Consider the following 57,671-nt stretch of genomic DNA (forward strand, 5'->3'; position numbering starts at 1 on the left):
TTGAATATCGGGCATTAGTCCTTAGTTAAAATTTATTAAACTGTCCTAATTTTGGGGTTCATATCATTTTTAGAAAAACGACTTTTTCATACTAACTTGTTTTTACCAAAATATTTAAATGTTATTTGACTACCTAAACTAATTTAGTTTGCCATGTGGCGGTGCAAATAGCTACCTGCCATCGACAACGTAAAACAGATTATGAAATATAGCAGTGTTAATGCTGCAAACATTGGCACAATATAATTAGCATTTTGGCCATAAATCACTTGTGCATGCTGCATTAACTCTGGAACCACGATAATCGTGGCTAATGATGTATCTTTAATTAAAGAAACGAACTGGCCAATGATAGTTGGAATCATGTGCCGGTATGCTTGCGGCAAAACGACGTGCCACAGAGCCTGAACGAATGACATCCCGGTTGAACGAGCACCTTCTATTTGACCAACCGCGACTGATTGAATCCCGGAGCGAACAATTTCCGCTAGCATGCTTGATTCAAAGATTGTCATTGCAATTACTGCTGAAAGAATTGCACCCGGTCTTAAGCCGACATTGGGAAGACCAAAGTAAGTAAAGAAAATAATCAACAATAAGGGTAAGTTACGAACTAAATCAACCACAAAACCAATAATCGCTGAAATAAACTTTATTTTAGAGTAACGGATTATACCTAAAATTGAGCCTAAAACAAAGCTTAGCACAATCGCAATTACCGAAATAAATAATGTCACGGCTAAACCTTTTAGTAGAAAACCAAAGTTTAGCCAAGATAAAGCTTCAATCCATGTTTGCATCTTTTTAGTCGCCTCCCTTAAGCTAACTTCTTTTCTAAATATTGCATGTAGTAGCTCAGTGGCATGGTGATGAGCAAGTATAAGACACCAATTACCAAGTAACTGTTGATTGTATCAAAAGTAACAGACGCAATTGCATTTGCCTGGTACATTAAGTCAAATCCTGCCACAAATGCCAGTATTGAAGAGTCTTTGATCAGATTGACAAATTGATTGCCTAAAGGTGGAATCACAATTTTTATCGCTTGTGGCAAAACAATATACTGCATTGCCTGCTTATAAGTCATTCCAGTTGAACGAGCTCCCTCCATCTGTCCACTTGACACAGATTGAATACCTGAGCGAATGATTTCAGCAATAAAAGCCGCTGTATAAAGGAATAAGCCAATAGTTCCAGCAGTAAAGCCGTCCATTTGCACAAAGTACTTGGGAACAATCAAGTAAAAGAACATTACGATAATTAGTAAGGGAATATTTCGAAAAATTTCGACATACGTCTTACCTATTTTATTAGCAAACTTATTCGGAATAACTTCTAATAATGCTATTAACACGCCAAAGATTAAGCTAAAAATCAGTGTTAATAAACTGGCCAATAGCGTCCAGCCAAAACCATCAAAAAGCTGATTACCAAAGTGACTGAAAATATTAATCATTTGTAATACATCTCCTTATAGTTAAAACCTGGTACTTGACCAAACCACTTCTTGATTAATCGGTTATATTCACCACTACTGTAAATATGGTCAATCGCACGATTAATTGCTTTATGAAATGGTTCCTGATTTTTATTAACTGCAATACCATACGGCTCCTTGGTAAAAGTACCGCCGCGAACTTCTAAACTGTCTGGGCTTTGAGCGGCTAAACCATATAAAACACCGTTATCACTTGTTAAGGCATCACCTTGGTGTGATTTCAAAGCGGAAACTGCTTGACCATAGTCCTGCATGGCCACCACTTTGGCCTTAGGCGCCACTTTTTTGATTACCTCAACAGAATTGTCGCCCACAATTCCGATAACCGTTTTACCATTCAAATCGCTTGCTTTTCTAATTTTTGAACCTTTAGGGACTAGTAATGACTTACCTGCCTGAAAATAAGACTTAGAAAAACTAATCACTTTAGCCCGTTCTGGGGTAATTGTAAGTGTCGCAATCACCGCATCAACATTGCCGTTTTTGAGCAAAGGAATTCTTGATTGTGAAGTTGCCAAAGTAAATTTTGCTTGACCCTTAGGGCCTAAAATTTCTTTGGTTATTGCCTTTGCCATATCAATATCAAAGCCCTTTTCTTGGTCATCTCTAATATCAATTAAACTAAATAATCTTTTATCACCTTCAACAGCCCAAGTTATTGTATTGGTGGAACGAACGTTTTTTAAAGCTGACTGATCAGTCACTTTCTTACCACAACCAGTCAGCATGAACGCACTGAAAATTATGACTAGGGGCCACAGTAGTTTTTTCATGCTGGCCACCCCCTAGTGCGAAATAATTTTGCTCAGAAATTGCCGAGCTCGTTCTGTCTTAGGCTGCTTGAAGAAAGCCTGACTTTCATCATCTTCTACGATATGACCCTGATCCATAAAGATAACCCGGTTAGCAACTTCCTTAGCAAAACCCATTTCGTGGGTCACAATCAGCGATGTCATATCACTGGCTGAAGTTACCTTTTTAATTACCTGTAAAACATCGTCAATCATTTCTGGATCAAGAGCTGAAGTAGGTTCATCAAATAAAAGTAATTTAGGCCGCATGGCTAAAGAGCGTGCAATCGCAACTCTTTGCTTTTGACCACCAGATATTTGAGCAGGCATATTTTGCGCCTTATCTTCTAGGCCAACCATTTTAAGTAAATCCATCGCCTGCTTTTTATTTTCTTCTTCCGGCATATGGCTAACTATACGCGGTGCAAGCATAATATTTTCTAACACATTTTTATTTTTATAAAGGTTGAAGTGTTGAAATACCATTCCTACATCTTGACGCAATCGGTTCGAATCGGTCTTAGGATTTGATAAATCTTGATTATTAACTATTAACTTGCCGCCCTGAATTGATTCCAAACGATTGACTGTACGAATTAGTGTACTTTTACCCGAGCCAGAAGGACCGATTAAAACTACTGTTTCACCCTTATCTATCTCCAAATTAATATCGTGTAAAGCGTGAAATTTTCCGTAATATTTTTGCACGTCGTGAAATTCTATCATTGACATTTTTAGTGCTCCTTTGTGTTATGCCGATCATTAACCAACTAAAACACATCATGCTTTTCTTAACAATTGATTGAAAAATCAAAAGTGCATCCCGTCAACACTACATTTTGTTACCCGACCTGCAAAGTTCCAGCAGATTTTATCATTAATGTTCAAGTTGCTATTCTACAATTGTTGGCCTCTTAAATAAGTAATTAAAATTTAAATTTGCTATTTTAGTCATTTCTTGAATATGACTTAACATCTTGTTTAATTTCGGATAAGAATTCGTCAAAGCTCTTAGCTACTTCTTCTTCGGTACCATAGCGACGAACGTTGACATTATTTGCTTCCATTTCCTTGTCACCCAAAACTAAGGTATATGGTACTTTTTGGGTTTGCGATTCACGAATCTTATAGCCCAATTTCTCATTGCGCAGATCAGCTTCAGCCCTGAAACCTTGCTTGTTGAGCTCATCGCGAACCTTCTTAGCATACTCTGAATGAGCATCGAGATTGACTGGAATTACTTCCACTTGAACTGGTGCAAGCCAAGTTGGGAAAGCACCCTTATAAATTTCAATCAGATAAGCAATGAACCGTTCCATCGTACCAACGATTCCGCGGTGAATCATGACTGGACGGTGTTCTTCACCATCTTGACCCACATAAGATAAGTTGAAGCGTTCTGGCAACATAAAGTCTAATTGAATAGTTGACATCGTTTCGTCTGCACCCAAGGCAGTCTTAGTTTGAATATCAAGCTTAGGACCGTAAAAGGCAGCTTCGCCTTCTGCTTCAACGTAGTCAAGACCCATATCATCCATTGCCTTTTTCAGCATTGATTGACTTCTTTCCCACATTTCATCATTAGCAAAGTACTTCTCGGTGTTCTTTGGATCACGATATGAAAGTCTAAAGTAGTAATCAGTGATATCAAAGTCCTTGTATACTTCCATGATCAATTTCAAGATCTTCGAAAATTCTTCTTGAACTTGATCAAGAGTTACAAATGTATGACCATCATTTAAAGTCATTTCCCGAACACGTTGCAAACCAGATAAAGCACCGGACTTTTCGTAACGATGCATCATTCCCAATTCAGCAATTCTAATAGGTAATTCACGGTATGAACGAATATGATGCTTGTAAATTTGAATATGTGATGGGCAGTTCATTGGCCGAAGTTCAAGCATTTCACCGTCACCCATGTCCATTGGTGGAAACATATCATCACGGTAATGTGCCCAGTGGCCCGAAGTCTTATACGCATCAACATTCATTAAGACTGGCGTATAAACATGTTGGTAACCATCAGCGACTTCCTTATCGATAATATAGCGTTCAACAACGCGACGAATTGTTGCTCCCTTTGGCATCCAGTAAGGAAGACCAGCACCAACCTTAGGATCAACAAAGAATAAGTCTAAATCACGGCCAATTGTTCGGTGATCACGCTCTTTGATCTCTTCACGGCGCTTAATGTCCGCGTCAAGATCTGCTTTTTTAAAGAAGGCAGTTCCCGAGATTCTTTGAAGCATTGGGTTAGAAGATTGACCTTGCCAGTATGCGCCGGCAACAGATAGTAACTTAAACTGCTTAATTTTACCTGTATTTGGCAAAAGTGCTTCAAAACCAAAATCAACAAAGTCGCCTAGCTTGTATGCGTGGACTTCTTCATTTTCTTCTTTTAATAATTCTAATTTAAACGGATCATCCTGATATCTGTCAGCTAATTCTGCTTTTGGTAAAATTACTGATTCAATTTTTTCACCAGCTTTAACCGCCTTTTTGACAGCATTTTCTAGTTGTGGCAGTTCACTGATTTTAATTTGGTTTTCCTTGTCAGTATCAACGAAAAAGCCATCATCATCAGCTGCATGTTCTCCAAAATGAAGTTCAGGATATGCCTTTTTAGCAACAGCTTCAAATACAAATGCCACCGTTGCACGCAAAACAGCTAAACCTTCTTCATCTTTATCAGTAATAATTGCCACTTGGGCATCTTGGTTAAGTTCAAAGTCAACCGGTTGCAGCTTGCCATCAACTTTCCCGGCTAATGCCGCCTTACCAAGTGAAGTTGAAATGCCGTGTGCTAATTCACCGATTGTAATTGCCTGGTCAAATTCACGCTTTGATCCATCTGGCAAAGTAATTGAAAAACCCATATATACCTCCAAAATTAAAAACAAAAAAAAGTCCCAGTGCACTTAATTGCACTGGGACGCATTTAACGTGGTTCCACCCAAAATTCAGTTAGTCAGACTAACCCTCTTAATATGAATTGATAGTGGAATTCACCCATTTTAATTACTTTTTAAGTTTGAATGATTGGGGTAAAACTCATTTGTGCAACTTCCAGAATACTGTTCCACTCTCTGAATTGAGTCCTATCATGTTCATTCATTGCATATTATTATACATGCTTAATTAGTAATTGCAAGAAATTTTTAAAATTAAGTGAGTAAAATGTGTGATCTAGAATTTATCAGAACTCTAATCACTCTTGTAACTCGCGCACTAGGTCCCTTTTTCAACAAGAATCAAAATAATCTTAACGTCGCCTGTTTGGTCCAGAAACAATGACTTCTTTAGCCAAAGTACGTACTCGTTCCATCAATCTGGCAGCCTTAATTGGATCAATGGCATTTTTGGTTTCTTTGAAGTGCTCTTCCAAATCATCCATTGAAAAGTTGGAAGAGAAAAATGTCGGTAGTTGATTATCCATTCTTGATTGCAAAATAACAGCTAAAACTTCATCGCGTGACCACTGGCTTAAATTTTCAGCGCCAATATCATCCATAATTAATACATCACAGTTTGCAATCCGGTTAATTTCAGTCATTAGACTATTATCATTAAAGTGACTGGATAAGCTGGCAATAAAATTAGGAACATGCATAAAAATGACATACTTATTCATCATCGCTAAAGAATTAGCTAAACCAGCCAGGATAAATGTTTTACCGACACCAAAGTTACCGGATAAATACAGGCCTTTTTGATGCGCATCCTGTGAGTAAGCTGCCAAAAATTGCCCAATCTCAGCCATTGCTTGCTGGCGCTGCGGTGTTATTTCCACCTGACTTAAACGAACATCATGCAAGCTGCTAGGCAAATTAATTAAGCTCAAGTGCTTTTTAGCTGCAAGTTCACGATCATGTTCCAACTTGCTATTTTCAGGAGCATAAATGATATCAATTGCATTCGTATTCAAGATTAATTTAGGCCGATAACCCTTAGTCACTGGATCTTTTTTATTCTGCTGATCTAGGTAAAATTCGAATAAAGCAGACATGCTTTTATCAATCATTTCAGAGGTGATTTTATCTTGATTTTCACTAATAAACTGTTTAATTTTTGGCTCGGATAGAATCTCGGCCCGAATCTTAGCTACATCAAGATGGTCGGCTTTTTTCTTGTCTAAAAAATTATTGATTGACTTCATTTTTTCACCTACTTCATGCCATTTTGATCTTCAAATTTTTTGAAAAAGTCTTTTAAGTCAGCTGAAGAAACATCAGACTTAACACTAGATTTTTTCTTACTCCAATCAGTACCTTTTTCAACGCGTTTATTTTGCACATAACGGGGGTACTTAACCTTATTTTGCTCCCTTTTTTGCATATATTCAATTGCTTGGGCCCCATCTTTAACACCATGTTGAAGCCAATCATGTAAAATCCGATTAGCCAAGCGGTATGAAATATTCGGTGCACTTTTTAAGCAGGCATAAGTTAAGATATTAAGCAAATCAGCTGGGATTCCCTTTTCATTATATAAACTATCAAGTACTTTATATTCACTAGCATCAACATAATCATGCCGATCAGTCTTCAACTGGTACAAAAATTGAGCTGGTGATTTACTTTTAGCTAGTTGCAATACTTGCTGCTCATTTTTACTCAATTTAGCATTTATCGGTTGATCATCATTATATTTCTTAGTCTCTTGCTTAATTCGAGCCCTAGTATGAGAGCCGTGAATGCCACTAGCAATCGCTTGTTTAATTTGCACCATATCCAAGTGATAATCACCGTGAATACTTGTTAGGGCCTCATCAATAAATTCTTGTTCTGTTAACCCATAAGTGCGCATTACAGAGCGGATTGCTTCCCGATTACGATCAATCTCCGTTCCTGGAATCTGGTAAATTTCAAATTGCTGTTTAATGAAATTCCAGTCAACCGTATCATGTTCATTAACAGTAGCTTTGATATTATTGTCTGTTTTATTTTCTTTTGCGGCATATTTGACATCAACTGAAGGCTCAATTGCTTCTTGCTCAGGCAAACGAAAAACTTCCATAAACGAAGCAGAGATATCATCAGCATTTTGCATACCATTAACTTGGTTCTGCTTAGACTTACTTTCACGAGCAAAATCCTTACTTAATTTTTGAAAGGCAGAAATACCAACTTTTTCTTTAAGTAAGCTTGCTAAAAGAGGCGTTGAAAAAAATTCACTGCTGCTAGGGATGCAGGTTAAGCGAAAAACAAGCACTTGACCCATGATTTCATTATTAAGTAAACGCGTCTGAACTAGGCCAACGCCCTCGAGCTTATGTAAAGCAGAAAATAAGTGCTTAACATCACAGTCAAGCTGTTCTTGCAGAGCATAAATACCCGTTGAGTCCGATAGCATTGCATGCGCATTAAAGTCCTCATTTAAACTAAAATATAAGGAAAATGCTAGTGAACCAATCAACGGCTGATAAAGTTTAACCAGAACCCGCACATCTTCTGGGAAAATATCAACTCGGTTAGCAATAAAAAATGGTTGTTTGGGATTAGGGGTCTCAAACATTTCTAGTTCCCCTTCTCTCGCTTAGCAATCATATCCTCCATTGTTTTCATGAAACTAGACATATCTTTAAATTCACGGTAAATGGAAGCAAAGCGAATGTAAGCAACATCATCTAGTTCAGCCAATTCATCCATCACTAGTTGACCGATTTTCTTCGAAGAAATCTCACTTACTCCCTGCTGTCTAACCTTATTTTCAACGTGATCAACCAATTGCTCGAACTGCGAGCTTGTAATTGGACGCTTTTGACCAGCTGCCATGACACCATGCAAAATCTTTTTTCGGTTAAAAGGTTCCCGGGTATTGTCATTTTTGATTACCAATAATGGTGTTGTTTCAATTCGCTCAAAAGTAGTAAACCGATAACCACAGTTTTCGCATTCACGCCGTCTTCTAATAGCACGATTTTCATCACTCGGTCGAGAATCAATCACGCGCGAGGCATTTTGCCGACAATTAGGACATTCCATACTGGTCCTCCTTTATTAATTTAAGTAGCAGCTCGTTTAATTTGTCTTCTAGTTCTTTTATTGTACCAGTATTTGTAACAACATAATCAGCTAATTTTTGCTTTTGCGCTAAAGGCATCTGACTATTAATTCGCTTTAATGCTTCAGCTTCAGTTATGTGATTGCGCGCCATCAAGCGTTTTACTTGCATTTTTTCAGGTACAGCAATCAGCAAACTACGGTCACAATAGCTTAAACCACCTGACTCAAATAATAACGGTGCATCTACTATGATAAGTGGCTCATTTTCCAGTTTATGTTGGCTAATTTTAGTCTCGATTTCTTGAAAAATCAACGGGTGGGTAATTTCATTTAATTTAGCTAAGTCTTTAGGTGAATTAAAAACTAATTTACCTAACTTTGCGCGATCAATTGTTTTGTTTGCTGCTAAATACTGATCGCCAAAATAATTAATTACTAAATTGTAGCCCTTTTCACCTATATCTAAAATATGGTGAGCAATTAAATCACTATCAATTACTGGAATATGCTTTTTAATAAAAAAGCTATCAGCTGTACTTTTACCGCTAGCTATTCCCCCAGTAAGACCTAAGACAATGGTCATTGATAATTCACCTGACATTTAGGACAATATGTTGTTCCACGACCATTTACCTTAATTTTTTCAAGAGGGGTTCCACATCTTGCACATGGTTCACCTTTATGTCCGTATACCCGCAACATTTTCTGAAAGCCGCCAGTTTCACCATTAGCATCCAGATAAGTGTGCACGGTTGTCCCACGCTCAGCAATAGCTAATTTGATCAAAGAATTAATATTGTCATGCAATTGTTTCACTCTGGAAGGTGGAATCTTATTGGCCATACTTAACGGATGAATTCTAGTTAGCCATAAAACTTCATCGACATAAATATTGCCTAAACCGGCAACTACAGATTGATCAAGAAGCGTATTTTTAATATTTTTCTTTTTATGCTTAAGACAATTTGCAAAATAAGCAACCGTGAATTTATGAGAATTAGGTTCAAAGCCCAGTTTACTAATTCCTGTTGTTCTTTTTTCTGTTCCAGTTTTAACTAATTGCATTCGGCCAAATTTGCGGACATCATTATAACGCAAGGCTGTATTATCAGTAAAAGCAAACTGCACGTGATCATGTTTATCTTTCGGTGCAGCCACGTCAACTAGACGATACTTTCCTTCCATGCGTAAATGGGAAACTACAGTTAAGTCATTCGTCAGCCGAATCAATAAATACTTTGCATACCGGTCAATTGCCACTACTTCTTGACCCGTAAGCTTTTGAACGAATTCTGTTGGATCACTAGCAATAATTTTGGGATACCACAGCGTGATTTCTTTAATCGTTTTTCCTTTAATTAAGGGGAGAAGAGTACGGCGAACCGTTTCTACTTCCGGCATTTCTGGCATTTATTATTACTCCTTATTTTGCATCAAACCAATTATGACCGTACCCTGAATCAGCGACTAGCGGAATATCAAGAGTAACGGCAGACTGCATTACCTCTGGGACAATCTTTTTAATTGTTTCTATCTCATCTTTTGGCACATCAAAAATCAACTCATCATGAACCTGAACCACCATTTTAGTCTTAAGGTGTAAATCATTCAATTTCTTCTGCATATTGATCATCGCAATTTTAATAATATCAGCAGCGGAACCCTGAATTGGTGAGTTAATTGCAGTTCTTTCCGCAAAAGACCGCACATTATAATTCTTTGCATGAATATCAGGCAAGTACCGTCTTCTATGCATAATTGTTTCTGCGTAACCTTTTTCGCGAGCAAATTTAACGGCCTTATCCATATATTCTCTAATTTGCGGGTATTGCTCAAAATAATTATCGATAAATTCTTTGGCTTGTTTTCTACTAATATTCAGATTTTTCGATAAGCCATAATCCGAAATGCCATAGACAATACCAAAATTGACTGCCTTTGCTCGGCGCCGCATTAATGGCGTAACATCATCGGTTGACTTCAAGTGGAATATTTTCATTGCGGTATGAGCGTGAATATCGTAGCCGGTCCTAAATGCTTCTTGCATTTGTTCATCACCAGAAACTTGAGCTAAAACACGCAATTCAATTTGAGAATAATCACAAGAAAAGATATAGCCATCAGGGTCACTTGGAACAAAAGCCTTTCGAATTTGCTTACCTTCTTCTGTTCTCGTCGGAATGTTTTGTAAATTAGGATCAACCGAAGATAGGCGTCCAGTTGCCGTTAGAGTTTGCAGATACCGTGTATGAACTCGACCATCTTTTTGAATAACATCTAGCAGGCCATTAACATAAGTTGACTGAATTTTAGCAATTTGCCGGTAAGAAAGGATTTGCCCGATAATTGGATTTTCATCTTTTAACTGGTTCAAGACATCAACTGATGTTGAATAACCGGTTTTAGTCTTTTTAATTGGCTTGAGGCCCATTTTTTCAAACAGAATATGACCAAGTTGTTTCGGCGAATTAATATTAAATTCTTCACCAGCCTCATCATAAATCTGCTTTTCCATCTTTTTAAGTTCAACAGCAAATTCATCTTGCAGCTCAGTTAAAGTATCAGCCTGAACCTTGATTCCATTTATTTCCATAATCGCTAAAACGCGTGCTACTGGAATTTCGATACTTGCAAACAAATCATCTTGTTCATGCTCTTTTAGTTTGGCAAGCAGCGTTTCTTTCAAGGTTTCAATTGCTTCGACTTTGGTGGCTAAATGATTATACAGCACATCGTCATCAGTAGGAATCTTTTCACTTTTTCCTTTGCCATAAACGTCAAGATCACTTCTGACAGTGTCATTCCCATACATCCGGCAGACTTCGGCCATGTCATCCGAATTATTTTCATTATTAATCAAATAAGAAGCTAGCAGCATATCATATTCAATCCCATGTGCGTGGATTCCTAAACGATTGAGCCCCACAGTTGTCCGCTTAAGGTCAAAAACATCTTTGCTAATTTTCTTATCTTCTAAAATCTGTTTTAGCTTGGCATCCTGTAATAGCGTTACGTCGCGACTTAGAAAAATCTGTTTGCTAATCTTAAAGGCAAAACCGACGAACTCGGCCAAATGATAATTTGGTCCCAGCATCCCTAAGTAAAAAATGACCTCATCGCCTTCATTAACCGTAATTTTAGCCAAGTTGTCCTTGGTTAACTCGGTGTATTCCATTTTGACATGCGAATCTTGGGATGTCTCATTTTTACTAGAATCACCGTCAGGAGTTAATTCACTCAAAAACTTGCGGAAATTCATTTTCTCGTAAAAACGCCGCAACTTTTGGTAATCAACTGGACGTCTTTTAATATCATCAATTCCAATGGTTACTGGCGTATCACAGTTGATCGTAGCCAATTTTTTACCTAACAAGGCTTTATCCTTATCATTAAGCAAATTTTCTTTTAGCTTTGATGCTTTCATGTCATCAATATGATCATATAAGTTTTCAACTGAACCATATTCTTGAATTAACTGCGATGCTTTCTTTGGTCCTACTTTGGTGACACCCGGATAATTGTCCGAGTTATCCCCCATTAAGGCCTTCATATCAATAAATTCAGTTGGGGTAACACCATTAACTTCCTTCATATGTTCAGGCGTATAGGACTCAAGGTTCATCACACCTGACTTGGTTACCATCACCGTAGTGTGCTCAGAAGCAAGCTGCGTTAAATCCTTATCCCCAGTTACGACAGTTACATCAAAACCATTTTTTTCACCAATTTTTGCAAAGGTTCCGATAATATCATCGGCTTCATAGTTTTCTAATTCATAAGTCGAGATGCCTAAATCGTGCAATAGTTCTTGCACATATGGTAGCTGCTCCGAAAGTTCACCTGGGGTTTTTTGTCTGCCACCCTTGTAATCAGCATACATCTTATTTCTAAAAGTAGTTTTACCCGCATCAAAAGCAACTAAAACATGATCTGGCTGAACATTGTTTAAAACAACATCAAGCATATTCTTAAAAGTATAAATGGCATTTGTATGCAATCCTTCAGGGTTTCTGAAATTTTCAAGTTGACGATAAAGTGCATAAAACGCACGAAAGGCAACAGAATTACCATCAATTAAAAGTAATTTTTGATTAGCCATTAGATCTCCTCACAATTATCACTGGTCATTAATTCAACTACCATTTTACCAGTTTTTACGGCATTCTGGCATAATACTGTTTTTCTTCAGATTTGCTATACATTTTAGCCAATTAACTTCAATTCAGAAGCCAAATTTTAAATTTAGAACCCGTTTTTTTGGCTAATAAAAAGCATTGAAAACTTAATTTCAATGCTCTAAATCGCTATTTATTGAATAAAATTCTGACGCTCTAACAAATATGGCGTACTGGTTCCTAACAACTGATCGCCTTTTTCTTGTTTTGGTGTGCAATTCAACACGTTACTATGAGCTTTTTGCAAAATTGCAGTCGCTTCTTTTACCTCGGCAATTGTGGCCTTTTCAGATTTTAAGGTATTTTGTGCTAATTGCAACGCATAACCAAATCTAAAACCACAAAGGGTAAAATTATTGTCTTTTTGGTATGGTGTAATCAACTCTTGATCAACTAAAGTCTGTAATTTTTGTTTATCTTCTTTAGTAGCAATTTTAGCATCCGCTTGCGCTTGTTCTGGAGTGTTATTTGGTTTCAAGTATGGGCCTGAAATGTAATTTGTTCCCTCAACCTTAACATAAGTTAAACTTGGCGTAGCTGCTGGCTGATAATTTGCTAGCGAATAAAAACGTGGTTTAGCCCATGAATCTTTTAACAGGTAAAATAATTCAGCCTTCTTTTCACTATAATTCCATAAATAAGTAAGTTTTTCAACTGGATACATGTCACCAGTGTTAAAAGTCGAATTTGCACTTTCAGTCGGAAGTGCTGTTGCGGTGATGTCATAAGTCCCAGCTGTTTTTAAAAAGCCGACATATGTAGCTTGCGTATACAGTTTCAAATTCTGCTGGGGGGTTACAGCCAAATCTTTCTTAGGAATAAAAGCTTCGATCGTTCCGCTAATTCTGTAATTAACTACAGGCTTAGAATCGGTCGTTAATGCAGCAATACTGTCTACTCGATAAGTTTTTCCGGGCTTGATAACCGTCTTATCTTTACCAATTCCTGCTGTATAAGGTTTTACCTTTTTAGAGATTTTGACCTTTGCCTCATGAGTATAAAGTGGCTTATTGTTAACTTGACCAACATTTACTGCCTTAACAAAGCCGCCTGAACCCAAGCTGTAAAAGTATTCTCCACCAATTTTATGGTAAGGCAACCATGATTGATGATAATTATCATCATTTAAAAGATAAAACTGTTTGTCATTATGCTCAATCGGTTCGATTTTACCGACGAAAGGTACACTTAAGCCCTTTTTTAAATGCGCCTTTTGCTTGCTTCCTTGAAACTTGCTTAAACGCTTACCGTGTTTATTATAAACATAGGCGTTATGTGCTAGTGTTATTTCATTAGTTTCTTCGGTTGCCTCGATTGGCTGGGCACCCAAACTTAAATTAGCTACCAAGCCAAGAGCAAACATACTGACTACTGAACCAATTGCTGCTTTTTGCTTTAATTTCATATAATACCTCTACCTGTTTTAGATTTTAGTATTAATTTTATAACAAAATCGAAATTAATAAAGAAAAAACTCACATAAAATTAAAAGCGAATAAAGTATATGACTAGAAATCGAAACCATATTTTGACTAAACTATTTAAATAAACATTACTAGATTGACGGAACATAAAGTTATAACAACTTAAATAACAGACTGAGGGACGGTATTTTAAAGCTATGCCCAGCCAGCAACTTTGTTATGACAACAATAAACAAGAAAAATAGAGTTTACGTTAATTAAACATAAACTCCACTTAAACTATTAACAAAATTTTAGATACAATTACAGCAGCTTTTCTAAAGCATCTTCATATTTCTGAATATCGCCTGCACCCATAAAGACAATAACACTATCTTGGTTTTGGGCTAAGTCAGCAATATTATCTAGATTAATAACTTCGGACCCAGGGATGTTAGCAACTAAATCATTACTGGAAATATCTCCACTTGCTTCACGAGCGGAGGCATATATCGGCGTAATGTATGCCTTATCAACCCCGCGTAGAATTTCTTCAAAATCTTTTGCATATTTCTTTGTCCGGGTGAATGTATGAGGTTGAAAAACAACTACTAATCGCTTGTTAGGAAACTTTTGACGTGCTGCTTGAATTGTTGCTCGCATCTCAGTAGGATGATGAGCATAATCATCAATCACATTAATGTCACCAAAATCTTTTTCTGAAAAGCGTCTTTTGGCCCCTGTATATGACAATAACCCCTTTTTAATGTCATCTAATGGAATTTTTTCAGTGTAAGCAACAGCAATAACGGCAGTAGCATTTAAAATATTATGGTCACCAAATAGATGAATGGTGAACCTACCAATTTCCTTGCCATGTGTAATAACAGTAAATTCAGCTCCCGCAGTCGTGCTGTTGACATCAACAGCCTGAAAGTCATCATTGTCCTCAAAACCATAAGTATATTTAGGGATCTTAGCTTCTAACGCCTGCAAACGCTCATTGCCTCCCCAAACAAACAAAGCCTTTTTAGTCTGATTAGCAGCAGTTTGAAAGGCTGAAGTATAGTCATCTTGGTCTTTGAAATAATCCGGGTGATCAAAATCAATGTTGGTCATAATTTGGTAATCAGGATGATACGCCAAGAAGTGTCTACGATATTCATCAGCTTCATAAACAAAAAAGCGCGAATCTTTCACTCCCTTACCTTCCCCATCACCAATTAAATAGGAGGTTGGAGCAGCTTCACCCATGACACGGGCAAGAATACCAGTTGTAGATGTTTTCCCATGCGTTCCGGAAACTCCAATACTTGTATGCATTTGAACGATTTCTTCAACAGTATCCGGATAACTTTGCCAGGCAATCTGCTTATCTTCACAAGCTTTAACCTCGACATTATCATTCTTAAAGGCATTACCTTTAACAATTACTTGACCTGAATCTTTAATGTTATCTGGCGAAAATTGTGTTACCGGTATGCCAGCTTTTTCTAGTGGTACCTGCGTAAAAGTATATTTTGCAATATCACTACCAGCTACATCATAGCCTAAATCCTTAAGCAATAAGGCTAATGAAGCCATTCCGGTACCTTTAATTCCGATAAACCAAATTTGTTTATTTTTATCTAACATTTTCTAAGCTCCAAAATTCTATTTAACATCGTTTCTTATTTTACCATTACTACAATAAAAAGAGCTTAAACTCCCGAAAAACTGCCGGAAAAATTTCGACAGTTTAAGCTCATAATTGTTCACAAACGATAGTTAATTAGTACCATTGCAGTACATTAATTATACTTAGCTCTAAGTAAAACATCCGTTGTTAAATTTCAACTTTACCACCAAGACGGTAGTGGTCCAATTAGCTATAGTACAAGCCAGTTAACTTGGAAATTTTTTTAATTATTAATACCACTAACTTTTTTCAAGCAAAAAAGGCCCCACATTGATGGAGTCTTTTTACTTTATAAACTAATTTTGCCGCTGGCAAGCAATTCATCACATTTCTCAGCGTCAAATGCATCCCCAACGGAGAAATCATCAGGCACAACCATGATGCCACGCTTTTGTGGTGCATGTTCTAAGCCTAATTCACGAGCAGAACAAATCATGCCATATGAATCAACTGACCGTAATTTACCTGGCCAAATCATCTGACCATTTGGCATTAATGTCCCTGGAAGGGCCACAACTACTTTTTGCCCTTGAGCAATATTTGGCGCACCACAAACTATTTGATGCTCCTCACCATTACCAACATCGATGGTTGTAACATGCAGGTGATCAGAATCAGGATGTTTTTCACAAGTTTTCACATAGCCGTAAACTAGTGTCGGCTTACCATAAGCAAGCTTATCATCAAAACCTGCATCGGCAAGTTTTTGATTTAAAGCAGCTAAATCCTTTTCAGAAAGTTTAACCTCACCATTTGGTAACTTGTCATAATCAATTACTTGGTCAACGTTAAAGAAATTGTAGCCTGTGACATTACCTTTTTCGTCAGTAATACGCGTAATATCTTCTTTTTCTTCGTATTCACTTTTACCTTGGTCTTGACCTAAAATCACAATCAAGGTATTAGGATAACTTTGTTTATTAATACTAGTAATCATTTACAATAATCCTCTTTCACTTAGTCAAGTGACCGCAAAAAGTCTTCGACTTCTTCCTTGGTTTTGCGATCCTTATTAACTAGTCTACCAATTTCTTGACCATCTTGGTAGACAACAAAAGAAGGAATTCCCATAATATTTAACTCTTTAGCGACATCTACTGCGCCATCACGGTCAATTTGATAAAATTTGCTATCAGCAAAATCACTTTCAATTTCCGGCATTAATGGGTCTAAAAAGCGGCAATCTGGGCACCAATCAGCTGAAAACTCAAGAACTACTCGACCAGTTTTGGTAATTTCAGCTAATTTTGCATCATCAAATTTTTTTATTTGTTCCATTTGTAAACCTCTCAATTCAAATCGCTTCTCAACTATTTTACTCCAAAGTCTGCATGGAGGGCATAAATTGGATTACCCTTAGCTGCAAATTTATGTTCATATTCAGTTTCAATATTTCGCGTCACAATTTCTTCATTTTCATGATGTAAATCAACGGAGACAAAGTCAAAGTGCATGCCAAAATTGTTCATGCTCAAAACAGAGTAAGCATAAAGACCAGCATTATCTGTTTTAAATTCTAAATGGCCGTGTTGCGCCAAAATTGCTTGGTATTTTGCCAAAAAAGTCTTATAAGTTAAGCGCCGCTTTTCATGACGACTCTTCGGCCATGGATCACTGAAATTTAAGTAAATCGTTTCGGCGCTATGCAGGCTAAAAAATGAATCTAAATTAGCTGCATCAGCGCAAAGAATCTGTAAGTTTTCGAGCTTCTTTTCCAGTTTTGTTCGTAAAATAATTCCTGTCGCCGTGATTTGCAATTCCACAGCAACAAAGTTCTTTTCAGGATGTTGTTCAGCCAGTGTTGTAATAAAGCGCCCTTTACCTGAACCAACTTCAATTTCAAGCGGCCTAGAAATATCTGTAAATCTTTTTGACCAGTCGATTTTACTTGCTGGATCTGGTCGATCTAAGACGCTTTCTGGGTGTTCACCGACCAATTTAACAGCCCAAGGCTTATTTCGTAACCTCATTAATTATATCTTCCTTTTCTTGATTTTTGCGGGTAAATAAATTTGTCCGATTAGTAAGCTAAAGATGAGCAAGGCAACGCATGCTTCTAATAGGTTTAAATTAATTGGCAGCAATAGCAACCAAAACAGACTAATGATTAACCATTGTAAAACTAAAGCTAGTGCCAAAACGATTACTAAGTCTTTCCCACGATTATTTCGCTGTATTGGATATATCCGATACATAATATTATTATCAAATTCATTGGCCATTGGCAGCAATTGGTAAACCGTCAAGAAGATTACTAAGCATGACAGTCCGAGCGCCCATAACCAATTTTGTACAAGCCAGGAGACTAAAACGGCAAAAGCAGTCATTCGCACCAATAAGCTGATATTTTCGGGATTTCGTAGAAGCGATCTCCGATACAAAAAACGGTTAGGATTTTCACGTGCAAGTGATTTAGGCAATAAAAAGTCCAAGTACTTACGCCGCTTGATTGTCACTCTTTTTTCTTTTACATCGGTAAACATGCTAAAAGCACTGTAAACCCTGCTTTTGCGTTTTTGCTCTAATTCAACCGCATATTGCCAATCAAAAAGTGCATCATGACGCGGTTTAAAAATCAGTAGCCCGACACAAATTACCAATAAAAAGAATACGACATAAAAAATTTTGACCGAAGTCAGACCTAAAATAAAAGCTAATAATAGCACTAGATTGACAGCTAGTAAGGATACCTTGCGATTAAAGAACAGATTATGCTCCATTATTTTCAACTGTAAAATTTTAGCAATAAAAACACCAAAAACAGCTAGAATGTATTCTAACGGTGCTATCTTTGCCTTAATAGTCGCAAATGGAAACAAAATTCCAGCCAGCAAAATAAGGATAATCCCAGGTACAACTAAACTATAATTAAACATTGGCTTTAAATAGTCATCTATCTGCTCATCTTGCGGCAGTAAAAACTGTAAATCAGCCGGTTTCAGCATCGTAACCAGTTTTCCAACCAATAGTGGCAGCCATAAAATTGCCCCAACCAAAGGACGATAAAACCAGCGCTGGCTTGGCATTGTTTTCATTGCCTGCGCATACCAAAACATTATGGCACCGAACAAAAAGATTAATGCCAAAATAAAAAAGTCATTAAATACTAAAACCAGATATTTGAGTGATTGTTGTAAATTGGATTGCAGTCTTTTTTGAGCTAATTTACGCATGTCTTTGCTCCTCATTCAAGATTTGGTAGATCTTGTCAAAGGAATCGGACTCATTCAAGCCATAATGCTTTCTAATGTCTGTTAAACTTCCAATTACCTCAATCTTGCCATTGTTCAAGACAGCATAGTTAGAAATTGCTTGTTCGGCGTCTGCCAGTATATGCGTTGACATTAGTATCATCTTTTTCTGCGCCACCGCTTTTTTAATTAAATCAATCAGGTTGCTAACAGCAAGTGGGTCAAGGCCAGTAAAAGGCTCATCAATTACCAGCAAATCAGTATCTGCCAAAAAAGCAGTCACAATCATCACTTTTTGTTTCATTCCCTTTGAAAAATAGATTGGCATCCAATCTAGCTTATCATCAAGCCTAAACATTTTTAGCAGTTCATTGGCCCGCTTCCAAGCTTTCTTTTCATCTAATTGATAACTCATCATCGTGAGTTCTAAATGTTCTTTCAAAGTTAATTCTTCATACAAAACCGGAACTTCCGGAATGTATGCAATTTGCCGTTTAAATTCCGTCGGCTGTTTAATCAATTCAACCGAATTTAATACAATTTTGCCTTTTTGTGGTCTTAGTAAACCAAGAATGTGCTTAATAGTAGTTGATTTGCCCGCACCATTTAGGCCGATAATTCCTAATGCTTCACCTGGCTGAATTTCTAAATTAATATCTTTAATGACTGGTATACCAGTATATCCACCAGTCAAATGCTCTATTTTGAGAACCATATTTCCTATCTTTCTTTTAATGAATTTCCTCATTTAATATGATAGCATGATATTAATGGAAACTACATTTCAAAGTTAAGAGGTTTAAAGATGGCTGAATTAGATAAAGATTGTTTATTCTGTAAAATTATTCGTGGTGAAGTTCCTAGCTACACTATTTTTGAAAATGATGATGTCAAGGCATTCTTAGATTTGTCGCAAGTAAACCCTGGTCATACTTTGATGGTCCCAAAAAAGCACATTGCTAACTTTTTTGATTACTCAGCTGACGATGCGCAGAGATTCTTAAAATATATTCCTGCGATTGCCAATGCAATCAAAAATTATGACCCTAAAATTACAGGGATGAATATTAGCACCAATAATGGCGCTAGCGCAAATCAGGTGGTAATGCATTCACATATTCATTTTGTTCCTCGTTTCGAAGGTGATGGTCTAAAAATCGTTACCAGAAACAACGAAGCAAACTATACTGAAGCAGATTACCAAAAAATTGCAGAGCAAATTAAGGCCCAGTTTTAAGGAGAAATTATGAAGAAATTTAGTCTTGGACTAGCAGTCGGTGCCGGATTTGGCATGGTTTTATCATTATTTAGAGACAAAAACGGTCGACGTCTTGGTCAACCAATTCAAGATCAATTTCAGGGTACAAAGGAAGATATCAGCGATTTAACTAACGCAATTGGGAGCTTGCAAGAAGCTCGCCAAGAACTAAATGCCTCGTTACCTCCTGTTAAAAAGAATCTTACTGAATTGGAAAAAGATATTCAATATTATCAAATGAGCATTTCGCGGATAATCGCCCAATTACAGAAACAGACACAAAAAATTAGTGAAGATATTACACAAAATCTGCCAAAAAAATCGGAATAATGCTAAAAAATTATAAAGAAAGTTTGTTTTTTTAGTGAAAACGATAAAATTAAAAACTAGAGTTGCCAGTTTATGTTATATTAATTGACGGTGACTTAATTTATTAAGGATGTGGAGAATTACTTTATGAAAAAATATTTTAAGAAAATTGCTGCAGTAGCCGCTGTAGCCGGAATTGCTTTATCAACTGCTGCTTGTTCTAATGATGGCAAGACAGTTGCCTCCTACAAGGGTGGTAAAATTACCCAAAAAGACTACTACGATGAAATGAAGAAATCGCAAGCTGGTCAAACCGCTCTTGCTAACATGATTATTAACCATGTTTTGGAACAACAATATGGTAATAAAGTTTCCAAGAGTGAAGTTAACAAGCAATTTGATAATTACAAAAAGCAATATGGTTCCCAATTTAACGCTGTATTGCAACAAAACGGTATGACTGTTTCAGGCTTTAAGCAAAACCTTAAGACTAACTTACTTAGTGAGGCAGCTTTAAAAGACGTTAAGAAGATTTCTAAGAGTCAAGAAGACAAGGCTTGGAAATCATATCAACCAAAAGTTACCGTTCAACATATTTTAGTTGCCAAGAAATCACAAGCTGAAGATATCATTAAGCAATTAAAAGATGGTAAGAGCTTCAAGAGCTTAGTTAAAAAATACTCACTTGATACTGGTACTAAATCTAACGAAGGAAAATTACCTGCCTTTGATTCAACCGATTCAACTTTAGACCCAGCATTTAAGAATGCGGCATTCAAGTTAAAGACCGGTGAAACCACCAGCAGCCCAGTTAAATCACAATCTGGTTACCATGTGATTAGAATGATTAAGCACCCTGGTAAAGGCACATTTGCTTCACACAAGAAGGAAATTGATGATCAGATTTATCGTTCAATGTCACAAGATCAAGAAACAATGCGTAGCGTAATATCGACTGTATTGAAAAAAGCCGATGTTAATATTAAAGATAACGATCTTAAGAACGTCTTATCTTCATATATTTCTACTTCAGATGCAAAGAAATAAGCATAGTTTAATCGCAAATAAAAAAGAAGTTCAAATGAACTTCTTTTTTTTACTCTAATTTTCTAGCTTTAGTTAACGGTTCATCCTTTTTTGGCCGATAAAATTTCCTGCCACCTTGGCTCATAATATTATCAGTAAAATTACCCGGCCGCGTATTTTGCAAAGCGTTAGTAATTGCATAAACAGCAGCATCCAAATCATCTATACGGTGTAACAATTCGGCTTCCAATAACGCTGGTAATTTAGGTGAGCCATACTCAAACTTACCGTGGTGCGATAAGACCATGTGCCGTAACAACAAAATATCCTCGGCTTCTAAATCGAAATTAAGTTCCTTAGCCGCCAGCATAATTTGTTCATCTATTAATACTAAATGCCCGACCAAATTACCTTCAGTGGTATATTGCGTTGCAGCTGGGCCAGTTAATTCAAGAACTTTACCCATGTCATGCAAAATACAGCCAGCATATAAAAGCGACCTGTCAACCTGCGGATAGTTATCAGCAATTGCCTTGGCATCCCGCAGCATTGACAGCGTATGATAGGCTAAGCCGCCTCTAACCGCATGATGATTGCTTTTTCCAGCGGGATAATCATAGAAACGCTCACCCCATTTTTTCAGTAAAAAACGAACTATGCGATTCCATGTCGGATTTAAGATTTCAAATACATACTGATTAATTTCCTCTTTCATGACTGAAATTTTTTCAGGTGCCGACTTTATAAATTGCTTAAGATCATAGCCTTCTTCAGGACCAACAACTCGTAAACTATAAATCTTGATTTGTGGTTGTCCTTGATATTCCTCACGTTTGCCATCTAATTCAACAATGGTGCCAGCACTAAAAGTCGCAGCATCCTGATTATTGGCATCCCAAAAGTTACCACGAATTTCACCTGACGAATCACCAAAGGACATTGCTAAATATAGCTTGCCCTTTTTCGTATGCCGCAGTTGTGAATTTTTAATTAATACAACTGCCTCCAATTCTTCACCATCATTATAATCCAGCAAACGTTTATACATTCTCGGTTCCTTTCCTAAAAGTTAGTGGCTGAATATGCAATTTTTCAACTAAAGTGGATTGCGCAGTAAAAATCAACACCTGATTGTTTTGCGCTACTTGATCCAATAGTTGCTTAATCTGGTCAACTCGTTGATCATCAAAATTGACAAAAGAATCATCAATTAAAATTGGTAAGTTGATTTGATCTTTTATTTGCTGAACAAATGCTAGTTTTAATGCAAAGTACAGTTGTTCAGAAGTACCACGTGACAAATACTGTACCTTGATCTTCTTGCCATCATAACGAGTAACTGTTAGTTTCTTGTCAATTTCAATACTATTATACCGATTATTTGTTAATAGTCGCAAATATTCTTTTGCCAGTACTAACATTTTAGGAAAGCGTTCATTTGAAGCTAAATCTAAAGCCCGCGCAATCCATTTTGATACGGCTAAATCTGCTAAATATTCAGTACTTAAGTTCTGAAACTTAGTTTTTAGGTTAGCTAAATCTTGCTTAGCTGAAAAGACCGCGTTTGAATTAGCTAGGTTGGTCATCTTAACACTCAACTCAGCCTTTGTCGCTTGTAATTGGCGAATCTTTTCTTGCTGATTGGCAATTTGCTGTAATAAATCTTGAAGCTTGGATTGCAAAGCAGTATCTTGCTGAATTAATTTTAGCTCTGCCATATCTGGCTTAAGATTTGTCGTTAAAACATTAATTTCAGCCTGGAGTTCTTCCTGCTTTAATTTAGCTGATTTAAGCGCTGTATAGCCTGCCATGTCAGTTACATTAGCTGCAGCAAAAAGTGCATTTAATTTTAAATCGAGCTCCTTAATACGAGAATTATTATCAGCAATTGTACCTTGCAAACTAGCTTTTTCTTCGCTACTCTGACGGGCAAGATTTTCCTGCGTTTCTAACTGGTCTAAAGCGGTAAGAATACTCTCAAAGTCTGGCTGGACTTCTTGGTGAAGGAGTTGACTAATCTTATCAGCAAGTTTGCTAGACTGTAAAAGTAAATCTTCTTCTTGGCTTTCAACTGCTTTTTCTTTTTGAATTTGTAATTGATATTGCCGCCACGCGTTAAGCAAATTCGGTAGATCCAACTGGTCCGGTTCTAAGTCATATTTACTGGTAAAAGCGGCCCGCTGTTTTTGAGCTAAATCTTTTTGCTCTTCCTGCTGGGCCTTGACCTCCCTAGCCTGCTTTTGTTTAGTGAAACCACACATTCCACAGACAATGCCGCCAAGTAACGCGGCTCCACCAAAAAGCGGTGAATTGATTACCAACAGGATTAAACCAAGAATGATGATTAAGCCAGAACCAATCAGCCAATATCTTCCATCAGTTTGAGTGTTTTGCCTTGAAGAGTCATCTTTTAAAGACAAGTTTTGGTAATCCGTTTGCAATGTAACCATTTGATCTTGACTAAAATCGGCTACCTTTGCCAATGCTGGGTTAAGAGTAACTAACTGTTCTTTTTCACTGGCAATTTGCTTCTGCTTTTGTAAACAAGAGCGATATTCTGAGCGCCATTGCAAAACTTCAGGCTTTTTTTGAACCAATTCATGCCCATTTTGGAGCGAATTATCTTGACCAGCAACTTTGGCAAGTCGTTTTTGCAAATTTTCCGTCTGTTTTTGCAAATTTTGCTTTTCTATCAGCAAATTTTGCGCTTCTTGATATTGCTGTTCATCAAAGGAAACAGTTTTTACTTCTTGCTTTAACTTCGTAAGTTTTTGGTAGCTCGGCAGTAATCTTTGCAATTGTTCAGCGTGCTTTTGTTTATCCTGCAGCTTGGTTAAAAGTGCTTCCTGTTCAGTTAATTGCGCTTGCTGATCACTGAACTGCTTTTGCAATTCTTGGTAGTCAGAAAATTCTTCCTCTGCTTCATCAACCTTGGTTTTCTGCTCTTTTAACTGCTTAAGCAACTGATTAAGCGGCGGATTAGTCCCACCTTTTTTAAATAATGTGCTTGCTTTTTTGGCAAAATCGTCGCGCAGATCAATCAGCTTGTCACTATTAGCAGCGCCTAAATAATAAATGCGTTCAAGCAAATCTGTCTGTCCAATAGTGCCAACTTTGGCTAACATGTCTTGATTAAAGATAAAGCTGTCCGAATAAAATTCACCGTCAATATTTTTTAACTGATCAAAAAAAATATTTTCCGGAACAACCTGTCCATTACGCTTTACAGTTAGCGTACCAACTTTAGAGCCCTTGCCCGGTGCATACAGGCGTTCCAATTCAAATGTATTAGCCTGCTCATCCGTAAAAAACAATGATCCCCCCATTGGGCTGACCCTTGCTAAAGGTTTATAATCTTCAAAAAAAGCAGAAGTATGCTTGGCTAGGTGAAAACCAAATAGAACTTGTTTAATAAAAGCAACAATCGTACTTTTACCAGCTTCATTAGCACCAAAAAAAACCGTGAGATTAGATTCCGGCAGTTCAAACGTAAAATCAGAGAATTGGCCAAAATTGACAACTTTAATCTTCGTTAATTTCATCGCTAATTCCTTTCAATTTACTATTCAGTTTGACCTCAGCAAGTTGTTGCACTTGCTCTTCGAAAAGCGTACTTTGGGCAAGTTCGGCCGCAAAATCATCTTTTTTAGCCCAATCATTACTGAAAGACTGAAACTCTTGCTGGTCAAAAACCTCTTTTTCAGCTTGCTTGAAATAAACCTGATCATTTTCGGCAATTTCTAGGTGACTGTTGCTGGCCAGCCGCACATCCACTAATTGTGATTCACAATCTAGTTGCTGCGAGATCATGTGCCAGAAATCACTTTCCTGGATCATTTCACGTTCTTTTGCACTCAGATACTCGGCACCAATAATTTTTAGGCAGTAATAAGTCGTTACCGAAGAAGTGAGATTATCGCAAATTAAAGTCTGCAAATCAGCTTGGGACAGCGGTTTTTGCAATTTGATAGCAACTTTTTGCCAGACAATAGGACAAGTAGGAATAAATTGAATTTTTGTTTCTTTTGTTTGCTCATTTATTTCGCCCAGATAACAGCCTTTTTCGCCTGTTTCATTGATATGACGCCCTTGCAAATTGCCGGGATAAACAATCCAAGGAGTAGTTGATAAAACTTGTCGCAAATGAATGTGCCCTAAAGCAAAGTAATCATAGTTTAACTCTTTTAGTTCGGTTAAATTAAATGGAGCATATACATTTTGACTACTTTGGCCTGACTTTTCTTGTGCGTGCATTAAGCCAAAAGTATAATGTCTGCCTTTAGCTGGAAATTCACTAATCTTATTGGTAGTGATGTGATTTTTTAAATAAGAAAAACCCGTGACCTCGTACTCAAAGCCGTTAGCTGTTTGATAACTGACGGTTTCAACCGTTTCACCATCACCTAATAATTTAAAATAGGGACTTGCTGAAATTAATAAGTCTTCTTTTTTCATATGATCATGGTTTCCAAAAATCATGACCACTTGAATCTTGGCATCGGTTAGCCTGGCAATTTGTTGTGCAAAAAAGATTTGACTACTGGGATTAGGTCGAGCACTATCAAACGTATCCCCTGCGATCAACACAAGATCAACATTTTCTTGCAAGGCCAAATCAACGACTTTTGTTAATGACTGGTTAGGAGCGTCATGAATGGATGAAGAACTCCTAGATGGCAAAAAAGATAGCCCCAAAAAAGGACTATCTAAGTGCGCATCAGCAAAATGAATAAATTTCATTGTTGTATCTAGTTTCTAAGACCCTTGTATAGATCATTAATTGGTTGGGTAATTACTTTTTGAACTTCTTCAACTGTATTATAAAGGCCTTGTTCTGCCTCTAACAGCTTCAAAATTTGGGGATCTTTTTGAACTTGTTCATTTAAGTTCTTATATTCTTCCTGCATTTCTTGTGTCAATTCTTGACCTTGTGATTGAACGTTCATAATTGTATTTTGCATCTTGTCCATCTTCTTAAACAAATCTGAACTTTCTGCATTATTTTTAACTCCGTCAATTGCAACTTGTAAAGTCTTAAATTCATCAATTTCTTGCAAATCAGAAGCTAATTGATTGGTTGCGTCATAAATATTTACCATGATTAAATCCTCCTAATTATCGGTCAAAAAGACCCTTCAAATCATTATACCATTCATTAAGCTTTTCTCCCGCAGATCCTAAACCTTTTTGTATTTTTTCATTCAAGCCATTAGTCCAATCCGAATTAGAACCGTTGTTTTGAATAATTTGTTTAGGAGCCTGCTCAGTAAATTGATTTTGTGCAGTATAAGGAAGAATCCCTTCCATTTCTGCTTTGTATAATCTGGTAATCTCCGTTTCAGAAACACCATGCATAAAGTGCTGTTTATTAGTGCGATCATAGCCAACCCAAGTAGCAACGACTACATCAGGCGTATAACCTACAATCCACTGGTCTTTGGTACCAAACCCATATGAATTTGGTACTTCCGTTGAGCCCGTCTTACCAGCAACGCGGTAACCGGCTGGTTGAGCCGATGTACCTGTACCACCAGCAAAAACGCCTAAAAGCATTGTGGTCATTTCTTTTGCTGTGCTTTCTGAAATAATCCGGTGTTTTCCAATATCGTGATTTTCGCCAATTACGTTGCCGCTAGCATCGGTAATTTTAGTAATGAAGTAGGAATTATTGGGAAGATTTCCCTTATTGGCAAAAGCAGAATATGCTCGCGCCATTTGCATAGGAGAAACTCCAGTTGATAATCCCCCTAAGGCCAAAGCAAGGTTTTGATCCTCTTTGGCTACTTTAATACCGAAATTATTGGCCGATTGGACACCCTTAGACACACCAATCCGGTCAAGTAACCAAACGGCTGGCACGTTTTTACTTTGTGCTAATGCCACGTACATTGGGATCTTATTAGAATAACCGTTATCAACGTTATGCGGCTGATAGCCATTTTTACCAAAGCGCTGCAATTTATTCGACAGCTGTGAATCATAATGATAGCCCTGCTGGAGAGCAGGTGCATAAGACACAATTGGTTTAATTGATGAGCCCGGCTGCCGCTTCATTTGAGTTGCACGATTATAACCGCGAAAGACGTGCTTTCCTCGTCCACCAATGACGGCACGAACAGCTCCAGTACTTGGATCCATTACCACACTGGCTCCTTGAGTCTTTGTTCCGTCAGAAGACCCCTGCGGAAATAGCCAGTCTTGAGCAAATTTTTCCTGAAGTTGCTGCTGATAATTTTGGTTTAACGTCGTATAAATACGAAGCCCCTTATTCATCACGTCTTCTTCTTTTAGACCGTAGCGATTAATCGCCTCATCGACCACAGCATCAAAAAAGTAAGGATAACGATAACCATCCTGATTATGATAGGTATCACGTAAAGTTAAACCTTGTCTTTGAGCTATTTGTGCTTGCTGTTTGGTTAGCTTATCATTCGAAACCATCAAATCCAAAACCAAATTACGTCTTGAAAGCGAATAATTCAGATGATCGATTGGATTATATTTACTTGGATTCCGCAAAATTCCAGCTAAACAAGCTCCTTCGCCCACCGTTAACTGGCTAGCATCTTTACCAAAATATTTCCTGCTGGCATCCTGCACGCCCCAAACACCGTTACCAAAGTAAGCCTTGTTCAGATACATAGTTAAAATATCTTTTTTGGAGTAAACGTGCGTAATCTCAATCGCAAAAAATAGTTCTTCTACTTTACGTGAGATAGTTTGACGCTGTGTTAATAAAGCATTTTTGGCTAATTGCTGCGTTAAAGTTGAACCACCACCAGAAATTTGTCCTCGATGAATCACTAACCCTAAAGCTGCTCTAGCCATCCCCTTAATACTAAAGCCAGGATTAGTCCAAAAAGTTCGATCTTCAGTTGAAATTACGGCATTTTTGACGTTAGGTGAAATCTTATTGTATTCAACAAAAGTTCCCTTTTGCGAGTATAAAGAACCCGCCTTTTGATTTTTATGATCATAAATAGCCGTGGTTGTCGACAGGGATGCTTTTAAATTTGAGATGTTTGAAGTTTTTACTTTGACGGTATAATAAGTACAAACCAAAAAAGTGAAGGTTAGCAGGATCAAGATAATCCAGCGCCCGATATAAAAACGGTGATCAAACCGGTGCCACAAGCCACCAAGTCCTCTTCTCTTTGGTTCATTATTTTCCATTTTATCTGCTCCTTTTAGAAACAACTAAAATTGTATCATATCAGAAAGTATTACCTTTATTTTCAAAAAGATTTAATAAATATTTATGAGCTATTATTTTACACTTAATTACCCCAAAAATCTTAAACCATGTTCTGTCAGTGACTTGTTGCGGCAGCTTTTACTTCCGCGAAAATGGCGCCATTATCTGCGAATCAACCATAAGGTTTTAATTAACGGCCAATACCGTTATTTTAATCAGCTTGTCTATCCAGACGAAAAAATTGACCTAATTCTTGATCATGTTGAGTCTGAACAAGGGATTTATTTACCAAGTGGAAAATTTCCTGACCCAATCTACGAGGATCACGACTTGTTAATTATTAATAAGCCAGCGGGCCAAAAGACCCATCCCAATCAGGGAGAAACCAATACGGCTTTAAATGATTGTGCCACTTATTTAAAATACACTCCCTACATTGTACACCGTTTAGATATGCTAACGAGTGGATTGCTTTTAGTGGCTAAAAATCCGGCCGTTGTTCCCATTCTTAATCGTGAATTAACAACTAAAATCTTTCACAGAGAGTATTTAGCCGTCGTCAATCAAACACGTAGCTTACCAGAAAAAGGCACAATTAACTTGCCGATTGGCCATGATCCAATGGATAAACGCAAAAGAATGATTCGCTCAGATGGTCTAAAATCCTGTACCCATTATCAAGTTTTACAAAAATGCTCCGATCAGACAGCACTTGTTAAGCTGTCGCTTGAAACCGGTCGAACCCATCAGATTAGGGTTCATTTAGCCGCAATTGGCTGCCCGATTGTCGGTGATCCATTATATAATCCTCAGTTCAATCCGGATGACTTTTTACACCTAACAGCATTTCAGATGTCCTTGGTAAAGCCGTTTAGTTTCAATCAAATCAAAGTCAAATTGCCAAAAGAAAAAATTATTTTACTAAACCAATAAAAAAGCCATGAGAAATAGCTCATGGCTTTTTTTGACTTTAAAACACTAGTCACTTTTTTTATTTACACTGCAGTTAACTATTCACCTTTAAAGGTGCCAGCTTCAACTTCTCGAATAAAGTCGGCAACATGCTTATAGTAAACATCAGGGTTGTCAACCATGTGGTGATGTCCCGCATTTGGGGTAGTTACTAAACGTGAATTAGGAATTTCTTTTTGCATAATTCGAGCAGTTTCTAGCGGCATAGTATCTTCTTCGCCAAAGGTCAGTAGTGTTGGCATTTTAATTTCTTTGAGATACTTTCTGAAATGCCAATCCTTTAACTTACCAGTAACGACAAACTCATTATCACCTTGAAAAGCATGGTAGACAGGTAACCCACCAATTCGTTTAATATGGTAAAGCTTGCACGGCTGACGACGATCAAGAAAGTTAATGTTCAAAATCTGAACATCTTCTTGGTAACGCTTATTGTCATAGTCATTATTTTCTTCACATTCGCGCATAAAATCAATTTCCGTTTGTGGGAAAATCTCTTGTCTACGCCGGTTAATTGAAGCGATATAGTCATCGGTGTCATCAACCATTGAAGAAATAATTGTTCCTTTAAGGTGTTGACCATATTTAACGGCGTATTCTTGCGCCAAAAGTCCACCCCAACTTTGACCAATTAAATAGCAGTTATCAAGGCCAAGCTTATCTCTAACTTCATCTACTTCATCAAGGAAATATTCATAGGTCAAATACTTAGCAGCAATTTCTGGATCATCATAATCTGGTTGATCAGAGTAAAGTGAACCAAGTTGATCATACATCGTAACTTGGACATTTAATCCCTGCTTTTTTAATTGATCAGCAGCGTCTTCCCAATATTCATGGTTACCACCGGGTCCACCATGCAATGCTAACAAGTGGATGTCACCTTCGCCTTGCGTACTCGTCCACAAATGGTAGCCGTTATCTAAAGTGATAATTTTTGATCCTGTTCTCATTATTTAGTCTAGTCCCCTTCTAGTCTTTTAATAAAATTATTTTGCGTAGCCAACTTTGTACCATAATGGGTGGCCGTTGTTGCCTTCTGAAGGCTTGAGTGAATACCCCGTAAGCTTATTATTGACAGCTGTAATTTGGTAAGAATTATCGATTGGAATGACATAAGCTTCGTCATTCATGTATTGTTGCCATTCGTGGAATTTTTGTACGCGGTACTTATGGTTAAATGCCTTCTGCGAATTCATTTCTGTCAGCAATTTATTATTTTTAGCAGTTACAAAACGGGCCATGTTAAATGGAGCTGATTCACTGTAGTAAGGATGTGGCGATGGTTCAGTTGGTGTTGACCAGCCACCGATATACATATCAATGCCCTTATCATCGTTTTGCAATTTGTCGTAAAACGAGTTGTGCTCAATCAAGCGTCCCGTGGCCAGCTGAACGTTTAAGCCAACTTTGTGCCATTGTTGAATATAGTTCTGAATGATTGGTTCCTTAGTTGCATCCCCACTCATTGCGGCTACATTAATTTTCAGTGGTTTGCCATCAGGCTGTACACGCCACTTGCCCTTCTTCTTATAGCCGGCCTTGTCGAGAATTTCATTTGCTTTCTTAAGGTTATAATCAAAGCCTTTGGCACTCTTATCGTAGTAATCACCAAAGATTTCTGGAATTAAAGTTTTCACCCTAAAGGTCAAAGAATATGTATAACGCTTATTCACGGCATCAACGTTCATTGCATAACCAATAGCTTGCCGTAAAGCCTTGTTATTCATCTTAGACTTTGGATTTTCAACGTTTTTGCTGAGTTTTTTATCCCATTTACCAACTTTAAAACCAAGGTAATGGTAAGCAATTGGAATTTGTGCCACAAAGTTAACGTCCTTGGTATCTTTTACTTGAGGCCATTGAGTGTTAATCACTGGAATCACATCAAATTTATGACTCTTGATAGCCTGCGAAGCTGAATTAGGGGAAACAACAGAAACGACGATTTTATCTAATTTTGGCTTGCCACGCCAGTAATATTCATTGGGAACCCAAGTGGCTGATTGTCCACGAACTAGCTTTTCCATTTTATAAGGACCAAAGAACAATGGGTTCTTTCTAATTTTATCAGATGATTTTAATTTAGCGAAAGGAATATCTTTAAGGTAGTGATAAGGTTCAACCGCTTCCCAAAGCGACCGGCTACCTGCGTTAGACATACTTGGACTTAATTCCGTGAAATGAAGAACTAATTTACGACCATTTTCGCCATCAGGCATTTCAATACCAGAAATCGTTTTTGCCTTGCCTTCGTGATATTCTTTCAGACCTTTTAAAACTTCAAACTGGCTACTATATCGAGGACAAGCCGTATCCTTGTTTGCTAAGATTTCATAAGCATATTCATAATCTTTAGCTACAACTTGTTTACCGTCAGACCATTTAACACCTTTTTTAATATTAATGGTAATGGTTTTGTTCTTTTGATCCAATCTGCGTGTTGCTGCACCCTTATCAGTAACTTTGAAATGATCATCACTATCAAACAAAGTCTCTTGACCAGGAGAAGCCACCATTGAATCAACATCCACAGAAGATAATTCCTGCGAAAAAATACCTGAAAATGGTGTATCTGTTTCGACTGCAATCTTAACCGTTCCACCTTGTTTGACTGCTTTTTTCGGAGTCTCAATTGGGAATTTAGAAACATTTTTAGTTTCGTCATTATTAGCATTATTCTTCTTACCGCAACCAACTAGAGCAATTGCAGAAAGACTTAAAACACCAATTGAAGTTAACAACTTATTCTTTTTCATATCTTTTCTCATTTCCGTATAAATTAATTTTATTATGTTAATAAATATATCATACTAGTCAAATAAATACATCATAATTATGAAAAGAATATTTAATTTTGTCCCTAAAAAGAGTAAAATGGACTATAAAAGACTGTAATTTTACTATCGGCTTATGTTGGATTAGTAATTTACAAAAGGAGTAGTAATGGATAAACAAAAAATAAATGACTTTGCTGAAAAAGTAAGAGATACATTCAATTTGCCAAGTTTAGGCTTTGGGATCTATCACAAAAATGAGAGCTATAGCCATGTTTACGGCGATGCGAACGAAGATAGCTTGTATCCTTTAGCCTCAATTTCTAAATCCTTTTTGGCAACGGCAATTTGTCAATTAGCTGATGAAGGTAGAATCAGCCTAGATGATCCTTTAAAAAAATATTGGCCTGATTTTCAACTCGTTGATAAATATGCTCAAGATCATTTAACTTTTAGAGATGCACTAAGTCACCAAAGCGGACTACCTGCTCACGATTTAATGCGTTTTACTAACATGAATAAGCATGATCTAACTTTAAAAGAAAAAGCTGAACATGTCGGCTACTTGGAGCCTAACCACGAATTACGGGTTAAGATGCAATATAGTAATCTGGTTTATGCCGTGGCAACCTACGTAATGGAACAAGCAATCGGTCAGGATTACGGCTCATACGAACGTGAACACCTACTTAAGCCACTTCACATGAATAATACTTTCATTAATCATCATGAAGCGCCACGTGACAGAATTCCTAAGCCTTATATTAGAGATAATGATGTAACGCAAGAAGTTCCATTTATTGCACCTGGCAAGGTTGGCGGAGCCAGCAGCATGTTAGCAACAATTGCCGACTTGCTTACTTGGGGTGAATTCCAGCTAAAAACCCAAAAATCAACTTCAACTGAGGTTACTGCTCAGCGTTATCAGCCACAATCAATCATGCCTCCTAGCCGAGCATATGGTGGTGCTAACTTCGGTGCTTATGGTTTAGGAATGATGATGGAAGACTACCGTGGTCACAAGTACTTTTATCACAGTGGTTCATATATTGGATATTGTTCTTTCCTAGGCTTCGTTCCTGATCTTGACTTGGCATTTGTTGTGACTACCAACATGGATTCTACCGATTCAATTTTCGCTTTGGCTTATCAAACAATTGACGAGGCCTTAGGAATTCATGACACAGACTGGGCCGACAAAGTAAGCAAAATTATGGCAAAGAAAAACCAGGCAAGAGAAGATAATATTGCCAAGCTTAAAGGTAATGACTGCCATGCAGTTAAAGCAAAAGCAGAATTACTTGGTGATTACGAAAATCCAGGCTATGGTTTGGTTACTCTTTGTGACGAAAATGGCGAGCTTAAAGCAACTATCGGTAAATGGAATAATCCAGTACTTGAAGGTGCAAATGGCAAAATGTACATTGAAGCTCGGCTTTACCAACATGAACTGATTCCGATTGAATTGGGTACTGATAAAATTTACTTACAATCAGATCCTGCACTTAAGAAGGCAACCGAGTTTGTTAAAGTAAACTAGATTCACAAATAAAAAACAGCGTGCGACAACACGCTGTTTTTGTGTCCAAACAAGTTTAGTTAACTTATTTTTATTTATTTAACTTTACTAAGTGAATCCTTGACGGCTTCTTTAATTGCCCTACTAGTTTGCGAAGCACCGGAAACCGCATCAACATTGTACGTATTTTTCGCCACAATCTTCTTCGGTAGTTCCTTAATAGCCTTTAGACCATAATCATCACTTTCGGTCTGCTTTAAAATTTCAACGTTCTCAATGTTTCCTTCATCACTAACCGTTGTTCGCACAACAACGCCGTCACCCATACCCTTATTACTATATCCGAGATACTGATTCTTACCTAAGGTATAGTGGTTATGGTCTTCATCACTTTCGGCTTGGAAGTCAGGATTAATTTTAGCATCAGTAAAATTACCACTACCAGACACTGGTAAATCCTGTTTAAGGGTTGCAGCGTTCTCACCTGCAATTTTTCCAGAAATCAGACAATCGGCAATATTGCCACCAGTTGTATATTTATTAACAAATGGTGAGCCTAATTCACCCGCTTCATACAGATGTGGAATTGGATTGCCATTCGGATCTACGACCTGACAATGACCGTTTCTTCGTCCACCGCCTTGCGTATTCAGCATATTTTGTCTAAGCGCAATTGCATAGTAAGGACCAGTAGAACTAAATTTGCGCAAAGTTTTTGGATTACGGTGAAAGGCATAATCTTTGCCTTGCTCTGCCATAAAGTTAAATTCAACAATCGTTTCTTCTAGTATTGCCGGATTTTTAGTAATTTTTTGAGCTAATTCTCCGATTGACTCTGCTTTAATTGCTTTATCTAAATAGCCTGGAACCTTTAAACCATCATCAGGTTCATTCTGTAATTCATCATATTTTTTCTGATCAAAAATCATATAAGGATGAGCCTGATTGAGTGGAACTACCCAATCGCCGTGATTATAGATATGACCGTGACGGTTCATTTCAGCTTCGTTAAAGTACCTTGTACCATCATCACCAACTACAATTACACTACCAGTTGAACTTTCTTGCCAGAAGACATTAAGTGCATAAGTAGAACGGACACCTTTATTTTGTTTTAAAGACAATCCGTGGAATTGACCCAGTGATTCGAATGAGCGCATATTCCATAATTGCGCGTTTACTTCTTCAAGCATTTTAATTCCGTCACCTTGATTATATAAAGAACCAATTGGTGCAAGATATGGTGCTTGCAGGAAGGTCTGAATCATCTCTTGGTTATTTTCAAAACCACCAACAGCTAAAACGACACCATTGTTAACTTTGATGTTGCGTAAAACATGTTTATGCTCAATTTGAACCCCAATAACAGTTTTACTTACGCCGTCTTGAATTAAGTGTTTAGCAGGTGAAGCATACCAAATATCAATTAAGTTAGAGCGGTCTAAAACTTTTTGCCGCAAAATTTTCCATAAGGCCGCATCATCTACTCCTTGATGCACTAAGTAATCATCATAAGAATCAGCATCAGGTAGTTCCGGATATTCCGTCACATAAGCGGTTGAAGGTGTACCCGCCAGCATTTTTTTCATGCTAACTGGCTCGACATCTAGGTATTTTCTGAAGTAGTCACCCATATTGGCCATTCCCTCAATTAAGTTCGTAAAGGCTGCTTGATCTGGCTTGAGGGGTGCGGCTAAATGCTCGTGGTAATTTTTTAATGCCTCATAGTCCTTGCCGGCACCAACCATCTGTCCAGCATACCGGGTGTTGCCACCCTCATGGCCTTCTGGCGCACTATCAACCAATAGAACTTTAGCACCGTTATCTGCGGCAAACCGGGCAGCTGTCGCTCCGGCTCCACCAAAGCCCAGAACAGCAACGTCATATACAGCATCCCACTGAAAATCTTGATTATGACTCATGATTTTGATCTCCTTATTAATATTTTTGTTGTTTACGCTTTCATTAAACACTATAATATTAACTATGTGAAATACTTAATTATTGAAATTACTATTACAAAACAGTTATAGGATCAAGAATGAATAATCGCTTACTAATTTTTTTAGAAACACTTGAAAACAGTAGCTCTATTTCTGAAGCTGCCAAGAAGCTTTATCTTACGCAACCTTATCTGAGTCGAATCATTAAGAAATATGAACAAAAATATCATGTTTTACTCGTTAGCCGTGAGTCACATCCAATCCAGTTAACACCTGCTGGGCAATTACTCATGAGTTATTTGCGCAAAAGTTTACAATTAGAAAATCAATTAAATCAAGAAATGAAAAGATTTACTAAAAACGAGTTTCCTACTTTAATAATGGGTATTACCCCACCTCTTGGCGAAAATTTTAATTTAACTATTTTACCGAAGCTGCTAGCTAAGTTTCCTACCTTAAAAACCGAAACATTAGAATTAAGCACGGCGGATGCCGAAAAAGCATTTAAAGACGAGCAGATTGATTTATTTGTCGGAAATGAGCTGCAACTGCCTAACGTCAAAAGCCAAAAGCTGCATCGTGATACTCAAGTCTTGGTACTTGGGAAAAATTCCAAACTATACCAACCAAATAAACAAGAAGTTCATATTTCTGGGACTAAATTACAAACACTCAATCAGGAAAACTTTATTGTCGTTGATGGAGAAAGACGTTACCAGGAAATTATTAACACGTATTTTAGCAATAATGGTATTCAAATTTATCCCCAAATTCATGTCAGAGATTCACTAACAGCACTAAAACTAGCCGCACAAGGGTTAGGTAATATGACGACAAGTATTGCTGCAGTCAAAACCAAGAAATACCAACATATCAATTACGTTAAATTGCCTCAAGATGAGGTTAAAATCAACTTTACCGTTTCTACTTTAAAAAATGACGACTATTTAATGGCGGAAATAGCAGAAGTGATTTCTATTTTAAAACAAACATTTACGACTAAAATTTTAGTTAGCTGAAAACGAATATTCAGATCAAACAAAAATAGGTAGATTAAGATTTTGATGTGAACCCTAAAATGAGAGCTAACTTCCGATATCCAATCGGAGTTAGTCCCTTTAGTTTGGTTTTAGCAGGTCTTTAATTGTTAGCTCCATCCATAATTTGATATTGCTTTAATAACACATTTAAATTACTAAAAATATAAATAACTTCCATAAGACAATAGTTTAACTTTTATATAGACATCATCGATTGGCTTACAGATTAAATTTTCAGCCTCTTTTTTGCTAGTAAAAGGCAGCCTATTGTACCAGCATCATCACCCAACTTTGCATGAACAATAAAACTATCCAACGAAGAAGTTTTAATATAGTGTCCAATCATTTTATTATATTCATAGCGGATTTTGGGAAACAGATGCTCTTGTTTTGAGACGCCTCCACCAAAGATAATCCTTTCAGGTGATAAAACCATTGCGACATCGACACATGCTTGGGCAAGATAGTATGCTTCCATATCCCATTGTTTACTGCTTTTTGACAAGTCCTCAGCTTTTTTACCAGCTCTTTTTTCAATTGCAGGACCACTAGCCAAACTCTCTAAGCAATCATAATGATAATTGCACACCCCATCAATATAATCATATTGGTTTCTTCTAACCAATAAGTGTCCCATTTCTGGATGAGAGAGGCCATTTAAAAGCTTTCCATTGTATATTGCGCCAGCACCGATACCGGTTCCCACAGTCCAATAAACAATATTTTTAAATTCTTTTCCAGCACCCAGTTTAAACTCTCCGTAAGCAGCAGCGTTGACATCTGTTGTCCAAAATACAGGTACATTTATGTGATTCTTTATTTCCTCTAAAAATGAATAATTTACCCATCCTTTTTTCGGAGTTGCTAATATTTTGCCATAGTTTTTACGAGTTTCATTAATACCTATCGGACCAAAGCAGCCGATGCCAATTGAATCAGGATGATATTTTTGAAAGAACTGATAAATTAGCGGCATAGTAATTCTGGGAAGACTAGTAGGAATTCTTTCTTTGGCGATAATATTTAAGTTTTCATCACTTACTGAACAAATGAACTTGGTTCCTCCAGCTTCAATTGAGCCTAATGTAGTCATTAATTTTCCTTTCAAAAAAATGAGGGCTGATGTCCTCATTTATTATTTATTACTAAATCTTGTCTGCGCGCCAAGGATCCATTCCTTCATATAATTTTGCTTTACCTACAGCATCAAATAAATCATTCTTGTGGTGAACAATCTGCTTCGCTGCTGTAATAGCATCTGGGAATAAATTATTTGGATCCCAGCCATCATCTTTACCCAATATCTCACGAACTTTTTCAAAAAATGCATGCTTATAGTCCGAAGAAATATTCACTTTATTGATACCATTCTTAACTGCTTCAGCAATCTGCTCATCTGGGTTTGATGAACCACCATGCAGAACAAGTGGCGTGTCTGGAACAGCCTTAACAATATCTTTTAAGATATCAATTCTAATTTTTGGCGTGACATCTGATGGATAAATTCCGTGACTAGTTCCTATGCCAACTGCTAAGGTATCAACACCTGTTTCCTCCACAAACTTTTGCGCTTCTTCAGGCGTAGTATAAATACCCTCTTTTTTGTGTCCTTCAACGTGAATACCGGTTTGACCGATTGTTCCAACCTCACCTTCAACAGAAACGCCTACTCTATGAGCCATTTTAACCGTTTCCCTAGTTAATGAAACATTAGTTTCCCAATCTTCTGCCGATAAATCAATCATTACTGAGCTAAATCCATCATGGATTGCTCGAGCTGCGCTGTCAACTGAATCCCCATGATCAAGGTGGAGGGCAACAGGAATTTTACTGTCACGAATACGAGTCAGAACATAACTAATGAAGTCATCTTTACAATATCTCAATTCCGTTGGATGAATCATAATAATTGCTGGAGCATAGTCTGCTTCACATTGCTCAATTGCAATACGCATTAATTCCAAGTTTGAAACATTATATGCCCCTACTGCAAAATTGTTTTTTCTAGCTACTTCCATTAATTGGTTCATATTTACTAAAGTCATTGTTTATCTCCTTAAATATTTTTGAGTTCTTTTAACTTTTTTCTAAAAACAAATGTATAAGCTATTTTATTGAAGATCAATTCCTGATAAATCAACATCTTCTTCATTTTCATCTTCTTTTTCAGGGGACCCATTAACTTGTTCATCAGTTAAAGGTCTCTTTATAATTGCTAATAAAATTCCTGTGACAAGCGAACCTACAACTAAAGCAATTATTGCTACAAAAGGTTTTGACATTGCCGGGATTACGAAAATTCCTCCTGAAGGAACTGAGCTCTCATTTCCCCATGCATAACTAATCATGCCGGTAATACCACACCCTATCCAAGTACAAGGAAGTGTTCTAAGTAAATCATTCATAGCAATTGGGATAACGCCTTCAGTTATCATGCAACATCCCATTGGAAAAGCAACTTCAATAGTTTCAACTTCACGTTTAGTGTAAATTTTTTTGTGAAAGAGTTTGGCAAATAAATATGATCCAGCTATCCCAAATGGAGGTACCATTGCCGCCAAAACTTTTATTCCTTCTGGTCCTTTAATTCCGTCTAACAATAACCCGTCACAAATCAGATTAGGGATTTTACTAATTGCCCCGCCAAAATCAGCACAGCCAATTAAGCCGATTAAAAAGCCATATAAGGCTCTTTGAGAGCGATCTAGCCCAGTTATAAAATGATTCAGAGCACTGGTCGCAGCAGTTAATGGACTGCCTAACAAGAAAAACATAATCAATGCTGTAAAGATTGAAGTTACTGTAGGAACAATAAGCATTGGCATCAGCCCACTTGCCCACTTTGGAACTTTGATTTTCTTAATCCCTAAAGTTATATAACCAGATATAAATCCTCCAATAATGCCCCCCAGAAAACCTGCTCCAAGAAAAGAAGCAATTTGGCCTGACAAAAATCCAGGAGCAATCCCCGGCCTATCGGCTATCGAATAGCCAATATAGCCAGCAATAAATGATGGTAATAAGCCCATTCCTAAAACGCCCAAAGTGGTCATGGCATTAGGGAAATTCATTTGGGCTAAATTAGTTACTTGTTTACCCCCCATTAGGTTACCTATTGCTATAAGTAGTCCAGAAGCTACAATTAACGGGAGCATATACGAAATTGAGGTTAACAAGTGCTTTTTAACAGCAGATCCCGCTTTTTTTATACCATTAAAAAAATTATTCATTCATATCACGCTTTCTGACATTCTTGGCTTTGACTTCTTTTGCAATTTTTTTAAGCAATTGCTTTGGCGCTTTAACAACTAATGAGGTGCCAACTTTGACAGTCGGCAAATTCCTAAAGCGTTCATTACCAGTAGTTGCAATGTCGACCGCTAATAATGCAACATCCGCATCAGCAATTTGCTTAGGAGTCAGTTCATTTTCTGTACCAATTGTTCCTTGAGTCTCAATATGAATCTCATCACCGAGTTCCTCGGCTGCCTTTTCTAGCTTTGCTTTTGCCAAGTACGTATGTGCTATTCCGGATGTACAAGCACATACACATACAATCTTCATATAAATCATCTCCTTATTCGTTACATAAAAGCTGAATCACGCTTCCCTTCGTTTTTGCATGATGAAGCTTGTTTATAAAATCGTCATCCGATAATAAGATTGCTACTTGTTGCAAGAGTTTTAAGTGCAATGTGCTTGCATCCTGATCTCTCACAGCAAAGAGAATCACAGCAGTTACTGGCTTATCATCAAGCGTTTCCCATGGAATAGGATGATCACTCAATCCAATCGCAATTGTAGTGTTTTTAACGGCTGGTGACTTTCCATGAGGAATCGCAACCCCTTGGCCAATACCTGTTTCTCCTTCAGTTTCACGTTTAAACACATCTTTAACAAAAACTTGCTTATTATCTATATCATTATCTCTTTTTAAAAGATCGCTAAGCTCATCTATAACATCTTTTTTCGATGTACCAACTAAATTGAGTTTAATTAAGTCGGGGCTTACGATTTTAGCAATATCCACTATTTTTTCCGACAAAGTTTTAACTCCTAACTCCTTAAAATATCTACTACCTGTCGAGCAGTTTCCGTTTTACTGATTTGCGAAACAATATCATCTTCTGCTAATTTGTTGATAACAAGATGCATTTTTCTGAAATTGTCATCTTGTTGGTTGACTGGTTGAGGAACAATTAAACAAATTAAAATACTCACTTTTGAGTCATCAAGACAGTTCCAATCAGCAATGTCTTTGTCTGATTTAAAAATATATAACCACGGTGAAAAATTTCCTTTCAAAATTATATGAGGAATTGCTAGTCCTTCAATTAAGGCTGTACTATTTGTTTTTTCTCTATTTTCTATGGAGTCGATTACTCTTTTTGAATCAATTTTCATAATCTTGGAGACATTATTTGCTACTTCCTTAAAGGCACTTTTTTGGCTAATTACGCTGCCATTGTCGTATCTAAACAGGCTTGCGTTCATTTTGAATTTTTCTAACAATATTTTTCACCTTCTGTTCGTCTTTTTTGGTAAAAAATGCACTTACAAGTTCAATGGGAACCTTTCCATGGCAATCAATTGGAACAGTACTAATTAGTAAATCAACAGCAGGCTGCTTCTTTAAAATTGTTTTTATATCAAAGTTTGAAGCCAACCCAACAATTTCAATTTCTGGAATGCTATTTTTTATTTTCGTTGAAATGATTCCTGAGGTGCCAATCCCGGTTGTACAGATAACATAGGCCTTTACCCTTGTATTTGACTTATTTTTTTCTTCGTAATATTTTGCAAAATACAAGCAGATAAAGCCTGTTTCATCATCTGAAATCTCGGGTAGTTCAAACCTTTGACTTACTTTTTCCGAAGCTTTCTTTGTTGCCAAAAACACACCGGGATATTCTAACCTTATGTCATTCAACAATGCATTCGGCAGAGAAATTTTCATTTTTAGTCTACTAATCATCGCCAAAACATGTTTTTTTATCTCATCTTTAATTGATAATTCAAAATTGCAATCTAGATTTTGTGAAACTTCTTGTAAAAAGAAATCAGTTACTTCTTCCGCTAAATCACGATCATCCAAAACTATCCCATCAAATGAATTAAATCTCGATGTGAGCAAGTACTTAAATAAGTAATAAACTTCTGAATCTATATCTGTTCCAGCAATTCCAAGATATTTTTTGATATTGTCTACAATGGTCTTGCAAACACTGAATATTTCAGGATTGATTTTTATTTCTTCTTGTAAATTGCCTTCCGAAGCAATTGATTTGTCAACTGACTTGTACTTTCTTGCTCTTGTAAGCAGAATATAGATATGGGCAAAAAAATTGATATTATATGGATAAGTTAGCGAGCCATTCAAAACACGTAATGCCATTTCAACCTGACTTAATGCAAAATTAAAATCTTTTTGATGAGATTGACCTGTATTCTTGCGTAAAGTTTCTATATCAGTAGAGTTATTAATATGAAGCACTAATTCTATGAGAGCATTCCTAATGTCTTTTTCATTTCCAATTATTTGGATAGATCGCTGCTTACGCTTTAACTTTAAATTCCACTTCTTTATTTTTTTGCCAATTTGCTTTTCGTCATTCCACAAAACTGATTCGCTGATGTACAAACTATTTACTAAGTCATATATTTTTACTTCATTCGGTGATGCAAATAACAGCTTGGTTAACATGTTTTCTTGCCTTAAATGTGTTGAAGAATCATGATGCACATTTTGGTTTGCATAATCTAGATAATTTGAATAATCTAACTCATAGCCTCGCCCCCTTTGAGAAATAATGATTGGTTTGGGAAACTTTTCATTTAAACTATTAATGTGACGTGCAATTGTTTTTTTAGAAACATTTAGTCCGTTGGAAAGTTCATCAGAAGTAATGAACCTATTGTGAACTTTAAGATAATCAATAATTTGTTGACTAATTTCTTTTTGCACTTTTCATCCCTCCTGATACTTATATTTTGCTTTTTGTGTAAACGGTTAATTAATTAAAAAGTGTCCTTAGCAAGTTCTTTCAAAGGACATTTATTTAAAACTAGTTACATAAAAAGCTTTAGCACTAGTTCTTTTCAGATTTAGCTAGAAGTTAATTAGTCTTTATCAGTTAATTCTAAAATAATTCATTTAAGCAAAAAAATTAGAGCAAGCCTTTTTTTGAAAAAAAAAGTTACTTATTCAACCTAAAAGAATAAGTAACTCAAATTAATTTTTTTATTTTTTTATGAAGACTCGGTAAATTAAAGCTTTCCGCCAAATACTGGAAAATGACTGGCTTCCCCATAATCGATTGCATTAATTTCTTGCAAAGTTTGCATATCTTCGGCACTTATTTCAAAAGCAATTTCCGTATTTTGCTTAATGTGATCAGCTCGCGCCGCTTTAGGCAACACTACCGTATTTAGCTGCCAATCATATCTAATACAGAGTTGGGCCGCTGATACATGATACTTATCGGCCATTTGAGTTATTACCGGATTATTCAAGGCAGCTCCATGGGCAACGGGTGAAAATGATTCAACAACAATTCCCTGATTTTGAGAAAAAGCAAGCAAATCTTTCGGTGTTGCACCAATGTGACACAAAATTTGGTTTACCATCGGTTTAGTCGCACTATTTTTAATTAAATTAGTTAAGTCATCCGGCTCAAAACTCGACACACCAATTGCACGCAACTTGCCTTCCTTCATTGCATCCTCTAATGCACGCCAAGTTGCCAAATTACCTTCAAAATGGCGATCAGCTGATTGATTAACTTCGTTCCAAGGCTGCGGATTATGAATAATCATCATATCTAAATAATCAAGTCCCATTTTCGCCAAAGATTCATCAATTGACTTCTTGGCATCGGCGTAATTTTTGATTTCGGCGGCAACTTTTGAATTAACAAAAATTTGTTCACGTGGAATCCCAGAATTTTTTATTCCTAATCCCACTCCAGCTTCGTTACCATATGCTTGCGCAGTATCAACGTGCCGGTAGCCAAGTTGAATAGCTGTTTCGACCACTTGGGCAACCTGATTATTATTAATTTCCCACGTGCCTAATGCTAATTTAGGAATTTTGACTCCGTTGTTTAAGGTTAATGTCTCATCTAAAATCATCTTATTCCTCCTTGTTTAAGATTAATTTTCAATTAGAAGTATAGGACTTAAAGTACGCTTTAAGTCAAGTTTTTCCGTAAATTATTAAATAATGCTTAGGAATTTGATCCAAGTCGGTTACAATTAATATTGCATAAAATATGAAAGGTGTTTATTTATGAAATCATTATATTTAGTAAGACACGGTCAAACATTATTTAACGTTCAACACAAAATTCAAGGCTTTTGTGATTCACCACTCACACCATTGGGAATTCAGGAAGCAAAAGCTACTAAAAAGGAGTATTTTGAAAAAGAGCATGTCCAACTGGAGGAAGCTCATTCTTCTACCTCTGAACGAGCAATTGATACACTCAAAATAATTACTGATTTGCCATTTAAAACAAATAAAATCTTGCGTGAATGGAATTTTGGCACTTATGAAGGTGAAGGTGAGCACTTAAATCCGCCACTTCCCTACAATGATTTTTTCGTTCAATTTGGTGGCGAATCGCAGAAGGAATTGACAGCTCGCATTAACCAAGAAATTACAAAAATTGTGCGCCAATCACCTAATAAGCATATTTTAATTGTGTCACATGGTGCTGCCATCGCTAATTTTTATAAAATCTGGGAAAAGTACAATACATTCAAAAGGACTGAAAGAATTAAGAATTGTTCCGTCTTAAAATATGACTTTGACGATGATATTTTTCGGTTAAAAACACTGTTTAATCCAGATTGTTAGCTTGAATCGTTTATTTTTTAATAAAAAAAAGCTAGCTCCATTCAGGAGTTAGCCTTTTTAATTTCATTACAACTCGGTAATTATTCTAAGTTTAATGAGCTCTTGTCAAAAGCAGCTGACTTAATCTTGTCGTCAATTGAAGGAGTACCAAGCCAAGTGATCATTTCCTTCATTGCATCAGTGATTGCTTCAGTACCAGGAAGTAAAAGCTTACGTGGGTCATAACCCTTGTTAGCCTTGTCTTCATCCTTGTGAGCTTCGAAGTATTCACGAGTTGCTTTTTGGAATGCTAATTGGAATTCAGTGTTGATGTTAACCTTTGAAATTCCAAGTGAGATAGCCTTCTTAACTTGTTCTTCAGGAATACCTGAACCACCGTGCAAAACAAGTGGAACAGAAACTGCATCAGCAATTTCCTTCAAACGATCGAAGTTAAGACCCTTCCAGTCAGCTGGGTAAACACCATGGATGTTACCGATACCACAAGCAAGCTTGTCAACACCAGCAGCAACGAAAGCTTTAGCATCTTCAACAGAAGCTAATTCTCCGCCTTCAGCACCTTGGTTTTCACCAATCTTACCGATTTCAGCTTCAACGGAAATTCCACGTTCATGAGCCAATTTGACGATTTCCTTAGTCTTAGCTAAGTTTTCGTCAGTTGGTAATGCGTGACCGTCAAACATAACTGATGAGTAGCCAAGTGCAATACATTCCTTAGCAGCTTCAAAGTCACCGTGATCCAAGTTCAATACGACTGGAACTGAAATGTCCATTGCGTCCATTGAATCTTCAACGATATCCTTAGCAATCTTGTAGCCACCCATGTACTTAGCAGCACCCATTGAAACTTGGATTAAAACTGGGGTTCTAGTTTCCTCAGCTGCTTGCAAAATTGCACGTGTCCATTCCAAGTTGTTAGTGTTATAAGCACCGACTGCATAATGGTTTTTACGAGCATCTTTAAAGATTTGGTTACCATTATCTAAATAAGCCATTAATAAATTACCTCCTATTAATCTTACAGTCACATTGTACCGTAATAACGAAGTCTTGAGCAATCTTTTAATCGATGTAAGCGTTATTTTTTGAATTTTTTTTACATTTCTTTAGGAGCATTAACACCAAGTAGTCTGAGGGCCTCAGTCAAGACAATTGAGGTCGCCTGAACTAACGCCAATCTCGTGTTAATTTGCTCATCTTCGACCAAGATTTTAACATTAGCATAGTATTTATTAAACTTCTTAGCTAAATCCAAAGCATACTTGGCAATAACAGATGGTTCAAATTTATCACTGCTGCGCGCAATGATTCTTGGGAAATCGGCTAATGCTTTGGCAACGCTAAATGACCAATCATCCTTAACTGGTGCAGCATCAAGTTTAGGCTCTTGACCTAACTTCGCAGCTTTACGTAATACACTCTGTGCCCGCGCATTGGTGTATTGAACATAAGGACCAGTATCGCCCTCAAAGCGAACAACTTCATCTAAATCAAAGTCAAAGTTTTCTACCCGATCATTTTTAAGATCATGGAACACAACGGCTCCTACACCAACATCATGAGCTACTTGTTCTTTGTTAGCTAAAGCAGGATTTTTCTCATCAATTTGCTTACGAGCTAGGTTAACGGCATCCTTTAATACTTGGTCAAGGAAAACGACGTTACCTTTACGGGTTGATAGTTTTTTACCATTTTGCGTAATTAAGCCAAATGGTACGTGGTAAATTTCATCTGCCCAATCATAACCCATCTTCTTCAAAACCGTTTTAAGTTCAACAAAATGGTGAGCTTGCTCATTACCGACAACATACAGCATTTTAACGAAATGGTAAGTATTCATTCGGTAAATAGCGGCAGCCAAATCACGGGTTAGGTAAATACTGCTACCGTCAGATTTTACAATCATAGCTGGGCTTTCGTCTTCGCCCATATCAACTACCTGTGCCCCGCGTGATTCGTGAAGCAAACCTTTTTCCTTTAATTCATCGATAACAGGTTGCATCTTATCGTTAAAGAATGCTTCGCCCCTGTATGAATCAAATTCGACGCCCAATTCTTTGTAAATCCGCTTAAAGTCTTTTAAGGAAACGTCACGGAACCATTGCCATAATTTAACTGCTTCAGGATCACCATCCTCAAGTTTTTTAAACCATGCACGGCCCTCATCCTCAAGCTCAGGGTGCTTTTCAGCCTCCTCATGAAACTTAACGTAATACTTAAAGAGGTTCATGATTGGATCTTTTTTGACATCTTCCTCATTACCCCAATGTTTATAAGCAGAAATCAGCTTACCAAACTGGGTGCCATAATCACCTAGGTGGTTGATCTTAATTGGAGTATAGCCAACTTTTTTCAATGTTTCCGCAATTGAATTACCGATTACAGTTGAACGCAAGTGTCCCATTGACATTGGCTTAGCAATGTTGGGACTTGACATGTCAATAGGAACATTTCCTTGCCCTAATTTTTGGTCACCATAGTGCTGTTTTTCTGTCAAAACTTCATGCAAAGCTTGCGTAATTAATTTTTCGTGGTTAATTGCGAAGTTAACATACGGACCAACAGCTTGAATACTGGTAAAATCGCTGCTTTCAAGATTGGCAGCAATTTCTTGAGCAATCTCAGCCGGATTTTTATGCATAACTTTAGCCAGAGTAAATGCAGGGAAGGCATAATCACCCATCTTTTCATTCTTTGGCCGTTCAATAAGTTGGTTGATTTTTTCTTTAGGCAAATCTACTTGACTGGCAACAAGATCAACTACTTTACTTTTAAAGTCCATTTTTACCTCCAAATTCCAATAAAAAAGCCTCTTCCTTTAATTCCAAAGGAAGAGACGAGTTTTTACCCGCGGTACCACTCTATTTGATACAAAGTATCCGCTTATTATTTTTGTTAAATTACTGGTCAGGCACGCCTTCAGTCATCCTCCTAACCCGACTCTCATCAACTCGGACTCGCTTACTAGGATAAATGCTTACTACTCCTAACCTCTCTCAAAAATTGATTATAACAGGAAATGGCATTCAAGCCAACACTTTTAATTATTTTTGACGATTACCTTTGTGCCAGTGGGAATATTTTTCATTATCCACCGTGCATCTGAAATACTCAACCTGATACAGCCATGAGACGCGGATTTAACACCCAATTTTTTGGCTTCTTTGCGATTATACTTTCCATTGCTTTTAGTTGGAACCGTATGAAAGAGGTAGACATTATCTTTATCCCAGCTAGTCCAATAATTAGCACCCTCATTTAATTCTGGATTATAAAAAGAATCTCCCCGATTATCCTGAATCTTAAAAGTCCCTGTGGGCGTTGTCGATTTGCCCTTTTTAAAGAGCCCTCCACTTGCCAGCATCGTGTACACTACCTGGTTTTCACGCAAAATATAAACGCGATTGCCCCGAAGAGAAACACGAATGGTTAGATCATTTTCAAGCGGCTTAATTTTAGGATAAGCTTTTGTTTCGCTGGGTTGATGCCAGTCATAAGGCACCCGCAGATCTTGCGGATCCTTATAGGGACGAAAAGATGCTGCCGTCTTCTTAACCTGCATTTTCTGATTTTCCTTGGGCTTTTCTTCCTTCGGACTTGACGGCATCGAAACACGAGCTAGACTGATTGCACAGATTAGTAGAACAAATAGGCCTGTTAGCGGCTTTAATAGGCTATTTTTCATACTAAATCAACCTCCTCGAGAATTATTTATACTCTATTTTACAATATTTGCTAGTTTAGCCAAAAACTTAATCTACAAACTTAAGCATAAGTTTAGGTAAAAGCGCACTAATTTTGGTTGGTTGTACAACATATTCATCTTTAGCAATTAAATCGCCAGCGAGTGAGTGCAAATATACAGCTGCTAAAACGGAATCAATATTGCCACCAAATTGCGCAGTAAAGCCACCAATTATGCCGGCTAAGGTGTCGCCCATGCCGCCACAAGCCATCCCTGGATTACCAAGAGGATTAACGAAAACATCCTTATTTGACGTATAAACTTTGGTATGATTGGACTTTAAAACTAAAATAGCATTTTGCCCTGGAAACAGCTTATTTAATGCCGTCAAATTAGCTGCATCCGTTTGATAAGGTATCCTAATTTGACTAAGTCTCTGCCATTCCATTTGATGAGGAGTCAAGATTACTAACTTCGCATTTTGCGGGGCCAGCGACCGATTTTGACCAATCAAATCCAGCGCACTAGCGTCTAAAATAAGCGTTTGCTGGTTAGTTACTACTTGACCCAGCTGCAAAAGAAGCTTTTGCGCAAATGGAGTAGCTCCTAATCCTGGTCCACAAACAATGACATCCATGTTTTTTATTAATTGCGGCAGATCACTGCTGCGCCAATCAACATACATCACTTCAGGATCACGCGCATGTAGAGCATTTAAATTAATTGAATGGCAAGCAACAGAAACTAGACCAGCGCCAGATTTCAGTGCACCTTCTGCGGCCATAATAATTGCACCACCGTAATTCTCACTTCCACCTATTAATAAAATTCGTCCGTAGTTTCCCTTATGGGTGTTGCTTTTTCTTTTGGCTATAACCTTAGTTAAAATAGATTGCTTAATTTCTGTCATTGTTATCCTCCAAAAAGCCGGTGCCAAAAACGAAGCAAGAAATTAACCTGTTTAGTGGATTGCAACGCTTTTGCCGGTAGTTTAATTCCGTCAGGTTCTTGGATAGAAATTAGTTTAGTTGACCCCGATTTAAAGCTATATGAACCAACCGTTTGATTTTGGGTTACCGGAGCTTCAATGGTATCCTTAGTTAAATTAACAGTTAATTTTTGGCCATTTTTTGGTCCCCAGATTACTCGTCTTTGCTTCATGCCGATATCAACTTGCTTGTTAGCGCCATTATGAACATTAATCTTGCTGGTACCCATAATCACTTCATTTTGATTAAAAACAATGGGTTGATAATTACGGTAAACATACCGCAGCAACCTGCCAGTTTGCTCAAAACGGGCTGGGTCAAGACTATTAGCATGCCTTGCTCCCATTACCACGGTAATTAGTCTTGCATCGCTATCTTTTGCCGTTCCAATAAAACAAGCACCAGCAGCATCAGTAGTTCCCGTTTTTAGACCATCAACTTTTAGATCTTGCTGGTATTGGGACAAGCCTTTAAGCATCCAATTAAAGTTAGTCATGAGTGTTTGGCTTCCTTGATCAGTGAAGTTTAAATGAGCAATTCTTGTTGTTTCAATTATTTCGGGGAAGTCAGTCAACAAGTGCTGACCAACGATTGCCATGTCTTTAGCTGACATCTCATTTTCTGCGTCTTTATCCGCTCCTGGATAGGCATCCGTCCCAACACTTTTATTGGGCAAACCGCAAACAGTATAGATCTGGGCGTCATTAATGCCCCATTTTTTTAATTGCTGACGCATCTGCCGAACAAACGCAACTTGCGAGCCACTGACGGCCTGAGCAAGCAACATTGCCGCCCCATTGGCAGATTCGATTAAGGTCGCTTGGTATAGCTGCCTGATTGTATAAGAGTGCCCCATTTTTAGTGGCACATTAGAAAACTGCTTATTATTGGCAACCTTGACAATCTGCTTAGTTGGCTTTACTTCTGTATCCCAACTAAGTTTTTGCTCTTTAATTGCTTGTAAGGTTAAATAAGTCGTTACTAATTTGGTCATTGAAGCAATTGGCAATACCTGATTAATATTCTTGCCATAAAGCAGTTGCCCCGTTTTACTATCGATTGCAATTGCCGATTTAACATTGAGATTTAATTGCTCAGACTGATAATTATTTCTGACTTGAACTGATTTAGGTTGAGCTGCCGGTTCACTACTAGGACCTGTTCCACACGCAGATAGTGTCACAATAGCCAATAAGCTGACCACAACTGTTTTTAAATTTCTCCTTAGGTTCATAAGTTCTCCTTTGAAGTGAAAAAATTTTAGCAAGTTCTAGATTAAATTTGATACTGATAACAATAATAGGGAATATTAAAATTATGATCATTAACCTTTTGATAATCATTGTCAATTAAATATTGTGGTAATAATGCAACTGCCTCTCCCCTTTTTACCAATTGCATAATTGTTTCAAGCGAATCAATTTCTATCAATCTCGCTTTATCTGGACATAACTTCAGGGTTAGTTTTCTAAACGGACAAGTTAAATCACTATTGATTGCAATCGGACAGGTCGATCCATCTTCTTGTTTTCCTTTCAAAAAGCACGCTGGTAAATTAGCTGTTTGCTTTAACCGATAATTAGGCAAGTCGAATTGGTTAAAGGTCACCACTACATCGTAGTATCTTTGCGTTAGTTCCGATTCCAATTGGTTACTTTTCTTAATGGTAACTGCATAATCAGTAATAAAAAATTTCTTCTTAGCGATTAAAAAGTTAACTAGTAATTCCGATGATAAAATCGTTTTTCGAATAACTAACGTATCTTGCAGTTTTTGCCAATTTCGGAGCGCTTTAACAGCAAAACGATATACTTTGTTTCCGTTATCCGTCGGAGCCACACCTTGATTTGAGCGAACAAATAAAGTTGAATTCAATTCATGTTCAATTGCCTTTAAGCGTGCTGTCAAATTAGATTGTGCATAGCCTAATTCTTTAGCAGCTTTATTGATAGATTTAGTTTCATAAATTGTCTTATAAATATTTAAGTCATTAAAATTCATCTTGTCACATTATCACTAAAAGTGATAGCCCTATTAACTTTTCGGCTTATGCAAAGCCATTTTCATTCATTATACTATTTTTTGTAATCAAAGAAGGGAGAAAAATCTTATGACTACAAAAATTGGTATTAATGGTTTTGGCAGAATTGGTCGTTTATCATTACGGCGTATTTATGACATTAAAGATAATAGTTTAGAAATTGTTGCGATCAACGATTTAACTTCACCAGCAATGTTGGCTCATTTATTGAAGTATGACACGGCTCATGGTCAATTTAATCATGAAGTTGCCGCAACAGAAAATGCAATCGTAATTGATGGCCAAAAAATTCCTGTTTACGCTGAAAAAAGCGCAAGTGATATTCCTTGGGTTAAAAATGACGGGGTTGAGCTTGTACTAGAATGTACTGGCTTTTACACTTCAAAGGAAAAGTCCAGCAGTCACTTAAAAGCCGGCGTCAAAAAAGTATTGATCTCAGCACCTGCCGGTGACATGAAGACAATCGTTTATAATGTTAATGACGATACCTTAAATGCGGATGATCAAATTATTTCTGCTGGTTCATGTACTACTAACTGCTTGGCTCCGTTAGCCAAGGCTATTAACGATGAATTTCAGATTAAAGCTGGAACAATGACCACCTTACATGCCTATACTAGTTCACAAATGCTGCAAGATAGTCCCGATCGCCACGGTGATGTTCGTAATGCACGTGCCGCTAGCGCAAATATTATTCCCCATTCAACTGGTGCCTCTAAAGCAATTGGCCTAGTAATCCCGGAATTACAAGGTAAGCTAACAGGAATCGCTCTCCGTGTTCCTGTGATCACTGGTTCAATAACAGAATTAGCGGTTACCCTTGCTAAGAACGTTACTGTTAATGAATTCAATGCCGCAGTCAAAAAGCACACAATTGACAATGTGACATTTGGCGGCAATGAGGATAAGATCGTTTCATCTGATATTATTGGCACGGAATTTGGTTCTGTTTTTGATCCGACAATTACCCAAATTGCTACGGGCACTGATTATTCACAAGTTATTAAGGCTTATGCGTGGTACGATAACGAATCCGGGTTTGTAGCGCAAATGATCAGAACATTGCAAAAAATAGCTAAATTAGGCTAAATCGTTCTAATTAGAATCTTTTTACCTTTTACTGAAAATTGATATAAAAAGCCATTTCTTAGTTAGTTTAAGAAAATGGCTTTTTTGTCTTCTAAACTTTAAATTTTAATGACATCCCCGCGAAAATTTGGTATTATAATTAATGTATTTTAAAAGAGGCCCCGATGGCGGAATTGGCAGACGCGCAGCGTTCAGGTCGCTGTTTAGGTAACTAAGTGAAAGTTCGAATCTTTTTCGGGGCATTAAAAGAAAAGCTAATCATTCGATTAGCTTTTTTTGTCAAAAATTTATTAATATTAAGGAGGAATTGGCATGCAAAAGCGTTTAACCAAATCAAGAGATAAAATTTTAACTGGTGTATTAGGCGGAATCGCTGAATATTTTGGCTGGGATAAAGCCTGGACTAGAATCGGCGGCGCAATGGTTATTTGTTTTACCGGCTTTGGGTTAATCGCCTATATTGCCGCAGCAATTGCTATGCCGGACAAAACGCGTGCTGATGACATTCCTTCTGGTGAATATCGTCAATACTAATTGCGTTTACCTATTACTCTTGTTAAAATGAAGTTCCTTGGCAGGGGCACAAGCAAAAACATCATAAGTTAGTTTTTGCTGGCTACAAGAATTTTAGTAATACTAATATTTCTGCATCAAAGAGCATGAGTTCTCAATTATTGAACCCATGCTCTTTTTTGAATTTGACTCATAATTTAATTTCTTTAATTCGCCAAAAAAGCAGAATTTCTCGTTGCATATAGATTCCCACTCCCTTGCCGTTAATATCAGCGACATAGTAGCCAATATTTTCTGAGCCACCTTGAAAATCAGTCACACTGTCACAATGAGTGTCTTTTTTTAAATGTAATAAATATGACCTAGTTTTCTTATCTGCTGCAACTTGGCGCATCCTCTTAGTATCATGACTTTGCAGCATTTGGTTAACCTCAAATTTTGCCGAAAGCGGAACCCACGAGTTTTGGTAAAAAAACCAGTAGAAGAAAGCACCAAAAATAAAAATAAAGATAAAAATTCCTTTTTTTCTGATATTCATGATTTTTTCTTTTTCCATCATTTAAAACAGTATTTGTTAAATATTATTGCAGTAGTTAACTGATCTGTTAATCGAACCACCTTAAACTTAGTAAAAAATAAAAAAGCATTGAGTAATATTCACTCAATGCTATTTATTAGTTTTATGCTTTTATATGTAGCTTAGCCAAAAGCGGCACAATTTTATCGCCTAAGATCTTTTGCGCTAAGTTCGATTTAATCGCCGCAGCGGCGTAGAAGATTCCCCCAACTAACACTGCAACAACGACAATAATTGGAGCCTGAAGGCGACTAGCAGGACTCAAGAAGAGCTCAAGCACTTTTTCAACGCCAAGAACAATCAGGAACATAATCAGCGAAAAACCGGTAATTCCAATAAAACGTCTGCTTGTGCGTCCCTGGTTGAAATCATAGACTACTTCTAGGTGTTTAAGAGCCAAAAAGATAATCACAAACATCCCTAAATTAGTGGCTACAAGTGGTCCAAACACTTTAAACACGTAAATCATCGGATATTGCACAATCAGTTTAATGATTAGACCTAACACTAGATACTTAATCGCCAGGCCATTCTCTGATAATCCCTGCAGAATTGCCATTAATACCGTAAACATCCCCAATGTAATCGAGGTAAAGGCAGACAAATACAGAATATTAGAACCCAACTGATCAAAACCATAAAAAATGGTGTAAATTGGCGTAGCAATGGCTGCCATACCAAACGCAGCCGGAATCATTACGAACAAAAACAAATCTAGTGTGTTGCCGATCTGTTTAGAAATCCCGGCAAAATCATGTTTAGCATGTGCAGCAGATAATAATGGTATCGCAGTTACCGCCATTGCACTAGCCAAGGAAACAATAATCATGATTAGCTTATTAGCGTTCAGCGCAAATAACGCATACCACGTTTCAATCGTGTTGTAACTAGCCTTGACCACACTAGCAATCATTGGGTGGAAAGTATATTGATCCACTAGGTAAAATAATTGTATTCCCGCATCAATAATAATAAACGGAATTGCTTGCTCAATTATCTCTTTAAATAAGGCTGCTGTCGAAACCTGAATTTCGTTTTCGGAATTTTCAACTAGGTAATTTAATTTTTTTCTTCTGGAAAGCAAGAACAAGCATAAAATCAAAATACCAAAAATTGCACCAATAGCGGCGGCGAAGTTGGATTGAACAACTGCATCAACAAAATTACCGTGCTGCACTTGCATAATTACGTAAGCAGTTAAAAGCATCCAAGCAACCCGAGCAAATTGCTCAACAAACTGCGACATTGCCGACGGCATCATATCAGCGTATCCCTGAAAATAACCCCGCATAATGCTTAACACGGGAATGAGCAGGATAGCATAAGACAAACTGCGCATTACCGCAACTTGGCGTGGATCGCTACGAGACCCATTCGAAGCTAAAAATGGCGAAGCAAAATACATAATCGCGGCTGATACAACACCCAAAACAATCATCAAGACAAGACCACGGTGAAACAATTTGCGCCCTACGCCATATTCATTTAGGGCATTATACTTAGCCACTTGTTTGGCCACTGCTCCCGGGATTCCTGCTGTCGAAATTAAGATAAAAATACTATAAATGTTATAACTACGCGCAGTTAAAGCATTAGCGATATTACCATAAGGTGACATCCAGATAAACCACGGAATAATGTAAAGTGCACCTAAAATACGTGAGGTAATTGAGCCAAAAGTCATCCACGCGCTACCCTTAATAAAGGTATCTTGCGTATTTTGTTCTTTTAAATTATTTTCTTTCATCAATTTTCCCTAAATTCGTGTACTAACTATTTTATTTTGAATGAAAAACGACAATTAACAATCAATATACTTATCACTTTAGGAAAAATTAACTTTATTTAGCAACAATATTGACAATTTTATTTGGCACCACAATTACCTTTTTGATTTCCTTACCAGTCAAGAATTTTTGGACATGTTCAAGTTCTAAGGCTTGTTTTTGCAAATCCTCTTGGCTTGAATCCTTGGCAGCTGTGAAATTACCGCGCAATTTACCATTAACTTGAACCATAATATCAACTGTTGATTCAACAAGCTTAGCAGGATCATATGTTGGCCATTTAGCAAAAGTAACGGATTCGTTATGACCAAAGATTTGCCAAATCTCTTCCATCATGTGTGGTGCAATTGGTGCAATCATCGTAATAAAGCCTTCAGCGTATTCCCGCGGAATAGTTTTAGCCTTTTGAGCAGCGTTGATGAAGACCATTAACTGTGAGATGGCGGTATTGAAATGCAAATCATTAAAGTCTTCTGTGACCTTCTTGACAGTTTCATTGTAGATTTTATCCAAAGTACCATCATTTTCGGCCACAATATTTTCTTGTGGAATTGCCTGTAAGTCAAGATCGTTAACAAACAAACGCCAGATTCGGTCAAGAAACTTCTTGGTTGAAGCTGGGCCATTGTCATCCCAATCAATTGAAGCATCAAGTGGTCCCATGAACATCTCATACATTCTTAGACTGTCAGCACCATATTCGTCAATCACATCATCAGGATTAACGACATTCCCCTTTGACTTAGACATCTTGTCATGGTCTTTAAGAATTAGTCCTTGATTGTATAAGCGTTGGAATGGCTCTTCATTTGGTACCACGCCAAGATCGTATAACACCATATTCCAAAATCTAGCATAAAGAAGGTGTCTAACGGCGTGCTCTGCCCCACCAATGTATAAGTCAACTGGCGTCCACTTCTTTAACAATTCGTAATCTGCTAATTTGTTATCATTATGCGGATCAATATAGCGTAAGAAGTACCAAGAAGAACCAGCCCAGTTAGGCATTGTGTTTGTTTCCCGCTTACCTTTGCGACCATTCTGATCAACAACATTAACCCAATCCTTCAAGTTAACTAACGGACTTTCAGGTGTACCGGATGGCTTAATATCAGTTGCATGTGGCAATACAAGTGGCAGTTCATCTTCGGGAACAAGAGTAGTTTCGCCGTCTTCCCAGTGAATAACCGGGATAGGCTCGCCCCAATAACGTTGCCGACTAAATTCCCAGTCGCGCAACTTGTAGTTAACCTTTTGCTTACCAGCATTGTGTTCTTCAAGCCACGAAACCATTTTTTCTTTTGCATCTGCCACATTCAAGCCATTTAAGAAGTCTGAATCAATGTGTGGTCCCTCACCAGTGAAGGCCTCTTTATTAATGTCGCCGCCTTTAATAACCGCCTTAATTGGCAAATGGAATTTTTGAGCAAACTCATAATCACGTGTATCGTGAGCGGGAACTGCCATAACAGCACCGGTTCCGTAACTTGCCAGAACGTAATCAGCAATCCAGATTGGAATTTCCTCATTATTGACCGGATTAATAGCGTAAGCACCGGTAAATACACCAGTCTTATTTTTATTTAAATCGGTTCTTTCCAAATCTGATTTGGATTCAATTTGCTTAATATAAGCATCAACGTCAGCCTGGTGACCAGCAGTAGTAATTTTTTGGACCAACTTATTTTCTGGGGCTAAAACCGCATAGGTAGCACCAAAAAGCGTATCGGGTCTAGTACTGAACACATCAAATGTTTGATCAGAATCTTTAATCTTGAACGTAATTTGAGCCCCAACTGAACGACCAATCCAGTTACGTTGCATTTCTTTAATATTTTCTGGCCAATCAAGATTATCAAGACCAGCAAGAAGACGGTCGGCATATTTAGTTATCCGAAGCATCCATTGTTTCATGTTCCGGCGATAAATTGGGTAGCCACCACGTTCGGTTTTACCATCAACGATATCTTCGTTAGCAACAACAGTTCCTAAATCTGGTGACCAGTTAACCGGAACTTCTGCTTCATAAGCAAGACCGTGCTTATACATTTGTTCAAATGTCCACTGCGTCCATTTGTAATATTTTGGATCACTTGTTGAGATTTCTCGGTTCCAGTCATAAGAAAAGCCTAACTTATTTAGTTGTCTCTTAAAGTTAGCAATATTGTCCCTAGTTACGACAGCTGGGTCTTGACCAGTCTGCAATGCATATTGCTCAGTTGGTAAACCAAAAGCATCCCAGCCCATTGGGTGCAGCACATTGTAACCCTCACTACGCTTCATTCGCGCAATAATATCTGTTGCCGTATATCCTTCTGGGTGCCCTACGTGCAATCCCTTACCAGATGG

General features: G+C 37.4%; 52 protein-coding genes and 1 tRNA gene (1 of these 53 running past the window's edge). 10 read left to right on the forward strand and 43 right to left on the reverse strand.

Annotated features, from left to right (window positions below):
* Positions 1-143 precede the first annotated feature (143 nt).
* The 18 genes from J3U69_RS07800 to J3U69_RS07885 all read right to left on the reverse strand — a co-directional run bounded on the left by J3U69_RS07800 (position 144) and on the right by J3U69_RS07885 (position 19,459).
* Positions 144-800 carry an amino acid ABC transporter permease gene (locus J3U69_RS07800; RefSeq protein ID WP_220234676.1) on the reverse strand — a complete coding sequence of 219 codons (657 nt, stop codon included), beginning with the start codon at positions 798-800 and terminating at the stop codon, positions 144-146.
* 17 nt (positions 801-817) lie between these two features.
* Positions 818-1,456, reverse strand: coding sequence for an amino acid ABC transporter permease (locus J3U69_RS07805; RefSeq protein ID WP_103751876.1), 639 nt, complete (start codon positions 1,454-1,456; stop codon positions 818-820).
* The gene (locus J3U69_RS07810; protein ID WP_220232129.1) at positions 1,453-2,280 is read right to left on the reverse strand and encodes a transporter substrate-binding domain-containing protein; all 828 of its coding nucleotides are present in this window, start codon (positions 2,278-2,280) and stop codon (positions 1,453-1,455) included. The genes J3U69_RS07805 and J3U69_RS07810 overlap by 4 nt, the downstream gene beginning before the upstream one ends.
* Positions 2,281-2,283: 3 nt before the next feature.
* On the reverse strand, positions 2,284-3,021 hold the full coding sequence (locus J3U69_RS07815) for an amino acid ABC transporter ATP-binding protein (RefSeq protein WP_270262716.1): 738 nt from the start codon (positions 3,019-3,021) through the stop codon (positions 2,284-2,286).
* 215 nt (positions 3,022-3,236) lie between these two features.
* Positions 3,237-5,168: a threonine--tRNA ligase gene (gene thrS / locus J3U69_RS07820; RefSeq protein ID WP_220219926.1), complete on the reverse strand. Its 1,932-nt coding sequence runs from the start codon at positions 5,166-5,168 to the stop codon at positions 3,237-3,239.
* Positions 5,169-5,554: 386 nt separating this feature from the next.
* Positions 5,555-6,448 (reverse strand): primosomal protein DnaI, encoded by an 894-nt coding sequence (gene dnaI / locus J3U69_RS07825; RefSeq protein WP_267413608.1) that lies wholly within the window; start codon positions 6,446-6,448, stop codon positions 5,555-5,557.
* A gap of 8 nt (positions 6,449-6,456) precedes the next feature.
* Complete coding sequence (locus J3U69_RS07830; RefSeq protein WP_267413609.1) at positions 6,457-7,806, reverse strand: DnaD domain protein; 1,350 nt, start codon at positions 7,804-7,806, stop codon at positions 6,457-6,459.
* A gap of 2 nt (positions 7,807-7,808) precedes the next feature.
* Positions 7,809-8,276, reverse strand: a complete 468-nt coding sequence (nrdR, locus tag J3U69_RS07835) for a transcriptional regulator NrdR (protein WP_267385389.1) — start codon at positions 8,274-8,276, stop codon at positions 7,809-7,811.
* Positions 8,263-8,880: a dephospho-CoA kinase gene (gene coaE, locus J3U69_RS07840; protein ID WP_220268187.1), complete on the reverse strand. Its 618-nt coding sequence runs from the start codon at positions 8,878-8,880 to the stop codon at positions 8,263-8,265. The genes nrdR and coaE overlap by 14 nt, the downstream gene beginning before the upstream one ends.
* A complete protein-coding gene (gene mutM / locus J3U69_RS07845) occupies positions 8,877-9,707 on the reverse strand; it encodes a bifunctional DNA-formamidopyrimidine glycosylase/DNA-(apurinic or apyrimidinic site) lyase (RefSeq protein WP_103751884.1) in 831 nt (276 codons plus the stop codon). The genes coaE and mutM overlap by 4 nt, the downstream gene beginning before the upstream one ends.
* Positions 9,708-9,720: 13 nt before the next feature.
* Positions 9,721-12,396, reverse strand: coding sequence for a DNA polymerase I (gene polA / locus J3U69_RS07850; protein ID WP_267413610.1), 2,676 nt, complete (start codon positions 12,394-12,396; stop codon positions 9,721-9,723).
* 209 nt (positions 12,397-12,605) lie between these two features.
* Positions 12,606-13,877, reverse strand: coding sequence for an SLAP domain-containing protein (locus tag J3U69_RS07855; protein ID WP_267413612.1), 1,272 nt, complete (start codon positions 13,875-13,877; stop codon positions 12,606-12,608).
* Between the two features lie 322 nt (positions 13,878-14,199).
* Positions 14,200-15,510: a UDP-N-acetylmuramate--L-alanine ligase gene (gene murC, locus J3U69_RS07860; protein WP_267413613.1), complete on the reverse strand. Its 1,311-nt coding sequence runs from the start codon at positions 15,508-15,510 to the stop codon at positions 14,200-14,202.
* Positions 15,511-15,842: 332 nt separating this feature from the next.
* Positions 15,843-16,490 (reverse strand): YtpR family tRNA-binding protein, encoded by a 648-nt coding sequence (ytpR, locus tag J3U69_RS07865; RefSeq protein WP_220219935.1) that lies wholly within the window; start codon positions 16,488-16,490, stop codon positions 15,843-15,845.
* Between the two features lie 20 nt (positions 16,491-16,510).
* Positions 16,511-16,831, reverse strand: a complete 321-nt coding sequence (locus J3U69_RS07870) for a thioredoxin family protein (protein WP_103751889.1) — start codon at positions 16,829-16,831, stop codon at positions 16,511-16,513.
* Positions 16,832-16,863: 32 nt separating this feature from the next.
* Complete coding sequence (gene trmB, locus J3U69_RS07875) at positions 16,864-17,523, reverse strand: tRNA (guanosine(46)-N7)-methyltransferase TrmB (protein ID WP_267413614.1); 660 nt, start codon at positions 17,521-17,523, stop codon at positions 16,864-16,866.
* A 3-nt stretch (positions 17,524-17,526) separates the two neighbouring features.
* Positions 17,527-18,726: an ABC transporter permease gene (locus J3U69_RS07880; RefSeq protein ID WP_267413615.1), complete on the reverse strand. Its 1,200-nt coding sequence runs from the start codon at positions 18,724-18,726 to the stop codon at positions 17,527-17,529.
* Entirely contained in the window at positions 18,719-19,459 is a 741-nt protein-coding gene (locus J3U69_RS07885) for an ABC transporter ATP-binding protein (RefSeq protein WP_103751892.1), read from the reverse strand. Before J3U69_RS07885 ends, J3U69_RS07880 begins: the two co-directional genes overlap by 8 nt.
* 90 nt (positions 19,460-19,549) lie before the next feature.
* On the opposite strand from J3U69_RS07885, the gene J3U69_RS07890 reads away from it, so the two are divergent.
* From J3U69_RS07890 to J3U69_RS07900, 3 genes are all read left to right on the forward strand, one after another.
* Complete coding sequence (locus J3U69_RS07890; protein ID WP_267413616.1) at positions 19,550-19,981, forward strand: HIT family protein; 432 nt, start codon at positions 19,550-19,552, stop codon at positions 19,979-19,981.
* Positions 19,982-19,990: 9 nt separating this feature from the next.
* Positions 19,991-20,332: a hypothetical protein gene (locus J3U69_RS07895; RefSeq protein WP_103751894.1), complete on the forward strand. Its 342-nt coding sequence runs from the start codon at positions 19,991-19,993 to the stop codon at positions 20,330-20,332.
* A gap of 126 nt (positions 20,333-20,458) precedes the next feature.
* The gene (locus J3U69_RS07900; protein ID WP_220219939.1) at positions 20,459-21,358 is read left to right on the forward strand and encodes a peptidylprolyl isomerase PrsA; all 900 of its coding nucleotides are present in this window, start codon (positions 20,459-20,461) and stop codon (positions 21,356-21,358) included.
* 49 nt (positions 21,359-21,407) lie between these two features.
* Here J3U69_RS07900 and J3U69_RS07905 read toward each other — a convergent pair whose 3' ends face one another.
* Genes J3U69_RS07905 through J3U69_RS07925 form a run of 5 tightly spaced genes read right to left on the reverse strand, consistent with a single transcriptional unit; the run spans position 21,408 to position 28,510 of the window.
* Complete coding sequence (locus J3U69_RS07905) at positions 21,408-22,385, reverse strand: 3'-5' exoribonuclease YhaM family protein (protein ID WP_220219940.1); 978 nt, start codon at positions 22,383-22,385, stop codon at positions 21,408-21,410.
* A complete protein-coding gene (locus tag J3U69_RS07910) occupies positions 22,378-24,879 on the reverse strand; it encodes an ATP-binding protein (protein ID WP_267413618.1) in 2,502 nt (833 codons plus the stop codon). Before J3U69_RS07910 ends, J3U69_RS07905 begins: the two co-directional genes overlap by 8 nt.
* Positions 24,860-26,077, reverse strand: coding sequence for a metallophosphoesterase family protein (locus tag J3U69_RS07915; protein WP_267413619.1), 1,218 nt, complete (start codon positions 26,075-26,077; stop codon positions 24,860-24,862). The genes J3U69_RS07910 and J3U69_RS07915 overlap by 20 nt, the downstream gene beginning before the upstream one ends.
* An 8-nt stretch (positions 26,078-26,085) precedes the next feature.
* On the reverse strand, positions 26,086-26,436 hold the full coding sequence (locus tag J3U69_RS07920) for a YlbF family regulator (protein ID WP_103751899.1): 351 nt from the start codon (positions 26,434-26,436) through the stop codon (positions 26,086-26,088).
* Positions 26,437-26,452: 16 nt separating this feature from the next.
* Complete coding sequence (locus J3U69_RS07925; RefSeq protein ID WP_267413620.1) at positions 26,453-28,510, reverse strand: PBP1A family penicillin-binding protein; 2,058 nt, start codon at positions 28,508-28,510, stop codon at positions 26,453-26,455.
* A gap of 85 nt (positions 28,511-28,595) precedes the next feature.
* Between J3U69_RS07925 and J3U69_RS07930 the strand changes: the two genes are divergently transcribed.
* Positions 28,596-29,465 (forward strand): RluA family pseudouridine synthase, encoded by an 870-nt coding sequence (locus J3U69_RS07930; RefSeq protein WP_267413621.1) that lies wholly within the window; start codon positions 28,596-28,598, stop codon positions 29,463-29,465.
* A 77-nt stretch (positions 29,466-29,542) separates the two neighbouring features.
* Here the strand turns inward: J3U69_RS07930 and J3U69_RS07935 are convergent, their stop codons facing one another.
* Together J3U69_RS07935 and J3U69_RS07940 are read right to left on the reverse strand one after the other, a co-directional pair.
* Entirely contained in the window at positions 29,543-30,457 is a 915-nt protein-coding gene (locus tag J3U69_RS07935) for a proline-specific peptidase family protein (protein ID WP_103751902.1), read from the reverse strand.
* Between the two features lie 36 nt (positions 30,458-30,493).
* A complete protein-coding gene (locus J3U69_RS07940; protein ID WP_267413622.1) occupies positions 30,494-32,263 on the reverse strand; it encodes an oligopeptide ABC transporter substrate-binding protein in 1,770 nt (589 codons plus the stop codon).
* A 187-nt stretch (positions 32,264-32,450) separates the two neighbouring features.
* Here J3U69_RS07940 and J3U69_RS07945 point away from each other — a divergent pair, with 187 nt between their 5' ends.
* Entirely contained in the window at positions 32,451-33,821 is a 1,371-nt protein-coding gene (locus tag J3U69_RS07945) for a serine hydrolase domain-containing protein (RefSeq protein WP_220219946.1), read from the forward strand.
* A 74-nt stretch (positions 33,822-33,895) separates the two neighbouring features.
* Here the strand turns inward: J3U69_RS07945 and J3U69_RS07950 are convergent, their stop codons facing one another.
* On the reverse strand, positions 33,896-35,722 hold the full coding sequence (locus tag J3U69_RS07950) for an FAD-binding protein (protein WP_267413623.1): 1,827 nt from the start codon (positions 35,720-35,722) through the stop codon (positions 33,896-33,898).
* Positions 35,723-35,841: 119 nt separating this feature from the next.
* On the opposite strand from J3U69_RS07950, the gene J3U69_RS07955 reads away from it, so the two are divergent.
* Positions 35,842-36,762: a LysR family transcriptional regulator gene (locus tag J3U69_RS07955; RefSeq protein ID WP_103751906.1), complete on the forward strand. Its 921-nt coding sequence runs from the start codon at positions 35,842-35,844 to the stop codon at positions 36,760-36,762.
* A 247-nt stretch (positions 36,763-37,009) separates the two neighbouring features.
* Here J3U69_RS07955 and J3U69_RS07960 read toward each other — a convergent pair whose 3' ends face one another.
* From J3U69_RS07960 to J3U69_RS07995, 8 genes are all read right to left on the reverse strand, one after another.
* On the reverse strand, positions 37,010-37,876 hold the full coding sequence (locus tag J3U69_RS07960) for an ROK family protein (RefSeq protein ID WP_267413624.1): 867 nt from the start codon (positions 37,874-37,876) through the stop codon (positions 37,010-37,012).
* Between the two features lie 52 nt (positions 37,877-37,928).
* A complete protein-coding gene (locus J3U69_RS07965) occupies positions 37,929-38,828 on the reverse strand; it encodes a ketose-bisphosphate aldolase (protein WP_267413625.1) in 900 nt (299 codons plus the stop codon).
* Between the two features lie 66 nt (positions 38,829-38,894).
* Positions 38,895-39,992 (reverse strand): PTS fructose transporter subunit IIC, encoded by a 1,098-nt coding sequence (locus J3U69_RS07970; RefSeq protein WP_220233085.1) that lies wholly within the window; start codon positions 39,990-39,992, stop codon positions 38,895-38,897.
* Between the two features lie 13 nt (positions 39,993-40,005).
* A complete protein-coding gene (locus tag J3U69_RS07975) occupies positions 40,006-40,347 on the reverse strand; it encodes a PTS fructose transporter subunit IIB (protein WP_220232148.1) in 342 nt (113 codons plus the stop codon).
* A 13-nt stretch (positions 40,348-40,360) separates the two neighbouring features.
* Positions 40,361-40,828, reverse strand: coding sequence for a PTS sugar transporter subunit IIA (locus tag J3U69_RS07980; protein WP_267413626.1), 468 nt, complete (start codon positions 40,826-40,828; stop codon positions 40,361-40,363).
* An 11-nt stretch (positions 40,829-40,839) separates the two neighbouring features.
* Complete coding sequence (locus tag J3U69_RS07985) at positions 40,840-41,295, reverse strand: PTS sugar transporter subunit IIA (RefSeq protein ID WP_267413628.1); 456 nt, start codon at positions 41,293-41,295, stop codon at positions 40,840-40,842.
* Positions 41,258-42,748 (reverse strand): BglG family transcription antiterminator, encoded by a 1,491-nt coding sequence (locus J3U69_RS07990; RefSeq protein WP_267413629.1) that lies wholly within the window; start codon positions 42,746-42,748, stop codon positions 41,258-41,260. Before J3U69_RS07990 ends, J3U69_RS07985 begins: the two co-directional genes overlap by 38 nt.
* 302 nt (positions 42,749-43,050) lie before the next feature.
* Entirely contained in the window at positions 43,051-43,914 is an 864-nt protein-coding gene (locus tag J3U69_RS07995; RefSeq protein WP_267413630.1) for an aldo/keto reductase, read from the reverse strand.
* A 157-nt stretch (positions 43,915-44,071) separates the two neighbouring features.
* Between J3U69_RS07995 and J3U69_RS08000 the strand changes: the two genes are divergently transcribed.
* Positions 44,072-44,641 (forward strand): histidine phosphatase family protein, encoded by a 570-nt coding sequence (locus tag J3U69_RS08000; RefSeq protein ID WP_267413631.1) that lies wholly within the window; start codon positions 44,072-44,074, stop codon positions 44,639-44,641.
* Between the two features lie 80 nt (positions 44,642-44,721).
* On the opposite strand, the gene fba is transcribed toward J3U69_RS08000, so the two are convergent.
* The 6 genes from fba to J3U69_RS08030 form a co-directional block, all read right to left on the reverse strand.
* The gene (fba, locus tag J3U69_RS08005; protein WP_103751911.1) at positions 44,722-45,636 is read right to left on the reverse strand and encodes a class II fructose-1,6-bisphosphate aldolase; all 915 of its coding nucleotides are present in this window, start codon (positions 45,634-45,636) and stop codon (positions 44,722-44,724) included.
* A 101-nt stretch (positions 45,637-45,737) separates the two neighbouring features.
* Positions 45,738-47,423: an arginine--tRNA ligase gene (argS, locus tag J3U69_RS08010; protein ID WP_267413632.1), complete on the reverse strand. Its 1,686-nt coding sequence runs from the start codon at positions 47,421-47,423 to the stop codon at positions 45,738-45,740.
* A gap of 258 nt (positions 47,424-47,681) precedes the next feature.
* The gene (locus J3U69_RS08015; RefSeq protein WP_103751913.1) at positions 47,682-48,326 is read right to left on the reverse strand and encodes a L,D-transpeptidase; all 645 of its coding nucleotides are present in this window, start codon (positions 48,324-48,326) and stop codon (positions 47,682-47,684) included.
* Between the two features lie 67 nt (positions 48,327-48,393).
* Positions 48,394-49,236, reverse strand: coding sequence for an NAD(P)H-hydrate dehydratase (locus tag J3U69_RS08020; protein ID WP_103751914.1), 843 nt, complete (start codon positions 49,234-49,236; stop codon positions 48,394-48,396).
* Positions 49,237-49,238: 2 nt separating this feature from the next.
* Positions 49,239-50,549: a serine hydrolase gene (locus tag J3U69_RS08025; RefSeq protein ID WP_267413633.1), complete on the reverse strand. Its 1,311-nt coding sequence runs from the start codon at positions 50,547-50,549 to the stop codon at positions 49,239-49,241.
* 41 nt (positions 50,550-50,590) lie between these two features.
* Positions 50,591-51,316, reverse strand: a complete 726-nt coding sequence (locus J3U69_RS08030) for a LysR family transcriptional regulator (protein WP_267413634.1) — start codon at positions 51,314-51,316, stop codon at positions 50,591-50,593.
* A 109-nt stretch (positions 51,317-51,425) separates the two neighbouring features.
* Here J3U69_RS08030 and gap point away from each other — a divergent pair, with 109 nt between their 5' ends.
* The 3 genes from gap (at position 51,426) to J3U69_RS08045 (ending at position 52,979) form a co-directional block, all read left to right on the forward strand.
* The gene (gene gap / locus J3U69_RS08035; protein ID WP_267413635.1) at positions 51,426-52,445 is read left to right on the forward strand and encodes a type I glyceraldehyde-3-phosphate dehydrogenase; all 1,020 of its coding nucleotides are present in this window, start codon (positions 51,426-51,428) and stop codon (positions 52,443-52,445) included.
* Between the two features lie 158 nt (positions 52,446-52,603).
* Positions 52,604-52,687: transfer RNA gene (locus J3U69_RS08040), tRNA-Leu, on the forward strand.
* A gap of 70 nt (positions 52,688-52,757) precedes the next feature.
* Positions 52,758-52,979: a PspC domain-containing protein gene (locus J3U69_RS08045; RefSeq protein WP_103751918.1), complete on the forward strand. Its 222-nt coding sequence runs from the start codon at positions 52,758-52,760 to the stop codon at positions 52,977-52,979.
* A gap of 169 nt (positions 52,980-53,148) precedes the next feature.
* Here J3U69_RS08045 and J3U69_RS08050 read toward each other — a convergent pair whose 3' ends face one another.
* From J3U69_RS08050 to leuS, 3 genes are all read right to left on the reverse strand, one after another.
* The gene (locus J3U69_RS08050) at positions 53,149-53,496 is read right to left on the reverse strand and encodes a hypothetical protein (protein WP_267413636.1); all 348 of its coding nucleotides are present in this window, start codon (positions 53,494-53,496) and stop codon (positions 53,149-53,151) included.
* 142 nt (positions 53,497-53,638) lie between these two features.
* Positions 53,639-55,282, reverse strand: a complete 1,644-nt coding sequence (locus J3U69_RS08055; protein ID WP_416381938.1) for a putative polysaccharide biosynthesis protein — start codon at positions 55,280-55,282, stop codon at positions 53,639-53,641.
* Positions 55,283-55,376: 94 nt separating this feature from the next.
* Positions 55,377-57,671: the 3' portion of a leucine--tRNA ligase gene (gene leuS, locus J3U69_RS08060; RefSeq protein WP_220268237.1), read on the reverse strand. The gene runs 120 nt beyond the window's last position; the window shows 2,295 of its 2,415 coding nt (coding positions 121-2,415); its start codon lies beyond the right edge, outside the window; the stop codon is at positions 55,377-55,379.

It is taken from the genome of Lactobacillus sp. B4026 (genome assembly GCF_026535825.1).
In the GTDB taxonomy this organism is placed as follows: Bacteria; Bacillota; Bacilli; order Lactobacillales; family Lactobacillaceae; genus Lactobacillus; species Lactobacillus panisapium.

What these genes read in the sequence shown, in the direction of transcription:
- J3U69_RS07800 (WP_220234676.1), bottom strand. Translation starts at nt 800, where the DNA reads ATGCAAACATGGATTGAAGCTTTATCTTGGCTAAACTTTGGTTTTCTA.
- J3U69_RS07805 (WP_103751876.1), bottom strand. Translation starts at nt 1,456, where the DNA reads ATGATTAATATTTTCAGTCACTTTGGTAATCAGCTTTTTGATGGTTTT.
- J3U69_RS07815 (WP_270262716.1), bottom strand. Translation starts at nt 3,021, where the DNA reads ATGTCAATGATAGAATTTCACGACGTGCAAAAATATTACGGAAAATTT.
- thrS (WP_220219926.1), bottom strand. Translation starts at nt 5,168, where the DNA reads ATGGGTTTTTCAATTACTTTGCCAGATGGATCAAAGCGTGAATTTGAC.
- dnaI (WP_267413608.1), bottom strand. Translation starts at nt 6,448, where the DNA reads ATGAAGTCAATCAATAATTTTTTAGACAAGAAAAAAGCCGACCATCTT.
- J3U69_RS07830 (WP_267413609.1), bottom strand. Translation starts at nt 7,806, where the DNA reads ATGTTTGAGACCCCTAATCCCAAACAACCATTTTTTATTGCTAACCGA.
- nrdR (WP_267385389.1), bottom strand. Translation starts at nt 8,276, where the DNA reads ATGGAATGTCCTAATTGTCGGCAAAATGCCTCGCGCGTGATTGATTCT.
- coaE (WP_220268187.1), bottom strand. Translation starts at nt 8,880, where the DNA reads ATGACCATTGTCTTAGGTCTTACTGGGGGAATAGCTAGCGGTAAAAGT.
- mutM (WP_103751884.1), bottom strand. Translation starts at nt 9,707, where the DNA reads ATGCCAGAAATGCCGGAAGTAGAAACGGTTCGCCGTACTCTTCTCCCC.
- polA (WP_267413610.1), bottom strand. Translation starts at nt 12,396, where the DNA reads ATGGCTAATCAAAAATTACTTTTAATTGATGGTAATTCTGTTGCCTTT.
- J3U69_RS07855 (WP_267413612.1), bottom strand. Translation starts at nt 13,877, where the DNA reads ATGAAATTAAAGCAAAAAGCAGCAATTGGTTCAGTAGTCAGTATGTTT.
- murC (WP_267413613.1), bottom strand. Translation starts at nt 15,510, where the DNA reads ATGTTAGATAAAAATAAACAAATTTGGTTTATCGGAATTAAAGGTACC.
- ytpR (WP_220219935.1), bottom strand. Translation starts at nt 16,490, where the DNA reads ATGATTACTAGTATTAATAAACAAAGTTATCCTAATACCTTGATTGTG.
- J3U69_RS07870 (WP_103751889.1), bottom strand. Translation starts at nt 16,831, where the DNA reads ATGGAACAAATAAAAAAATTTGATGATGCAAAATTAGCTGAAATTACC.
- trmB (WP_267413614.1), bottom strand. Translation starts at nt 17,523, where the DNA reads ATGAGGTTACGAAATAAGCCTTGGGCTGTTAAATTGGTCGGTGAACAC.
- J3U69_RS07880 (WP_267413615.1), bottom strand. Translation starts at nt 18,726, where the DNA reads ATGCGTAAATTAGCTCAAAAAAGACTGCAATCCAATTTACAACAATCA.
- J3U69_RS07885 (WP_103751892.1), bottom strand. Translation starts at nt 19,459, where the DNA reads ATGGTTCTCAAAATAGAGCATTTGACTGGTGGATATACTGGTATACCA.
- J3U69_RS07890 (WP_267413616.1), top strand. Translation starts at nt 19,550, where the DNA reads ATGGCTGAATTAGATAAAGATTGTTTATTCTGTAAAATTATTCGTGGT.
- J3U69_RS07895 (WP_103751894.1), top strand. Translation starts at nt 19,991, where the DNA reads ATGAAGAAATTTAGTCTTGGACTAGCAGTCGGTGCCGGATTTGGCATG.
- J3U69_RS07900 (WP_220219939.1), top strand. Translation starts at nt 20,459, where the DNA reads ATGAAAAAATATTTTAAGAAAATTGCTGCAGTAGCCGCTGTAGCCGGA.
- J3U69_RS07905 (WP_220219940.1), bottom strand. Translation starts at nt 22,385, where the DNA reads ATGTATAAACGTTTGCTGGATTATAATGATGGTGAAGAATTGGAGGCA.
- J3U69_RS07910 (WP_267413618.1), bottom strand. Translation starts at nt 24,879, where the DNA reads ATGAAATTAACGAAGATTAAAGTTGTCAATTTTGGCCAATTCTCTGAT.
- J3U69_RS07915 (WP_267413619.1), bottom strand. Translation starts at nt 26,077, where the DNA reads ATGAAATTTATTCATTTTGCTGATGCGCACTTAGATAGTCCTTTTTTG.
- J3U69_RS07920 (WP_103751899.1), bottom strand. Translation starts at nt 26,436, where the DNA reads ATGGTAAATATTTATGACGCAACCAATCAATTAGCTTCTGATTTGCAA.
- J3U69_RS07925 (WP_267413620.1), bottom strand. Translation starts at nt 28,510, where the DNA reads ATGGAAAATAATGAACCAAAGAGAAGAGGACTTGGTGGCTTGTGGCAC.
- J3U69_RS07930 (WP_267413621.1), top strand. Translation starts at nt 28,596, where the DNA reads ATGAGCTATTATTTTACACTTAATTACCCCAAAAATCTTAAACCATGT.
- J3U69_RS07935 (WP_103751902.1), bottom strand. Translation starts at nt 30,457, where the DNA reads ATGAGAACAGGATCAAAAATTATCACTTTAGATAACGGCTACCATTTG.
- J3U69_RS07940 (WP_267413622.1), bottom strand. Translation starts at nt 32,263, where the DNA reads ATGAAAAAGAATAAGTTGTTAACTTCAATTGGTGTTTTAAGTCTTTCT.
- J3U69_RS07945 (WP_220219946.1), top strand. Translation starts at nt 32,451, where the DNA reads ATGGATAAACAAAAAATAAATGACTTTGCTGAAAAAGTAAGAGATACA.
- J3U69_RS07950 (WP_267413623.1), bottom strand. Translation starts at nt 35,722, where the DNA reads ATGAGTCATAATCAAGATTTTCAGTGGGATGCTGTATATGACGTTGCT.
- J3U69_RS07955 (WP_103751906.1), top strand. Translation starts at nt 35,842, where the DNA reads ATGAATAATCGCTTACTAATTTTTTTAGAAACACTTGAAAACAGTAGC.
- J3U69_RS07960 (WP_267413624.1), bottom strand. Translation starts at nt 37,876, where the DNA reads ATGACTACATTAGGCTCAATTGAAGCTGGAGGAACCAAGTTCATTTGT.
- J3U69_RS07965 (WP_267413625.1), bottom strand. Translation starts at nt 38,828, where the DNA reads ATGACTTTAGTAAATATGAACCAATTAATGGAAGTAGCTAGAAAAAAC.
- J3U69_RS07975 (WP_220232148.1), bottom strand. Translation starts at nt 40,347, where the DNA reads ATGAAGATTGTATGTGTATGTGCTTGTACATCCGGAATAGCACATACG.
- J3U69_RS07995 (WP_267413630.1), bottom strand. Translation starts at nt 43,914, where the DNA reads ATGATTTTAGATGAGACATTAACCTTAAACAACGGAGTCAAAATTCCT.
- J3U69_RS08000 (WP_267413631.1), top strand. Translation starts at nt 44,072, where the DNA reads ATGAAATCATTATATTTAGTAAGACACGGTCAAACATTATTTAACGTT.
- fba (WP_103751911.1), bottom strand. Translation starts at nt 45,636, where the DNA reads ATGGCTTATTTAGATAATGGTAACCAAATCTTTAAAGATGCTCGTAAA.
- argS (WP_267413632.1), bottom strand. Translation starts at nt 47,423, where the DNA reads ATGGACTTTAAAAGTAAAGTAGTTGATCTTGTTGCCAGTCAAGTAGAT.
- J3U69_RS08015 (WP_103751913.1), bottom strand. Translation starts at nt 48,326, where the DNA reads ATGAAAAATAGCCTATTAAAGCCGCTAACAGGCCTATTTGTTCTACTA.
- J3U69_RS08020 (WP_103751914.1), bottom strand. Translation starts at nt 49,236, where the DNA reads ATGACAGAAATTAAGCAATCTATTTTAACTAAGGTTATAGCCAAAAGA.
- J3U69_RS08025 (WP_267413633.1), bottom strand. Translation starts at nt 50,549, where the DNA reads ATGAACCTAAGGAGAAATTTAAAAACAGTTGTGGTCAGCTTATTGGCT.
- J3U69_RS08030 (WP_267413634.1), bottom strand. Translation starts at nt 51,316, where the DNA reads ATGAATTTTAATGACTTAAATATTTATAAGACAATTTATGAAACTAAA.
- gap (WP_267413635.1), top strand. Translation starts at nt 51,426, where the DNA reads ATGACTACAAAAATTGGTATTAATGGTTTTGGCAGAATTGGTCGTTTA.
- J3U69_RS08045 (WP_103751918.1), top strand. Translation starts at nt 52,758, where the DNA reads ATGCAAAAGCGTTTAACCAAATCAAGAGATAAAATTTTAACTGGTGTA.
- J3U69_RS08050 (WP_267413636.1), bottom strand. Translation starts at nt 53,496, where the DNA reads ATGAATATCAGAAAAAAAGGAATTTTTATCTTTATTTTTATTTTTGGT.
- J3U69_RS08055 (WP_416381938.1), bottom strand. Translation starts at nt 55,282, where the DNA reads ATGAAAGAAAATAATTTAAAAGAACAAAATACGCAAGATACCTTTATT.